Raw genomic sequence first — 56,621 nt, forward strand, 5'->3', positions numbered from 1 at the left:
ATGCGCGGCGACCAGCGGGCGCGCCCCTTGCAGGTGATCGCGCCATCGACGCTGGCGACGCGCTGGCTCATTCCGCGGAGCTGGCACTTTTCCGAGCAGCACAAGACCATCGCCCTGCAGGTGCGGCACACCGATACCGGTGAGAACTGGCAGGAAATTCCATTCGACGTGGCGATCCGCACCGACCGCGACCTGCCCGCGGCCATGCCGTCGCGAAAAATCTTCGAGGAACAGCTGACCATGGCGCTGTCGCCGCGGCTGGCCGCCCAGGCCAATCTCTGGCGCCCGGCCGACATCCTCAAGCTGCGCCTGCTGGCCTCGCAGACCAGGAGCGGGGAACTGGAGCGCTGGCTGGCCGCAGCCAGCCTGTCCGGCGCCGGCACCGCCATTTCCGAATTCCCGCATTTCTACCTGGCGCTGGAGGCGGCCTTGGCGGGCGGCGGGGCCTTGGTCTGCCCCCGCCACACCCTGGCCGACCAATTTGCGCGCGGCGACCTCATCGAACCCTGGCCGCAAATCCGCGTCGCGGGACCCAGCTTCCATGTGCTGTGGCGGGACCGCACCGAGACACCGCCGGACGTGCAGCTCTTCGTGGACTGGCTGGAAAAGCAATCCAGCCCGCATTTCGGCTTGGCAACCGAACCATCTTGAGCTGGCCACGATCGCGGCTATTCTCCCTCGCCACACGCGCCGGAGACGTCATGACCGCCTTGACCATTCGTCCGCTGCAGCCGGGCGAGACCGACCTGTTCCTGTCCTATCCCTTCCCGCGCCAGCCGGAGCTGTGGGAAAGCCAGCGCGACTATGTCGCCCTGCTGGCCGCCAATGCCTATCGGCCCGAGCACAGTTGGGTGGCGATCGAGGACGGCGTGGTGGTGGCCCGCGCCTGCTGGTGGACCGGCCCCGACGACAAAAGGCCCTATTCGCTGGACTGGCTGGAGGCCGAGCCAGGTCCGAGGCAGGTGGAGCTGGGCACGCAATTGCTGCGCGTGGCGCACCAGACCATGCGCAACGAGGAAGGCCGCAAGCCGGACTATCATCTGTTCCTGCCGCCCGGCTGGCGCGACGACGCCACGGTGCGGCCGGCGGCCGAGGCGCGGCTGCAGACGGCGCGGAATGTTGATCTGGCACTGTTCGTCGAGCGCTATTCCTATCGCTGGTCGGCCGAGCGCGACGGCCTGCCTGAGCGGAACGACCGGCTGGACTTCCGTCCGGCCGACGATGCCGAGATACTGGCAGTGCTGCGCCAGGTGCTATCAGGCAGTCTCGACGCGCATGACCAGCGCAGCGTCGCCGAGCATGGCCTCGATCGCGCGGCAGAACTGCAACTGGAAGGGCTCTACTGGTTCCCCTCGCCGCGCGACTGGTGGCAACTGGCCTATGACCGATCGGGCGCGCTCGTCGGCGTCATCATCCCGGCGCGCAATTACGACATGCCGACCATCGGTTATATCGGCGTGGTGCCCGGCCAGCGCGGCCATGGTTATGGCGCGGACCTGCTGGCGGAAATGGTCTGGCGGCTGAACGCATATGCACCCGGTGAGGCCGTCGGCGCCGATACCGATTTCAGCAATGTGCCGATGGTCAGGGCCTTCGCCCGTACCGGCTTCCGGATCACCGAGGAACATCTGGTGCTGACGGATACCGAGGGGTCGCGATAGCTAGCCCGGAAACTTGGTGGCCGGCAGGCCGGCAACGGGCACGGTGATACCGAAGAGGCCGCCGGAAAACGGCGCCTCGGCCAGAACGCGGGATGGCAGGCGCACGCGGGCCGTGGTGATATAGAGCGTCCTCAGGTCATCGCCGCCAAAGGCGACGCTGGTGGGACGGGGCACCGGGACGCGGATTTCGCGGTCTATGCTGCCATCGGGGGCATAGCGGCGGACGCACCACCCATCCCAGATGGCGCACCAGACAAAGCCTTCGCTATCGACGGCCAGGCCATCAGGGCGCCCGCTGGCGGCCGGGACTTCGGCGAAAATCCGGCGATTTGAAATGGCGCCGTCATCGATGTCGAAATCATAGGCGTAGATACGGCCGGGCGCGGAATCGACGAAATAGAAAGTGCGGTCGTCGGGACTCCAGTCGAGCCCGTTGGCTACCGAAAAGCCGGTATCGGCGCGGCGCCAGGTGAGGTCGGGATTGACCACATAGAGCGAGCCGGCGGGCTTGGTGGCGTCGAGCGGCATGGTGCCGGCCCAGAGCCGGCCGCGCCGGTCGCAGCGGCCGTCATTGAAGCGGTTGTCGGCAATATCGGCTTCCGGATTGACCAGCGGCGACATCGCGCCGGTCTCGAAATCGAAGGCGGAAACCCCGTTCTGCGCCAGCGCGACAAAGCCCTTGCCCTGGCGCGGCAGCAGCGCGCTGACCAGGCCCGGCATGACCACTTCGCGATTGTCGCCGGTCGCGGGATCGAAACGGTGGACGGAGGGGGCGAGGATATCGACCCAGTAGAGGCGCTTTTCCTCGGGCACCCAGAGCGGGCCTTCGGCCAGATGGGCGCCCCAGGGCAGCACGCATTGCACGCCGGGATCGGCGACCAGATCGGTGCGCACATAGGAATTGATGTTCATCGGGGCGGCGCCGACATTGCCGGAAACCTGCCGCCCGGCGGCCATGAGGTCGCGCCCCCAGATATGGACGGTGTCGGTCGGCATGCGCTCGCTGGGGCCGTGAACGCTGATGGCGGCGATGGCCTTGCCGGTATGATCGAAGATCGGCGCGGCGGCCGAGGACACGCCGGGCACATGTTCGGAAATCGACACGGCATAGCCGCGGGCGCGGGTCAGCGCCAGTTCGGCAACCAGCGCATCGCGGTCGGTAATGGTGCGATCCGAATAGCGGGTGAGCTGCAGCCGGTCGAGCAGAGCGCGCTGCTCATGCGGAGCGGCGAAGGCGAGCAGGACCTTGCCGCCGGCCGTGCAATGCAATGGCGCGCGACGGCCGACCTCGATGCGGAAGCCGAAGGCGCCGCCGCGGCTGCGATGGTCGATATAGAGGATTTCCTCGCCATCGATGGAGCAGATGGCGACGGTTTCCGACATGTCCTCGGCCAGCCGGTCCAGCACCGGCGCCGCGGCGCCGCGCAGGTCGAAATTCTCCCAGACGCGATGGGCGAGTTCGAACAGGCGATGGCCGAGCCGATAGGTGGCGTCGCTTTCCTCGTGCCGCACCAGGCGGAACAGCACGAGCGTATTGAGCATGCGCGCCAGGGTGCCCTTGGACAGGCCGGTGCGCGTCTGCAGATCCTTGAAGCGGGGCGGCGTCTCGAAATCGCCGATCACTTCGAGCAGGTACAGGCCCTTGGCCAGCGCCGCGGCGCCGGTGGGGACGTCGCGGTCTTCCAGCCCGGATGGACCATCTGCAGGTCTTGGCATGGGTCTACCCTGGTTAGCCGGCGATCGTCACATGTGTCTCTGCGTCGAACAGATAGAGGCGTGACGGATCAAAGGAAAGGGTGATCGCCTCGGACGGGGGAATGGCGCCAACATCCATGATGCGGGCGATGACGGAATCGCCGCGATGATCGTCCTCGCCGCGCGTGGCCGCGATGGCGCCCCGGTTTTCCTCGGGCACTTCGATATAGAGATATTTCTCGCTGCCCAGGCTTTCGATCAGGCGCGGCGTGACGGTGAAGCTGACCGGGCCGGGACCGGCCGCGAAATGCTCGGGGCGCAGGCCGACGATGACGGGCTTGCCGGCCAGATCGGCAATGGGGCGATCGACCGGCACATCCTGGCCGAACAGGCGCAGTTGCGGACCTTTTGGCCCCATGGTCACGATGGAGCGCATGAAATTCATGCCCGGCGAGCCGATGAAGCCGGCGACGAACAGATTGGCCGGATGCTGGAACATGGTGTCGGGATCGGCGATCTGCTGGATGGCGCCGTCGCGCATGATGACGATGCGGTCGGCCATGGTCATGGCCTCGATCTGGTCATGCGTCACATAGATGGTGGTGACGCCCAGCCGTTTGTGCAAAGCGCCGATCTCGGCCCGCATATGCACGCGCAGCTTGGCATCGAGATTGCTCAGCGGTTCGTCCATGAGGAAAGCCTGCGGCTCGCGCACGATGGCGCGGCCCAGGGCGACCCGCTGCCGCTGGCCGCCCGACAATTGCTTGGGGCGACGGTCGAGCAGGTGTTCGACATCGAGGATTCTGGCGGCCTCGCGCACGCGGCGGTCGATCTCGGCGCGACCCATGCCGCGCATCTTGAGCCCGAACCCCATGTTGCGGGCCACGGTGAGGTGGGGATAGAGCGCGTAGTTCTGGAACACCATGGCCACGTCGCGGTCGCCGGGGGCGACATCGGTCACTTCGCGATCGCCGATCAGGATCTGGCCCGATGTGGCATCGTCCAGCCCGGCGAGGATTTTCAGCATGGTGGACTTGCCGCAGCCCGACGGGCCGACCAGCACGACGAATTCGCCATCGGCGACATCGAGCGAGAAGCCCTTGAGGACCTCCAGCACGCCGAAGGATTTACGGACATTTTCGATACGGATTCCGGCCATGTTATTTCTCCGCCCCGGCAGTCAGTCCGCTGACCAGGTAGCGTTCGAGGAAAAGGTAGATGAGGAGGACCGGGATCGCGACCATGATAGCGGCCGCGGAAATCTCGTTCCAGTCCGAGACATATTCGCCCTTCATGGTGGTGAGCCCCAGATTGGCGGTCCAATTGCCCTGGGCGCTGGTCAGGAAGGTGCGCGCATAGGCATATTCCGACCAGGACAGTACGAAGCCATAAAGGCAGGTCGCGGCCAGGCCCGGTGTCGCCACCGGCAGGATGACGCGGAACAAAGCCCCCAATGGCGAACAGCCATCGACCATGGCCGCCTGTTCCAGCTCGCGCGGAATGGTGTCGAAATAGCCCTTCAGCATCCAGGTGGTGAAAGGCACAATCAATGTGGCCTGGGCCAGGATGACCGACCAGAGCGAACCGACCAGCCCGACCGAGCGGAAAATGCCGAACAGCGGGATGACCAGCAAAGTGGCCGGCAGCATCTTGGCGGTGAGGATGAAGAGGCCCAGCGACTGCCCGCCGCGCACGCGGAAACGCGAGAGGCTATAGCCGGCAAAGATCGAGACCGACATGGAGAGCGTCACGGCGCCCGCCGCGGCCAGGGTGGAATTGCCCAGCCAGAGCAGCAGCGGCCTGTCATCCAGCACCTTGGCGAAGACCTGCCATTGCGGCACTTCGGGCCAGAAATTAGGCGGCAGCACGCGCAGGTCGATGGGTTTGGACAGGGCCGTAACCACCAGCCAGTAGATGGGGAACAGCAGGATGGCGCAGGTCAGCACCACACCCACATAAATCAGCACGATATTGAGGCGGCGTCTGGTCATGGTCGTTCCTCAGTAGATGCCGTCGGCCTTGCGGCCGATCATCAGCAGGCTGGCCAGGACGCAGAAGATCAGCGTCACCACGCCGACGGCCGAGGCATAGCCCATCTTGAAGAAGCCGAAGGCATGCTCGTAGGTCATGATGGAAAGGGTCTGCGTCGATTTGAGCGGGCCGCCGCCGGTCATCACGTTGATGATGGAGAAGTCGCGGAACACCCAGAGCAGCACCAAAACCATGGTGACGCCGAGCACCGGCATCAGCGAGGGGATGGTGATATTGGTGAAGCGGTTCCAGGCATTGGCGCCATCGACGCGCGCGGCATTGTAATAGTCTTCGGGGATGGATTGCAGGCCCGCCAGCGCCATGATCGAAACGAAGGGATAGCCCTTCCACACCATGGTGACGACCACGGCGACAAAGGCCGCATTGGGGTCGGAGAACCAGTTGATGGTCTCGTTGATGAGGCCCAGCCGGAAGAACAGCCAGTTCATCAGGCCGAAGGATGAATCGAAAATCCAGGCGAAGATGACGACGGCGATGATCTCGGGCACGGCCCATGGCAAAGCCACCAGCAGGCGCGCCACGGTGCGGCCACGGAAGCGGTTATTGACCAGCAATGCCGTCGCCAGCCCGAGCGCCACGCAGCACGCGGTGACGACCACGACGAGCTTGAGCGTGACCCAGCAGGACATCCAGAATTCGGCCGAGCCGAACAATTGCTGATAGTTGGCGAAGGTGAACGGCGCTCGCCGGTCCAGCCGGACGATGTCGACCTTCTGGAAGGAAATATCGAAGGAGACGATGAGCGGATAGATGATGATCAGCGCGATCAGCACCACGGCCGGCGCCAGCAGCAGATAGCCCAGCCAGTGCCGGCGGCTCGGCCGCGCCAGGTCAAGAAGAGGAAGGCGGCTCATGAGCGCACTCCGGTATTGCGGGATGGCCGGCCGGACAAAAGTCCGGCCGGCCGGGAGTGAAGATTACTGATTCTGCAGTTCTTCGGCGCGGGCCTGCATGGTGGCGGCGACAGCGGCAGGATCGAGATCCTCGATGATCATGCGCTGGCTTTCTTCCATCACCATCTTGGCGAACTCGTTGTACTGGATTTCGAGCCCGGCCGGGATACGGTCGATGCCTTCGGCCGATGCGGCCTGGGCGCCTTCGACCAGGAGGCCGAATTCCGGCGTTACTGCCGTAGCCTCGGTAATGTCGGCGCGCGGGCTCGGGGCCGGCGAGGCGGCAAGCGTGGCATAGCTCGACTGGAATTCGTCGCTCATGGCGAGCTGGATGAAATCCCAGACCAGCGCCTTGTGCTCATCGGAAATATCCTTGGACATGCCCAGCACGTTGGACGAACCACCCACCGGCGGGCTCAGCGGATCGGCGACGATCTTGACGTCGGCGGAAGCTGCGCCCTTGGCGAGGATCGGCACCAGCCACGGACCGTCGAGACCCACGGCGATCTTGCCATCGGCCAGCAGCTGGCGGGTTTCGCCCGAGGACAGGTCGCGCGGCATCAGGCCTTCGGTGACGATGGTCTTCCAGCGGGTCAGGCCCTCGATCACTTCGGGCGTGTTGATGGTCACCTGGCCTTCGGCATTGGTCCAGCGGCCACCGGCATCGAGCACATAGTTCAGCATTTCGGTGACATACTGGCCGCCGCCGACCTTGGTCGGGTGGTGCAGGCCGAACTGGTCGATAATGCCGTCGCCATTGAGGTCCTTGGTGGTCTTGCGGGCCACTTCCAGAAGCTCTTCGTAATTGGTCGGCGCGGCAAGGCCTTCGGCGTCGAGGATGGCCTGGTTATAGGCCATGATATAGCCGAAATAGAGCATCATCACGCAGGCGGTTTCGCCGTTGAACTCGCAGATCTGCTGGCCGGCCCAGCCATCGAGGCCGACGCCGCCCTTGTCGAACCACGGGCCGAGGTCTTCGAGCCAGCCTTCATTGGCGAAGCGCTGGAACTCGAACGAAGCCAGGTGAACGATGTCAGGCGGGGAGCCACCGGCGAAGAGCGTGGTCATGGTGTCGGCGAAAGCGGCGCGCTCCACCTTGGTCCATTCGACCTCGACGCCCGGATGCTGGGCCTTGAACTCTTCGATCAGGCTGGCCCACCAGCCACCGACACCCGGCTCGTCATTCTGCCAGGACACGAATTTCAGCGTGGTTTCCTGCGCTGCCGCCAGCATGGGCGAGAAAGCGCCGGCCACCAGAGCCGTAGACAAAGCCAGGGCCAGGCCGGCCTTGCGGAGCCCTCCCCGCGCAGACAATCCCTTGAACATCAACTTATCCTCCTGATTTCAGTTCTGTTCTTTGAGTAAGGCCAGTGCCTCCGCGGAGGGCTCGACACCGAGTCCCGCCCCCGTTGGCACACTGTAGAAGCCGGCGGCACAATCCATGTCGCCGGTGACCAACCGTCGGTTGGGTTCGAAAATCGAGTGCTGGTATTCGTGGTCGGTGACCGCCGCCAGCGCGGCGCTGGCCTGCAGGCTGGCCGCCATGAAAATGCCGGCGCCGATCGTTGCGTGCGGAATGACGCGCAGATGATTGGCCTGGGCATAGGCGCCCATGCGCATGAATTCGGTAATGCCGATATGGCCCATTTCCGGCTGCACGATGCCGCAGGCCCGCCGCTCGACGCGATGCACCAGGTCATAGACCGTGCGCCATTCCTCGCCTGCCGCAATAGTGGTGGCGACATTGGCGGCGACATGGGCGAGGCCGGCAATATCCTCGGTCTTGACCGGGGCTTCGGCAAACCACAGGCCATGCGGCTCCATGGAGCGGATCAACGCCACCGCCTCTTCGGCGGTATGGGCCCAATGCATGTCGCAGGCGATGCGGATATCGGGCCCAAGAGCTTCGCGCAAAGTGGCGATTTCGGCGACGACGCCATCATCGGCGACCGGCGAGGCGAATTTGAAGGCCGAAAAACCCTTGTCGCGCCATTCGGCGGCGAAATCCGCCCGCTCGATGCGGGTCGGCTGCGGCAAGCCCGAGACGTACGCGGGAATGCGCTCGTGCCGCTTGCCGCCGAGCAGTGTCGAAAGGGGAAGATTCACCAGCTTGCCGGCAATGTCCCAGAGCGCGGTGTCGATGCCGGCCAGCGCGTCGAGATAGAAGCCGCCGGTATAGCCGCGCACGCGCATCAGGCCATAGAGATCGTCATGAATGGCAGTGACCTCCATCGGGTCGCGCCCGACCACGAACAGGGCCAGCAATTCATTGATGATGGCCAGCACGGCGCCGGGCGCCACGATGCCATAGGTTTCGCCCCAGCCGACCACGCCATTTTCGGTCTCGATGCGCACCAGAATGCTGCGATCGACGGTGGGATAGACGGTCTGGTTGCCCTTGCGCACGAAATAGCCCTGCGCATTGACCGTCTCGCCTGGCCGCAACGCGCCGAGATAGGGCGTGTCGCGCGGAATGGTCAGAATATAGGGGGTAACCGATTTGACGCGGTCGTTCATGCAGGCTCTCCAACGCGCTGGGCAATCGGCGCCAGAGTAAAGATATCGGCGACTTCGGCCAGCCAGCTATCGATGTCGCGGATTGCCATGGCATCGGGGCTGGGGCCCTTGGCGCGCACGGCCGTGGTGTCGATCACGCCGCGCTGCGTCAGCACATGCTTGGTGAGATGCATGCGATAGACCGCCTGCAGCAGCAACAGCGGCAGCGAGCGCGAATAGAGCGTGCGGGCGCCGACCTTGTCGCCACTGCGCCAGGCGCGGTCGAGCTGCACATGCAGATCGGCCAGTTCGAGCGCCGGCATGGTGCCGCAGGCGCCGCGCTCATATTCGTCGATGAGATAGCGCGCCCCGCCCCCACCGATAATGCCGGCCAGATGCGGCGGCGGATTGGCCTGCAGCACCGAGATGGCCGGACCGGAAGGCAGCGTCTCGCCCTTCACATAGGTAATGGCGGGGACGCCGCTCACCACGGCGAGCAGGGTCTGCGGATCGAGATCGGAGCCGCGCGGGAGCGGGGCATTCTGCAGCACGATTTCCGCGCCCGGCAACTGGTCGGCAATGGCGCGGAAGAAGGTCGCGACCTCGCCCGCCTGCGTCCCGGCTTCCTTGGGCGCCTGGATCATCAGGTAGCGAATGCCCAGGTCGAGCGCTTCGCGGCCAAAGCGCACCACGGCCTCGACCGTCGATGCGCTGGCGCCGGCAATCAACTGCACCCGCCCGGCATTGGCCTCGACCACCACGCGCATCAGGCTGATGCGCTCGTCGTCGGTAAGCGCCTCCACCTCGCTGGCAAAGCCGGGGAACACCATGCCCTGCACCCCGGCGCCGATGGCGAATTCCACCAATGCCCGCATCGCGGCGGGATCGACAGCGCCATCATCCCCATAGGGCGTGGGCAGGACGGGCAGAATGCCTTGCAACAACGGAACAGCTCCTCATATGGTCCACATTGTGGATCGTGTGTTTGTTATTGTGGACCATAATTTGAAATGCTAGAGCCTGTCAACGAGCTAAACGGAGGACGGACATGCGGGTGGTCATCGACTGGAGTGCGACGAGGCTGGAGGCGGCATTGGTTGATGGCGCCGATGCCGTCGTGGATCGCATCGGCACGGATGATGGCCTCAAGCATGCTGCGGGACGGCATGAGGCCGTGCTCGACGCGGTGCTCGCGCCGTGGCGCCAGGCGCATGGGGCGCTGCATATTCTCGCCGCCGGCATGGTGGGTGGGCGTTCGGGCTGGATGGAGATGGGCTATGTGGCCGCGCCCGCTGGCCTGGCCGATATTGCCCGTGCCGTGCGCCATGTGGCGCTGGCCAATGGCGACCGGCTGACCCTCATTCCCGGCCTGTGCGACCCGGCCGCCACGCCCTTTCCCGACGTGATGCGCGGCGAGGAAGCGCAACTTGTCGGCCATGGACTCGATCGCGACGCCGTCGTGGTCATGCCGGGCAATAATGGCAAATGGGCCCGCATCGGCGGCGGCAGGATCGTGGGCTTTCGCACCTTCATCACCGGCGAACTGGTTTTGCTGCTGCTCAAGCATTCGGGCCTGGCCGGCATTGCCACCCAACCCGAGGGGCGTGACTGGCGGGCCTTTGCACGCGGTCTCGAATGCGCTGCCGGCACCGATCGCCATGGCCTGCTGACGCGGCTTTTCACCGCGCGGACCGGCTGGCTGGCGGGCCAGGTGGCGCCGGCCGAAATCGGCGATTACCTGCGTGGATTGCTGATCGGCTGGGAATTCATCGAGGCGCGCAATGCCGGCTGGTGGCAACCCGGCGGTACGGTCGATATCGTGGGCGACGACGATCGCGTGGAAGACTATCGCCGCGCCGCCGAGAGACTGGGGCTGATCGCGCGCGTGGCGGCTGACGATACGGCTCTGCGCGGCGCACTGGCTATCGGCGCCGAATCGAGCATTCTTGCCTAGCCGCCCGGGGGACCAGATGCATTACGACCTTATCGTCAGAAACGGCCACCTGCTCGATGTCGCGCAGGGCCTCGACCGAACAGGCTCGCTGGCCTTTGCCGGGGGAAAGATCGCCGCGATCGACGTGTCCGAGGCCGATACGGCCACGGCGGAGGTCGATGCCAGCGGGCAATATGTGACTGCAGGGCTGATCGACCTGCACACCCATGTCTATGTCGGCGGCACCTCGCTGGGCGTCGACCCCGATGAGCTGGCGCGCGGCTCGGCCGTGACCACTTTGGTCGATGCGGGCAGTGCCGGCGCGGCCAATATTGCCGGCTTTCGCGCGCATGTGATCGAGCGGGCCGATGTGCGCATCCTCGCCTATCTCAACATTTCCTTTGCCGGCATTTTCGGCTTTGGCGGCGCCCTGTCGGTGGGCGAAGGCTGGGAACGGCGCCTGCTCGGCGTGCGCGAATGCGTGGCCGCCGTGCGCGACCATCGCGACATCATCGTCGGCATCAAGGCCCGCGTCGGCCCCAGCTCCAGCGGCGACAGCGTCATCGATCCGCTGAAGCTCGCCTTGCAGGCCGCCGAGGAACTGGACCTGCCAGTCATGGTGCATGTGGAAATGCCGCCACCCACGATCGATGAAATCGCCGACCTGCTGCGGCCCGGCGACGTGCTGACCCATTGCTGCCGGCCCTACCCCAATGCCGTGGTCTCGCCGCGCAGTGGCGAGGTGAACCGCTCCTGCATGGCGGCGCGCGAGCGTGGCGTGTTCTTCGATACCGGTCATGGCCGCGGCTCGTTCGACTATGCCGCCTTCGGGCGCATGCAGCGCGCCGGCTTCCTGCCCGATGTGATCTCGTCCGACGTCCACCTGTTCAACCGCAAGACCCCCGCCGTGGACCTGCTGACGACCATGAACAAGGCTATCGCCCTGGGCGTCGATTTGCCCGATGTCGTCACCATGGCCACCACCGCCGCCGCAACGGCCTTGCGCCGGCCGGAACTGGGCGCGCTCAAAGTGGGCGCCGCAGGCGATGCCAGCCTCTTCACGCTGGAGGAAACGCCCCGCGAGCTGTTCGACAGTCTCGGCGCCTTGCTGGTGGCGCAGAAATCCCTCCGTCCACGCGGCACGGTGCAGGCAGGGGCGTGGCGCGAGGCCGTTCTTTAGAGAGCGCGCTGCGGCCGGGCGGAAAGGCCTATTCCCATCATGTGGGGCGAGAGGGGAAGGGGCTTGCCTGAAGGCATTTCGCGGGGGGTGCGAAATGCTAGGAATTGGCGTTCGTTTATAAGAGGATACGTCGATGCCTGTTGCTCCCCATGCGGAATCCGTTGCCGCGAACACCATGCCGGGCTCGCGACCGCTGCTGCCGGGCGAGATTGCCGGGGTGCGGGTTGCCCATCACCGGCTCGACAAAGGCACGCTGACGCTGCGTGGCGACCGGCTGCAACTGGTGGTGCTGGTTCTGCTCGGCGGGGCCGCAACGATCCGCTCGGGTGGCGCATCGACCCGCTTTGCCGACAAGACCTGCTACGTGGCGCGGCCGGGGGACGATATCCATATCGAGGCTGACGGGCACGCCGAGGTGCTGGAGGTGGACTGGGCGCTGACCGAAGAGGATTACGGCAGGATCGACCTGGCCGGCATGGCATTTCCGATCGTCCAGGACTATGCGGCGAGCCCGCAATATCGTGACTATTTCAAGAGCGAGAAAACCATCAGCCGCACCTTGGTCGGCCCGCATGTGCTGCCGCGCTTCTGCATGGGTTCGGTGGAATCGATCGGGCCGGATCGCATCGAGCCGCATGCCCACCCCATGCTGGACCAGTTGTTCTTCAGCTTCGCGGAAAATGACATCACGCTGCTTATCGACGGGCAGCGCCATGCGCTGGGCGGGAGCACCCTGCTGCACATCCCGCTTGGCTCCAATCACGGTGTCGACGTGTCGCCGGGCAAGCGCATGCATTATCTGTGGCTGGATTTCTTCCAGCGCCATGAGGACATGGATTACATCGCCGAGGTCCACAAGGACGTGCCCTCACGGACGCTGTGAAATCTCGCCAACCGAAAGCCGAACCGTACCGGCCAGAACCGCGCCGGGCGCCAGGATATGCGTGCCGGTAAAGTCATGACCGGCAGCGGCGAGGTTGAAACCGTTGGCCACATGGGTAGCGGGTTCAAGGCACACATATTGGCCGGCGCTGTGCACCACGAGGTGGCGGAATTCCGGGCTGGCGGTGAGGATGATGTCCAGTCCATCGGTGGCGACATCCGCCCTGGTCCAGGCTTCGAGATAGCGCGTGGCTTCCGCCTGCGGCCCCGGTCCCGATAGGCGCTCGCCCGTCGGCAGATAGTCGGGCCGGAGCGGCCAATGGATGGCGGCATCATGGCTCACGCGGCCGGCGGGGAGATAGGGATGCCAGCCGAGGCCAGCGGGCATTGACGTGGTGTCCGTGTTGCGCAGGGTGAGGCCGATGGTGAGGCCATTATCGCCCAGCGCGAAGCTCTGGCGCGCTTCGGAGGCCCATGGCCAATCGGCATCCGCTGCATAGTCGAGCGCCAATATGGCGCTGGCCGCGTCCTGTTCGACCAGACGCCAGGGCCGGCGCTGTGCCGGGCCATGCAGGCTATGCGGCATGGTATCGGGATGCGGCACCAGGTCGAACACGGCCCCGACAAAGTGCAGTTGCGCGCTCTCGATCCGGTTGTGATAGGGCAGCAGCGGATAGCCGCCGCCCTTGCCCCAGAACAGTGGATCGGCGTGGTCGGTGGGCAACGGCACGACGATGTCGCGCCCGGCATGACGCAGCAGGGTCAGCCGGCCGCCAAGGGCTGGCGCGAGTTCGGCTTCGAAGTCGCCATGGGCAAGGCGCAGGCGGCCTGTTGCACTCACCGGGACCACGAGAGGTCGAGATATCGCTCCACCACCACTTCATCAGGCGCGAAACCCAGCCCCGGTCCTGATGGCAGCGCGATGCGGCCGTCATGCGGCTGCGGGGTATCGACGCCGATAAAGGCTTCGGGGGTGACATAGAGATATTCGAACAGAGCCGTTTCCGGCAGGGCCGCGAAGAGATTGAGCGTCGCGAAATAGCCCGGCCCGAAATAGGGCGAATGCGGCATCAGCACACGGCCGGCCGCCCGGGCACGTTCCGCGATATCGAGGAAAACCGAGATGCCGCCCACCTTGGTCACGCTGGGCTGGGGGAAGGTGATGCCTGATATCAGGGCCTCGAAGGCAAAGGCCGTGCAGGCATTCTCACCGGCGCCGATGGCAATGCCCTCGGCTTCGATGGCGGAGAGCGTTGCAACATCCTCGGGCGGGAAGATCGGCTCTTCCAGCCACATGACATCGGCTTCGCGCAGCACCGGCACCATGGCGCTGGCCTGCTCGCGGCTCCAGTTACAGTTGACGTCGACGGCCAGGCCCGGGCCCTGCCCCATCGCCGCGCGTGCCGCGATGATGGGTTCGGCGGCAATTTCGTGCAGCTTGATATATTGGTAGCCGCGGGCCACCGCCTCGCCGGCATAGCGGGCGGCCAGATCAGGATCGCGATAGGCGACGAGGCTGGCATAGGCCGTCACGCTTTCGGGCGGGTTTGCGGCAATGAGCTCGGCCAGCCGTTTGCCTTCCCGCTTGGCCTTGAGGTCCCAGAGCGCGATATCGACGCCGGACAGGGCGAAGATGGTAATGCCATAGCGCCCGAACAGATGCAGCGCCTGCTGGGTGGCGCGGTTCCAGGCGGCGATATCGTCGATGTCGCGACCGATCACCTGCGGGGCAATCATGTCCTCGACAGCGGCGGCCACGGCCCGGGCGCAGAAATAGCCGAAGGCTTCGCCCCAGCCGACGCGCCCGTCCTCATCCTCGATGCGCACCAGCACATTGTCGAGAATGTGCCAGCGCGTCGGGGTGATGCCCTCCCCGCGCCCGCCATCCTCGAAGGGAATGCGGACGATACGGGTGGAGATGCTCTTGATGCGCGACATGGGCGAAATCAGACCTTCTGGCTTTTAACGCGCCCCACCAATTGGGACGGATCGACGAAGCGGAGGGCGATCAGCAGGCCGGTCATGGTCGTCAGCATGTAGATGACGGCCATGGCGTCCACCGATTGCTGGGCGCGAACCCCGGCGGCGAACATCGAATAATAGAGCGCGACGATCAGTGTCTGGCTGTCCGGCCCCGCAGTGAGGAAGGTCAACTCGAACATGGAGATCGTGCGGATCAGCACCAGAATGCCGGCCGCCAGAATGCCCGGCATCAGCAGGGGCACGAGGATGCGCCAGAAGGTCGTCAGCGAGGAAGCGCCGAAGACGCGCGCCGCCGAGTCCAGCCGGGGGTCGATCTGCTCGATGAACGGGGTCATGACCAGCACGGCAAAGGGCACGCTGGGCACCAGATTGGCCAGGATGACACCCCACATCGTGCCGCCTGCGCCCACCTGATAGAGCACGGTGGCCAGCGGAATGCCGTAGGTGATGGGCGGCACCAGCAGCGGCACGAGGAACATCAGCATGACGAGGCTCTTGCCCTTGAACTGCAGCCGGGCCAGCGCATAGGCCGCCGGCACGCCGACGCCGAGCGAGATGGCGACGACCGCCAGGGTGATTTCCACCGTGACCAGCAGCACATGCTGGAGCTGGAATTCCTTCCAGGCCTCGCCATACCATTTCGGCGTGAACTGCTCGGGCAGCCAGCCGGTAAACCAGCCCGTGCCGAAGGAACTGACCAGCACCGAGGTGATGATCAACAGCACGTTGATGACGAAAAAGACCATGCAGGCGATGACGAACCAGCGCCATGCGCGCGGCAGCATTGTATCGCGGATGAAGTCCATCACCCTTTTCCTCCAACAACGGGGCCACGATAGGAAAATTGGCGCAGGCCAAGCGCGATGCCGACAATGACCAACTGGGTTGCGCCCATCACCATGGCCACGGTCGAAGCCATGGACCAGTTGTATTCCTCATAGGCCATTTCATAGGCGGCAATGGAAATGACGCGGGTCGCCCCGGCCGGTGCGCCCAGCAGCACCGCCGATGGAAACACCGCGAAAGCCTGCACGAAGGTGAGGCAGAACGTGATGGTGAGACCCGGAACCAGCAGCGGCAGATAGATGCGCCGGAACTGTTCCATCGGTGAAGCGCCCAGGGTCGCGGCGGCGCGCGCCAGGGTCGGATCGATGCCGGTCGTATAGGACAGCATCATCATGAAGGCGAAGGGAAAGCCGGTGATGAGCAGCGAAAGCGCCACACCCCAGTAATTGTTGAGCAGGCGCAGCGGCGAGCCGAGCAGGCCCAGCTCGAGCAGACTGCGGTTCAGCCAGCCATTGGGCGCCAGGTAGAGCATCAGGCCTTCGGCGACGAGAACCGTGCCCAGCGTCATCGGAATGACCAGCAGGGTCGACAGCAGGCGCTGCCCCCGTGACGGGGTGCGCAGCATGAAGGCAAAGGGTACCGCCAGCCCCACATTGAGGATGGTGACCGGCAAAGCCAGCCACAGCGTCTTGCCGACGGTTTCGTAGAGGCGCGGTTCGCTGAAGAAGCGCTGGTAGTTGGCGAGCCATTCCGCATTCTCGCCCTGCGGGCTGAACGAGGAAATGAAGCCGTAGATGAACGGATAGACGAACAGCCCCACGATCACCAGCAGGCCCGGCACCACCATCAACAGGCGCAGGTCGCGGCCGGCAACCGTCGAGGGGTCGGCATTGGCGCTGCGCGACGCTGCTGCAGCCGAAATGGTTTCGCTGGCCATGGTCACAGCCCCGCAATGGGCTGGGCCGGCCGCGGATAGACCAGCAGATGCTCGGGCGATACCGAAACATGCACGCGGTCGCCGGGGCGAACCGGGTCGCTTACGCGGGCATGAATCTGGCCGCCATTTTCGAGGTCGAGCTTCACCGTGCTGTCGCGGCCACCATAGATGACGCTGTCGACCGTCGCGGGCAGGCCGCTATCGGAAAACACCACGTCGTCCGGCTTGAATGCCGCGATCAGCGGACCATCGGCGATGTCGGTGAGGGCGGTGGCGTCCAGATCGACGCCCTTGTGGCTGACGGTGAGGCGCCCGGCGCGCGGCGCGGCGGCCGCGGTCACGTCGAGCAGGTTGCGATAGCCCATGAACAGCGCCACATCGAGATTGATCGGGCGGTTGTAGAGCTCCTGCGGCGCGCCCTGCTGCTGCATGACGCCTTCCTTCATCACCACGATACGGTCGGACATGGCCAGCGCCTCGTCCTGGTCATGGGTGACATAGATGGTGGTCAGCCCCAGCGTCTGGTGAATGCGCAGGATTTCCTCGCGCATTTCGATCCTGAGCGCTGCATCGAGATTGGACAGCGGCTCATCCATCAGCACCAGCGGCGGCTCGATGACGATGGCGCGGGCAATGGCCACGCGCTGCTGCTGGCCGCCCGAAAGCTGGCCGGGCAATTTGTCGGCATGCTGCTGCAGGCGCACCAGTGACAGGGCATTATCGACGCGGCGCCCCTGGTCGGCCGCGGACACCTTACGCATTTCGAGGCCGAACCGGATGTTCTTCTTCGCGCTCATATGCGGGAACAGGGCGTAGTTCTGGAAGACCATGCCGAAGCCGCGCCGCTCGGGCGGCAGCGTATCGATGCGGCGGTCATCGAGCCAGATTTCACCCGCCGTCAGCGGCAGCAGGCCGGAAAGACAGTTGAGGGCCGTGGACTTGCCACAGCCGGACGGCCCGAGCAGGGAGACGAACTCGCCGGCCTTGATCGACAGATTCATGCTCGACAGGGCCTGGTAGTCACCGAACGAGCGGGTGATGGATTTCATCTCAAGTTGCTGGAACACACTGGCTCTCCCGCGGGAAAAGACACCGCGCGACCGGCAGGGTCGCGCGGCGGTTGAGTTAGGTCAGAACGGATTAGTCGCCCTTGCCGGCACCGATCTCCTCGTCCCACTTGCGGAACGCTTCGATCATGAGGTCGGGCTCGAGAATGACGTCGATCGGCGTGGTTTCGATGAGCTCGTCATACATGGGACGACCGAACTCGGCCATCACCTGCTGGCTCTCTTCAGGCGCCATGTCGATGGTGACGCCCTTCACGGACGGACCCGGATAGAGATAGCCGGCATCATAGGTGATGGCCTGCTGTTCGGGCTGCAGCATGAACTTGAGCACGTCGATGGCAACGGCACGGCGCTCGTCGCTCAACCCCTTGGGGATGGAGAAGAGGTGGCCGTCGCCGATAAAGGTCGTGTTGTCGAGGATCGCCACTTCGGCGCTGGCCGGAACAGTGCCCAGATAGCGCGGATTGATATCCCAGCCCATGCTGGTAATGGCGATATCGCGGGTGCCGTTACCGAGTTCCTTGAACGTGGTCGAGGTGCCCGACGGGTAGTATTCGATGCAGGTATTGAGCTCTGCCAGGTATTCCCAGGTCTTGTCCCAGCCGTTGATCGGGTCCTTGGGGTCGGAATCGCCCAGGATGAAGGGCAGGCCCATCAGGAAGGTACGGCCGGCACCGGAATTGGCGGGACGCGCGTAGATCAGCTTGTTGGGATTGGCCTTGCACCAGGCCAGCAGCTCTTCGGCCGTGCCGGGCACATCGGCCACCCGGTCGGGCATATATTCGATGAAGGGACCCTGCTGGGAATAGGCGATCACCACGCCCTGCATGTCGGCCAGGGCCTGCAGCGTCACCGCGCCAGGATTGAGGACCTCGTTGGGGTCGCCGATCTGGTCGATATAGGGGGTCAGGTCTTCCCAGAGACCCAGCTGCATGCCGGCGGCGAGGCCGTCGGCCCCGGTCAGCACGATGTCGATATCCATGCGATTGGCATTCTGCATCGCCTGGATCTTGCCGGCCAGTTCGGGCGCCGGCGCCTTGGTGAAGGTGAAGCGCGACACCTTTTCCGGATTGGCAGCGAGGTAATTGTCGAACACCTGCTGGGTGAGCGCCAGATTTCCCGAAACGTCGATCACGTTGATCTGGACGGGGTCCGCCATGGCGGACGAGGGCATTGCGACAGCCGCCATGGCCACGCCTGCCATCAGCAAACCGATTGCATTGGCTCGCGCTTTGCGGTGGCGCGAGATAGTTCCGTGTGACTGCTTGGCCATTCCAACCTCCCTGGCATTCAGTGACGGGAAATGTATGGGCAAATCCCGGAAGCGGCCACAGAAAGTCACGCAGGCATCGCCGATCACTCTTACAATGTGAGATCAACCGAAACGTCCCACTATCGGCGGGGCTGTTGCACTGCCGAGCCGAGTGTATGCTTTACGGGTAGGAAGTGCTGTTGTTGCGGTGAATGTTCTCAATATGTGAGAGTATGCGCTGTGGCAGCAGGCGCCGGGTTTTCGGAGGTACAAGAGTGACACAGGTGGACCAGCCCATATTGTCGAGCATGCTCGACATGCTGAAGGCTTGCAGCACGGCAACGATCACGACGCAGTTGTTCAAGCGCAATTATCGCCAGCAGTTCCTGGTCGGCCTGTCGCCGCTCAATCCCAATGCGGCCTCGTTCGCCGGCGAAGCCTTCACGCTGCGCTTCATTCCCTCGCGCGAGGATCGCGACTGGGATCTCGGCGACCTGAACAAGCGCGGCGAGGACAATATCCAGTGGGAAGCCGTCGAAGCGATCGGGGCCGGCCAGGTGCTGGTCATCGACAGCCGCAATGACCCGCGCGCCGCCTCGGCGGGCAATATGCTGATGACGCGGATGCTGCGCAAGGGCGTGGCCGGCGCCGTTACCGATGGCGCCTTCCGGGACGGCAACGAAATTTCCCAGATGGCGCTGCCCGCCTTCTGCGTCGGACGCACGGCCTCGACCCGTCCGGCCTTCCATCGCGCCGCGGACATGCAATTGCCCATCGGCTGCGCCGGTGTCGCCGTCTATCCCGGCGACATCATCGTCGGCGATTCCGACGGCGTGGTGGTGATTCCGCGCCAGATCGCCGAAGAGGTCGCCCAGGACAGCCACGAGCAGGAATTGCGCGAGCAATTTCTCTTCACCAAGATCGACGCGGGCGCCCCGCTCTGGGGCACCTATCCGCCCAATGAGGAAACGCTGCGCGAATATGCCGAATGGCGCGCGCGTCCGGTGGCGAAATGAGCGTTCCCCCGACCACGCCGGCTGCACGCGCGGAAGCCCTGATCCGGCGCTATTTCGACGCCTGCAACGCCGCCGATCGGGCCGGGCTGATGGCCTGCTTCACCCCTGATGCGGTACATTATTTCCCGCCGGGCCTGCCCGGCGCGCCCTGGCGCGGTGCCGAGGCCATTGCCGATGGCTGGGTCTGGTGCGTCAGGACATTGGGCTCGCGCTGGACCATCGAAAAGGTGCTGGCCGGGGCCGACGGCCACGAAGCGGTGATCGAGTGGACGCATTGGAAGACCGGCGTCGGCCAGGTGCTGCGCGGCGACGAATGGTACATCTTCAACCACGACATTACCCGCATCAGCGAGATCCGCGCCTATTACGCCTCCCCCGTCGACCGGAGCAGTCCGGTGAACGCGTTGCACGATTTCGACTATGCCGCGCGCGGCTATCACCTGGCGCCGCCCTCCGCCCCACCCAAACTCGATTGAGGCCGACATGCAGTTCACCATCATCGCACGCGACGACACCGCTGAGGGCACGCTGGACCGGCGGCTCGCCAACCGGGCCGCACATATGGAACGCATTCACGAATTGAAGGCCGAAGGCGTGATCATCGATGGCGGAGCCATGCTCGACGAGGCCGGCCGGATGATCGGCTCCATCGTGCTCTGCGACGTGCCCGATCGCGCCGCCCTCGACGCGCTGATCGCCAGCGAGATTTACTACCGGCAGGGCGTATGGAAGGATATCGATATCCTTCCCTTCCGGCGCGTGGCGTGGCACTCCGCCTAGGCCGTGCCGGCATGCAGCGCGAGGCAAGAGCATGGCGGTGATGAGCCCGCCGGGGGTCGACACCCTCGACGACAACTGGAGCCCGGACTCCCAGAAAAAGTCTGCCTTGGCTGGCACGGCGGTGCTGCAAAAGGCATTCGACCTGCTCGACCATATCGGGGAAGAGCCGGGGCTGCTCGATTCGGCCGACCTGGCACGCCGCACCGGCATGCCGCGGGCCACGCTCTATCGCATCCTGGCGGCATTGCAGGCGCGGGGCCTGGTGCGCACCGATCCGGGCCGGCAGACCTATTCCCTGGGCTTTCACCTGATCGAACTGGCGCAGAATGTGTGGTCGTCGAGCGACCTCGTCTCGGTGGCGGCGGGCGAATTGCGCCGCCTGCGCGACATGACGGGGGAAACCTCCTATCTGGCGGTCATGCATGAGGGCAAGATGCGCTCACTGGGGCGGTTCGACGGCGCCCATTCGCACCGCTCGGCGGCCGCGCTCGGCGTGACCAAGCCGGTGCATTGCACCTCGCAGGGCAAGGCCATGCTATCCCATCTCAGCACGGCCCAGGTCACGGCGCTGCTCAGCCAGCCACTGCAGCGCTTCACCGACAAGACCATTACCGACGTGCCGCAATTGCTGGCACAGCTCGACATTATCAGGGCGCGCGGCTTTGCCATCGACGACGAGGAAATCCTCGAAGGCACGCGCTGTGCCGGCGCGGCCATTCTCAATGCCGCAGGCCAGCCGATCGGCGCGATCAGCGTCGCCGGGCCGACATTCCGGATCACGCCGCACCGCGCCGAACAGCTCGGCTACGAGCTGGCGGCGGCCACGCAACGCATTTCCCAGGAGCTAAACCGCACCAGCGCGGTCACGACCAGCGACATTTCCCCGGCAACGGCCATTACCTCGGCCCAGGCCTTTCTCGGCGCTTCGGCGCTCTGGCATGCGCAGACCGGCGCCGTGGTGTGGATCGACCAGCTCGGCCCGACAGTGCATTGGTATGACGCCACGCCAACCGCCATAACGCTGGAGACGCTCGACCGCCGCATCGACTGCGCCTTCCTGACCCATGAGGGTGTCGTTCTGTTCACCCGGGGCGGCGCGATCCTGCTGCGGCGCGACGGCACCCAGCGGCACCTGCATTTCGACGCCCAGTTCCAGGCCCGGGCGGTGCGGACGGATTCGCGTGGCCGCGTCTGGGTTGCGGTCTTCAATGCCGAGCAGAATATCTCCGCCATCGGCCAGTTCACGCAAGCCGGGCCGGGCGAGCCGGTCTGGGAAATCAGCGGGGAAGTCACCAGCCTCGCCATCAGCAGCGACGGCATGGCCTTCTATGCCTCGGTGCCGGGGCGCAACACGATCTATGTGATGAGCGAGGCCGATGGCCGCAAGCGCGTGTTCAGCCGCCTGCCGGAAGCCACGGGCGCGCCGATGGGGCTGACGCTCGACGCCAATGACCGGCTCTGGGTCGGCGCCTATGACGGCTGGAGCGTGGTGCGGCTCGATGAAGACGGCGAATTCGAGCATGTCGTGCCGCTGCCCGTGCCGACCCCCACCAGCCTCGCCTTCGGCGGCCCGGACCTGTCGACGCTCTATATCACCAGCGCGCGCTCCGGCCTTTCCACCGAGACGCTGCGCAATGCCTCCCAATCCGGCCGCCTGCTGGCCCTTCAATCATCGGTGGCGGGCGTCGCCGAACCCGTGGCCAGCTTCAGCTTTCCCGACTGAAGTGGCCGGGCGCATTTCAACACTGGACAGAAAATGACCACCACACAGCATGAGAGAATCCTGCTTACCGGCGCCAGCGGCCTGGTGGGCAGCGGCATCCGGCCCTATCTCGCCGAACGCTTTGCCGAAATCGTGCTGCTCGACCGCGCCGCGCCGGCCGACTTGGCCGGCAATGAACGCGTGGTGGTCGGCGACCTGACCGACCGCGCCGTGCTGGCCGAGGCTATGGCCGGCGTTACCGGGGTGATCCACCTGGCCTGCGCGCATGGTTTCACCATCAGCTTCGAGGACACGATCGACAGCAATTATCGCGGGCTGGTGCGGCTGCTGGAAGCCTTCGTCACCGCCGGCGGCAGTCACTTCGTTTATGCCAGCAGCCATCACGGCTGGGGTTTCTACCCTCGTGGCGAGTTGGTGCAGGAAACCGATCCGCCGCGGCCCGATGGCTGGTATGCGGTCAGCAAGATTTTCGGCGAGGCGGCGGTGGCGCACCTGGCCAATGCGCATGGCTTCAGCGCGCTGTCGCTGCGTATCGGCAATTCCGGACCGGCGGTCACCGACGAGCGCTGCACCCATATGTGGACCAGCTTCCGGGACGTGGCCGACCTTGCCATCCGCGGCTTGCAGCGGCCTGAACTGGGGCACCGCGCCGTCTTTGCGACGGCCGATTGCGCCGAGCCATTCTTTGACAATAGCGGGCTCGCCGAGTTGGGTTTCACCACCAGCGATCGGCCGGAGAACAATCTGGCCCAGCCCTCGATAGCAACCGAGCCCAAGGCCGATGGCCTTATGGGCCTTGCGGTGGGCGGCGGTTATGCCGTCACCAACCTCAAAACCGATATCGCAACGTGGCAGCAGATCAATCAGGCCACGAGGCGTCGGTAATCGGTACCCGACCGACGTTATAACGGAGTCCTGCCAAGAAACGGCCGATCTTTGGTGTTGCAGATAACGTGCCCGTGAGGGTTCGCGCAACGAACAGAGAGACATGCCGATGACCCGGATCCGTTACACGCTGAGCGAAAGCGTGGGAGACCCCAAGGACTGGTCTTACACCTGGCAACTCCGCGACGACGTAACGCTCCAGGGCAATTGCGATTTCTGCGGCCAGGCCGAGCAGAGGCTGACCTATGAAGTGGCGCGGCAGGCGGACCGGATGTGGATCTGCCAGCGCTGCGTGGGCCGCTATCCGGTCGGGGGGCATGCTCGACGATTTCCGGCTGGGACCGCGTTCGGCAAGGGCGCAGATTCACGGGCTTACCGCGCGGCTCAAGCAGCAGACCTGCCACGATATTATCAGGGAAGTGCAGGCGGCGGTTGCCGACCCCGCCCTTGAAGAGGTGCTGGTCTATTATGGCCGAAACCTGCAACTGTCGCCGCAACGGGCGGCCGTGCTGTTCGGCGCGCTGCCGCAATTGCCGCGCCCCATCGATCCCCGTATTTTCGAGATTCAGAGCCGCAGCACCGCGCATCAGGAAGAATTCGGCGCGCTGGCCGAGGCGCAGCGTAGCAGCGTCTGGCCGGCTTTGTCGCCGGTGCAGAAGCGGCGGTTGACGGCCCTCGGCTTCGCTCCTTCCGGCGCCGGCACTCGCAAATCCGCGCGCAGCCAGTCCGCAACCCCATCGCGCAGTTGGCCGCCTCGCGCATATCTGCCGTGACCGGACCGGCAGGCTCCGAACTGGGCAGAAAAACATCGTAAAATCAAAGTCTTGTAGAGCTATCTCCCGGCCTGGGCGGCGAGCGTCTGCTGCGGCCTCCGCCCCATTGAGAGCATGATCCTTGCCGACGATTGGCGCATCGCTGCCAGACCTAAGGATGGGGATATATGCGGACTGCCCCGGACCATTTTCGCTCCATTGCCCGGCTCGTCGCCCTGGGTGCCCTGATGACCTTCGCGGCCGGAGCCGCCGGGGCCAATGAGCCCTACATGCTGGGCGTTTCCGACAGGATCGCCATCAAGGTCGTGCAATGGAAGGCGGTCGATTCCACCTTCGAGGAATGGACGGCGCTGGGCGGCGAATATGTGGTCGGCGCCGATGGCAATGTGAACTTCCCCATGGTCGGCGCCACTGCCGGCGCGGGCAGGACATCCGCGGAACTGGCGGCCGAACTCGGCTCCGGGCTGCAGCAGGCCCTTGGCCTCACCACCGCACCGACCGTTACGGTGGAAGTGGCCGAGTATGGACCGGTCTATATTTCCGGCGATGTGGCCGCGCCCGGCGAATACCCCTTTGCGCCCAACCTGACCGTGGTCAAGGCGCTGGCTCTGGCCGGTGGCGAGCGGCGCAGCGCCGAAGCCACGGCCCGTCCCGAACGCGAAATGCTGAACACGACCGGCGCCTTGCAGGTGCTGGAAGACGAATATGATCGCCTGCTGGTCCGCCGCGCACGGCTCGATGCCGAACTGGCCGGGCAAAGCGAGATCACCGTGCCGCCGGAACTGGAAGGCAAGCCCGATATCGACAGCGTGGTGGCTGCCGAAAAGGCCATACTCGACGCCCAGACGCGGCAGGCCGAAGCCCAGTCCACTTCGCTGACCGACCAGGTCGGCTTGCTCACCAGCCAGATCGAGGCTTTCCAGCAGAAGCAGGGCGGCACCGAAACCCAGCTGGTGGTCGCACGCGAGCAGCTCGACAAGATCACGGCGCTCTCCGATGACGGCCTGGCTCTGGTCTCGCGCGTGGCCTCGCTCCAGACCAATGTCGCCGATCTCGAAGCGCGCCTGCTCGACACGCAGACCGCCGCTCTCCAGGCGCAACAGGATATTGCGGCGGCCAATCGCGAGCAGGCCAGGCTTGCCGACCAGCGCATTTCCGACCTGTCGCTGGAGCGGCAGACCGTGGATGGCCAGATCAGCGCCCTGGCGCTCAAGATCGCCACGCAACGCGGCCTGGTACAGGAGGCCGCGCTCTATACCGGCGCCGCTATGCCCGGCGATGCCGCGCCGAGCTACACTTACGCGATCATTCGCAATGGCGAGGAAATTGCCGCCGATCTCGGCACTCTGTTGGCTGCCGGCGATGTCGTCGTCGCGCGCCTCACGCTTGCACCTTGAGGAAACCACTATGACAAAGAGGATTTGGCTCGCCGCGCTGGCAGTGGCAGCGGGGCTCGGCACCACGCCCGTGCTGGCGCAGGATGGCGCTTTTTTCGACGATTTCGACCAGCTCGACCAGTCGCGCTGGTATGTTTCGGATGGCTGGAACAATGGCGCGCACCAGAACTGCACCTGGTCGAGTGACCAGGTCACCGCCACCGGCGGCATGCTGCATGTCGGCTTTGCGCCCGTTCCGAAAGGCGAGCGGCAATATCGCTGCGGCGAGTTGCAGACGCGCGCCGCCTATGGCTTCGGCACCTATGAGGCGCGGCTGAAGACGCCCGGCGGCTCGGGGCTCAATGCGGCTTTCTTCACCTATATCGGGGCCCAGCAAGGCAAGCCGCATGACGAGATCGATTTCGAAATCCTGCTGCGCGACACGGGCAAGGTCGATACGACCACTTTCGTCAACGGCATCAGCGGCGATGGCGAGACCGGCAGCGGGCAGAGCCACGCCCTGCCCCATAAGTCGGACAGCGACTTCGTCACCTTCGCCTTCACCTGGGAGCCGGACGAATTGCGCTTCTATATCGACGGCGAGCTGGTCCGCACCATGACCGACAAGGCAACCATTCCCAGCAATCCGCAGCGCATCTTTTTCAGCCTGTGGGGCACGGACACACTGACCGACTGGATGGGGCCATTCGCTGCGGTCGACGCGCCCATCGCCATGGATGTCGACTGGGTCGGTTTCACACCTTTGGGCGCGGACTGCGCGTTCGACGCCTCCATTCTGTGCCAAGCCAACGGGGACGAGTGATGAAGCTGGTATTCTTTCGCGGCAAGGTGCCCAATTTCGGTGACGAGCTGAACCTGCATGTCTGGCCCGCTCTGCTGCCCAAGGGCTTTCTCGATGACGACGCGAGCGAGCTTTTCGTCGGCATCGGCTCCATTATCGGCGATCATCTCGATCCGGCGGCGCGCAAATTCGTCATGGGCTCGGGCTATGCCGGCTATATGGGCCTGCCTGACGTGCATGACGGCAGTTGGGATATCCGTTTCGTGCGCGGCCCCAATACGGCCAGGACGCTCGGCATCGATCCGGGCCTGTCCATCTGCGACAGCGCCGTGCTGCTGCGGGCCATGGACCTGCCCGAGCGGGACGAGAGCGTGGGCATCGCCTTCATGCCGCATTACGAGACGCTGGAGCGCGGCGACTGGGCCCAAGCCTGCCGCCTGGCCGGCATGACGCTGATCGATGCCACCGATCCGGTGGAAAAGGTGTTGAGCCAGATCCAGGGCGCGCGGCTGCTCATCACCGAGGCCATGCATGGCGCCATTGTCGCCGATGCGCTGCGCACGCCATGGATCGGCGCGCGGCCGATCTATGGCGGGCACCACAAGAAGTGGTTCGACTGGTCGGGCGCGCTCGACCTCGATGTGCGCCTCAACCCGCTCAAGCCGTCCAGCGTGCTGGAATATTACATTTCCCGCACCGGGCGCGGCGGCGCGCTGGGCAAGGTGGGGCGCTTCAGTGCCTCGCCACTCGCCGCATTGCCCAATCGTATCCTGACCCAGATCGCGGCCCAGCATTTGCAGGCCATGGCGCGTCTCGAACCCCAGCTCAGCGATGATCCAAAGATCGTCGAGGTTACCGAGCGCGCTCGCGACGCCGTGGACGCCTTCGTGGCGAGCCGCCGGGCGGTGGCCTAGCGGCGGCGCAGGAAGCCGACCAGCCGCCCGAGCCGCTCGCGGCCGAACAGCAGGATGACGGCGCCGTAGCTCAAAGCTGCGGCGCCGATTGTCATGCTGAGGCGCAGGACGACATCGGCATTGGCCAATTGCTGCTGCACCAGCCAGCCGGCGCCCGCCATGACAGCGGTGGCCAGGATCGGCAGGGCGAAGGAGCCGAGATAGGCGAAGGCCGAAACCCGCAACAGGCGCACCACCATATGCACCGAGGGCAGCCACATCAGCCCGTTGAGGATGACCAGCGAGACGGTGAGCGGCACGAGGCCCCAGCCTGAAAACAGGAAGATGTAGAGCACCGTCACGACCTGCTTGCCGAGGATGTAGTAGAACCACAGATCGGCCTGGCCCTGGCTGCGGATCAGCGAGGACTGGAGTACGCCGACGGCGGTCAGGATGCCCAGGGCGCAGAAAGCCTGCACCACCGGCACCGCTTCCAGCCAATGATCCCCAAAGGCCAGGGGGATGAAATCGCCCGCCACCAGCGCCAGCCCGGCAAAGACTGGGAAGGCCACGACCGAGGAGGCAAAGGTCCCCAACAGATAGGCCTCGCGCAGCTTGGCCGGCTCGCGCTGCATGGAGGAAAGCAGCGAATAGGACACCAGGTTGAGCGCGCCGGAAATCAGGTCGGTGAGAATCTGGAAGATGCGGCGGGCAAAGCCATAAAGGCCCAGCCAGACCGGGCCGAGCAGCACGCCGATCAGCAATTGATCGAGGCTCAGCGTAGAAATGAAATGATTGCCGGTCGAGAACAGGCCGAACGCCCTGAGATCGCCAAGAGCGCGCCAATCGAAGCGCAGGCGGGGCAGCCATCGGGCGGCGGCCAGCGCGCCGATGCAGGTGGTGACCGAGGAGGCCAGTTGCGAGGCCGCCAGCGCCCAGAGCCCGAAGCCGAACCAGAGCAAAGCCAGGCAGACGACTGCAGCCACCAGCGAGGCAAGCGTGGTGCGCAAGGCGAGCATCTTGAACGACATGGTGCGCACCAGCAGCGCATTGGGCACGGCGGCCGCCATGTCGAAAATCACGCGCAGGGAAATGAACGGAATGAGCAGCAGCAGCGGCGCTTCGCCCGTGGCGCCGACGATGAAGGGACCAGCGAGGCAGAGCGCGGCATAGATCAGCAGTGCCGCCCCGAGGCAGAGCCAGAACACCGTATCGAGGTGGATAGCCGCAATGGCCCGCCGCTGGATCAGGGCTTCGCGGAAGCCGGCCGGGGCGACGGCGAGGCCAACCGTGGCGATGCTGGTGGCAAAGGCGACGATACCGAATTCGGCCGGGCTCAACACCCGCGAGGTGGCGAGAAAGACCAGCAGGCCCAATACCGCCGGCACGAGGCTGCTGACCAGCGACCAGATCGCGCCCTTGATGGCGGCCGAAGCGCGACCGGTCGCAAGGTGATCGAGCCGGGAGCCGCCGCGCGAATCTGCCGCCAGGGTCATGCGGGCCCGGCGCCGTGCCGCAAGCCGTCGCGCGAGGCGACGAAGCGGGTGAAATCGGGCGTGACGCGGCCGAGCAGGCGGATCATCAGGCCCCGCAGGCGGAGCTTGACGGCTTCGAGGGCCGGCACGTGGCCGATCAGGCGCGCACCGATCAGTGCCTTGCCCACATTGACGGCACGGAGGCCGGTGGGCGTGGCGAAACGCGGATCCTGCATGAAGCGGGTGCGCTGCTCGTGGCTGGCTTCGCGCCAGACCTTGCGGCGCAGGGCCTGCACGGCGCGCTTGAGATCGAGCTCGCGCCGCAGATAGCCGGCGGCCAGCCCGGCATTGCGCGTGGTCTGTTCGGCATTTTCCGCCCAGACTGCGAGGGGCTGCATGGCGACATAGACGGGTTCGACGATCGAATAGGTCCGCAGATATTCCTGCAGCGTTGCGGTGCAGGCATACTGGATTTCGAGCGGCGAGATGGCGCGCACCGACCAGAACAGCCCGCCATTGGACACGCCAATGCCCGCCAGCAGGGACATGCGGAAATCGCCTTGCTGGTAGCGGCCCTCGGTGAACAGCTCGTCGAGCACGCCGCTGGTGCCGACCCGTGCCTCTGGCGTGCCACTGGCATATTCGAAGAACTGGTTGCGCAGCACGATCTCGACGCCCTGCTGCCGCGCCAGCGCGATATTGGCGGCGCAGAATTCGGGCAGGATGAAATTGTCGTCCTCGACGACGCAGAAATATTCCGCGCCATGCGGATTTTCCGCAGTGAAGCAGTGGTCGATATTGCGCGAGGCGAAGAGCTGCGGCGTGTTGGGCGTGTAGCGGATGCGCGGATCACCCAGGGCGGCGACCACGGCGCGGCCGGCCTGGTCCGGATCGTCGTCATAGACGTCGCAGACCCAATTCGGCCAGCTTTGGTCGAGCATGGATTGCAGCGCCCGGCGCAGGGCTTCGGGGCGTTTATAGGTCGGGGTGCGGATATGGACGAGGCCGGATCGGTTATCGGGCATGGCTCAGCAAGCCTCCGGGATGGATTTGCAGGCGCTCGGCCCGGTTGCGCCGCAAGGCGATGAGGCCCTGGCAGGCATAGATCAGCGTCGCGACGCCCATGATCGAGCGAATGGAGAATTCGAAGAACACTTCCACCTCGATGAAGCTGCGCAGGATCATCAGCGCCTGCAGCGACAGCAGCAGCGCATTGGCGGCATTGGGCCGGGCGAAGGTGTAGATGGCCATCAGGATGGCGCCGCCATACATGATGGCGATCTGGAGCCCGAGACCGATCAGGCCGATCTCTACGGCATTGGAAATATAGGTGTTGTGGAAGTTGAAGCCGGCGCCCGAGGGCACGTCGAACATGGCCCAGAGCTGTTCGGCCGGCCCAAAGCCCACCACCCAGAACGAGCGATAGCCCAGCCCCTGCAAGGGTCGCTCTGCGATATAGCTCAGACCCAGCGCCCAGAGATCGGTGCGGCCGGTCAAGGTCGGATCCTTACCCGACCCTTCCAGCACTTCGGCCAGCAGCGCATCGCCCGCCACCAGCACGAAGAGGCCGAGCGCGGCGACACCCAGGGCGATCATGACCGCGAGAAACAGCCTTTGCATGCCGGTCAGGCGATCGATCAGCAAAGTCAGCGGCAGGATGGCAAGGCATGGCGCCACCATCAGGATGGCGCCGGCCGACTGCGCCAGCACCAATAGCGGCCCGGAGGCCAGCGCGCCGGCGAGGCCGGTGAGACGCAGCCAGAGCGGGGTTTCCCGATCGGCCGCGACGGCGGCGGCCACCAGCACGAACACCGCCATATGGGCGGCAAAGGCATTCTTGCTGCCGAAGACGCCGAGCCAGGCGCCGCCCGTTCCGGTGCGGCCAAAGCCGATGCTGGCGAGCACGCCGATGCCATAGACCACGAACATCAGCCGCATCAGCGTGCGGGTCGAAAGCCGCCCGGTCATGACGATGGCGAAAACCAGAGTGAAGGCCAGTTGCACGCCATAGCGCAGCGAATTGACCGGATAGAGCGACCATAGGGCAGTCAGCATGCAATAGGCGGGCAGCAGCAGCACGAACCACCAGCGCATGACCGAGTCCATGCTCTGCTGGATATTGCTGATCATCAGCAGGCCGGCACAGCCCATGAAGGTCAGCGCGGCGAGCGGCCCGAACATGGCGTTCAGCACCAAGGCCGCGAAGGCGCCGAAGACCAGGATGGTGGCCAGGCTGATGGTGATCTGCTGCCGGGGGATCATGACGGCTCCCGCACGACTTCGGCCTCGGGGATGAAGCCAGCGGCATAGCGGCCGGCCGCATCGAGCGGAATGCAGCGAATGGCGCCGAGGCCACGGCGGGCCGCCAGTGCGCGCCAGACCTGGCGCGGGCGTGGGGCCGACCAGTCGGTCGCGGCGGCGGGAAGATAGGCCGGCACGGGATCGGTGGTTCCGGCCGTTTCGGATGCGCCCAGCATGAGGAGCGGCGAGAGCTGATGCGGTGGCAACACTTGCCGACGCCCCCTGCCCTCGTTGAACGAGCGCCAGAGCCGTCGCACATGGTTGGGATTGCCAGCCAGCGCGGCCAGTGCCGCCGGCCAGCGCCGCGTTTTGATGCTGGCCACCAGCCGCTCATAGCTCAGGCCCTGCCGCAAATTGCGCAGCCGTTGCGCGAAGGCGGCCGACAGGGCCGGGTCCAAGGGAGCATGGGCATCGACCAGCGCCTGTTGGCGGGCGACCATCGCTTCCATGTCCGCGATAGGAAGCCGGTGCGAGATGGAGCCGGAATGGCGGCGATAGAGATAGAAGGGCTCGGGCACGACCAGCAGGCTTGCGCCATCCAGCAGGAGGCGCAGGACAAGGTCGTAATCCTCCCCGATGCGCAGCTTTTCGTCATAGCGCAGTGCGCCAAGACGGCTCGAGCGGATCATGGGTTTGAGGTAGCCCAGAGCCGGGGAGCCATCGACGCCAGCACGCACCCATTGCTCGGGCGAAACCACGAAGCAGCGGTCAGTACCCTCGCCCAGCATCAGCCGTGGCGCCGTCCCGTCCTCGAAAAACAGCAGCAGGTCATCGGCGACGATATCGGCATCATGCTGCCCGGCGGCGGCCAGCAGGCGCTCGAAACGCTCGGGATGGATGATGTCGTCGGAATCGACAATGGCAATCCAGTGCCCGCGCGCCATGTCGAGCGCCCGATTGCGGCAGCGCGCCGGCCCGCCATTGGCCTCCGCCGTCAGCAGGTGAACGCGACTATCTTCCGCCATCAGGCGGCTGATATGGGCGAGGCTGGTGTCATTCGAGCCATCGTCACTGACGATCAGTTCGAGATCGGCCATGGTCTGTGCCAGCACCGAGCGCATGGCGGGGATGATGCGGTCGCCAGCCTGATAATTGGCCATGACCACGGAAACGAGCGGAGCGGCCGGCCGGCCATGGGCAGCAGAATTCATCGCATTTCCCTGCTCGGGCTGACCCGTTCAGGCGGCGCCATTTCCCGTGACGGCAGAGGTCGCCACCTCGCCATCGAGCTCGGTCATCAGCTCGGCGAATTTGCCGATCTGCACGTCGAGCACCTGCAGCCGCCGCCGGGCATTGGCCGCATTCTGCTCGGCCGACCGGATGACGGTTTCATCGGCAGCGGCACGGGTGCCGTAATCGCCCGACGTGTCGATCATGGTCGCGGCCTGGGCATGGTAGAGGTCGAGGCGTTGCTGCAGGCCATCGCGTTCGCGCCGGGCATCGCCCAGCGCCATGGCGATGGCATTGCGGACGGTTTCGAGCCGCACCTGATCGGTTTCGGCGTCGCGTCCGGGATTGCGAATGCGGAAGGCACGGGGGCGTAGGGAAAAAACCGCCATTGCAGGTCTCCTATCGGCTGCCGGTCCTGAAGGCGACCACCTTCACCGTCTTGACGAGGATGAACATGTCGCCCAGGAAGGACCATTCGCGGACATAGCGGCAGTCGAGCTGCACGCGCTGGTCGTAATCGACATCGCTGCGGCCGCTCACCTGCCAGAGGCCGGTAATGCCGGGGCGAACGGCAGCATAATGGTCAATCTTGTCGGCATAGCGGATCACCTCGTCCTCGACGATCGGACGCGGCCCGACAAGGCTCATGTCGCCACGGATGACGTTGATGAGCTGGGGCAATTCGTCGAGGCTGGTGACGCGCAGGAAACGGCCGAGCCGCGTGATGCGCGGATCGTCGCGCAGCTTCTGGGAAGCCTCCCATTCGGCCCGCGCCTGCGGGAAAGCCTCCAGGTGTCGTCGCAGCGCTTCCTGGGAATTGACCACCATGGAGCGGAATTTGAGGCACCGGAACCGCTTGCCGTTCTGCCCGACCCGCTCATGAGCGAACAGGATCGGCCCGCGATCGGTCGAAAACATGATGACGGCGATGAAAAACATGGCGGGCAGCGCAAAGACCAACATGGTCGACGCTGCCACGACATCGAAAGCCCGCTTGGCAGTGCCTTGGCGAGGCATACCGGCACTTGACGAAGAGTTCGAAGACCCGAGGTCGGCGTTGCTAATCGACATGACATTCTCTCTCAGATTGGCCTTGAGAGAAGAGGGGTTGCCAAGCGCACGGCGCTCGATCGAGACCACATCCTCAGACTCCAGAACGGACTTCGGACTCCCGTCCGAAGACGCCGCTTCTGCTGGCCGCCGGCCCGGGGCCATTGGTGACATGAGGGGAGGCAAACATGCGGTTGAAAGCGTGGCAACGCTTGGCATGCATGGCTGTCATTCAGCCCTGCGCCATAAAATCCCCTAAAATGGAGGATGCTTAGATATTACAAATCAGTGACTTAAGTAGACGCAGGCGGGTGCCCGCCCATTCTACTGTCTAGATATCGCCTCGGGACGCGCCATGCGTCAGGCACAAGTATCCATCTGGTTCATTGTCGTCCCAGCCGCGAAACTACAGGCTGAACAAGAACACCAGGCCATTCCACAGCAGGTAGATGCCGACCCAGGCCAGTGCCATCACGCCGATGGCCACGAGCCCCCACGGCCAGGCAAGGGACGGGCGGGCATTCGTTGCCGGCGCAGCTAGCGCTGGCGGCTTTTGCGCCGGGCCTTCCTCTGGCCGCTTGCCTTCCACGGATTCCTCCCCGTCGCCTTCAACTGGCGAAACGTCATTCAAGGGCACGGCGCCCCAAGCGCCATGGCAGCCCCTAAGCCACTACCAGCGCCGGGTAAATACAATCCTTGCGGGCACATTAAAATGGCCCCGGCTTCACGTCTGCGTCACACCCGTTCGCCCGGCCGGGCGCTTTACTTGCCACCGTGGGCTATAAGCCTGCCAATACATCGCACGATTTCAGAACAATTGTGAGCCGCGCACGAACAGAACTCGCCCAAATTCGGCAATTCGATGAAAATGCGCCCAAGTTTGGACAAAGAGACCCAACAGCAAAACTGCAATCGAGCCATGCCGAAATATCAGTCGAATTGCCTGGATCGACTTGCATCAGCATGGTCCATTTGACACGTAAGTTACACATCACCAGGAGAAGGTCATGGTAAAACGCGTCAAGACTGCCGTCTTTCCGGTCGCTGGGCTTGGAACACGTTTTCTGCCGGCAACCAAGGCAATGCCGAAGGAGATGCTGACAGTCGTGGACCGGCCACTCATTCAATATGCCGTCGATGAAGCGCGCGAGGCGGGAATCACCCACTTCGTCTTCGTCACCGGCCGCAACAAGGGCGTCATCGAGGATCACTTCGATCGCCAGTTCGAGCTGGAAACGACGCTGGAACAGCGCGGCAAGCAGGCCGCCCTTGCCGAGCTGCAGCAGGACCTGCCCTCGGCCGGCCGCACCAGCTTTACCCGGCAACAGGAACCGCTCGGCCTGGGCCATGCCGTCTGGTGCGCGCGCGAGATTGTCGGCGACGAACCCTTCGCGTTGCTGCTGCCCGACATGCTGTTCAAGGCGCGCCGCGGCGTGCTGAAGCAGATGATGGAAACCTATGAAGAGACCGGCGGCAATGTGCTCGCCGTCGAGCAAGTGCCGCAGCAGGACGTTTCATCCTATGGCGTGGTGGGGCGTGGTGCCGGTGACGATTCCGGTTTCCGCATTTCCGGCATGGTGGAGAAGCCGAAGCCCGAAGAGGCGCCGTCCAACCTCATCATCTCGGGCCGCTATATCCTGCAGCCGGAAATCTTCAACCTGCTGGCTGACCAGCCGCGTGGCGCCGGCGGCGAAATCCAGCTCACCGATGCCATGCAGACACTGATGCAGAGCCAGCCTTTCGTCGGCGTCCAGTATGAGGGCCAGAGCTTCGATTGCGGCTCCAAGATCGGCTTTCTCACCGCCAATGTCGCCTATGCGCTTGATCGCGAAGACATCGGCGACGACTTCCTCGCCGCTCTGTCGAGGATCGGGCTGCACAATGCGCTGATCGACGGCTTCCGGATCGCAGCCGAATAGACCCGAGCCCAGACGGCGCCTTTAGTTGGGCGCCGTCTGCTCGATCTGCTTGATGCTGGCCTCGCCGCGATAGGCGAACCTTTCGAGGCCGCCCATTTCGGTGAATTTGGGCAGGGTGCCGAGATCGACCTTGTTGAGCACCACGCCGATAATGTGATCGGCCAGTTCCGGCTCGCGATCGAGCATGGTGCGGATGAGTCGGCGCGGGGTCTTGCCCCATTCGGCCACCAGCACGCTGGCATCGGTGAACGGCAGGACCGAGAGCGCATCGATGACCGGCCCCAATGGCGGCAGGTCGATGATGACATAATCGAACTGCCCCCGTGCCTCGGCCAGAACCTTCTGCATGGCAATGCTGGACAGATCGCCGCCGCCGGCTTCGGGCGCCGCGGCTGATAGCGTGACCATGCCCGTATCGTGATCGGTCACGGCAACCTTGCGCCAATCGCCCTGCTGCGACGGCATGATGCGCGCGGGCAGCCCGGGGCGGCCGCCGATATCGGCATCGACCAGCAGGACGCGTGCGCCGATGGCGGTCAGCATTTCGGCCAGCGAGAGCGCAAAGGTCGACTTGCCCTCCTCGGGCAGCACCGACAGGACGCCCAGCACGGCCGTGCCGCGATCCGCCATCGGCTGGAGCACCAGGCGGGTCGATTTCAGCGCCTCGATATAGGGCGCGCCCCAGCGCCGGCCCATGCGTGACATCAACGCGCCACGCACCAGGGTGCGGATACGCTTCTGTTGGTCGGCCGGCGAAGCGCCATCGATCTGGAGGCGTGGGACATAGCCCAGGAAGCGCATGCCGAGCTGCTGGCGCACCTGTGCGCCGGTGCGGAAGCCGCGCTCGCGCAACTCGTTGAGCATGGCCAGAACCGCGCCCATGAAGCAGCCGGCAATCAGCGCCGCCGCCAGCGTGACCAGGGTCCGCGGGCTGGACGGCGCGTCCGGCAGCAGGGCGTCGGTGACGATACGCACCGAGGGAATGGGGAAGCTCTGGCGCTGTACCGCCTCCTCATAGCGGGCGAGATAGCTGTTATAGAGCGTGCGCAATGCGTCGGAGCGCTGCTGCAATTCGTTGAGGCGCACCTGTTCCTGGCTCACCGCGCCGGCGCTCTGGCCCTCGGCGTCGATATCGCTGCGCAAGCCCGCTTCCTGCTGCTGGGCGATGGCGAGCTGGGTGCGGTATTGCGCGTCGATATTCTGCAGCAGCGCGAAGATGCGGCCATCGAGTGCCGATCGTTCGGCACTGAGCGTGGCGATCTGCGGATGCTCGGCGCCATAGCTGGTTTCGATTTCGGCAATGCGGCTGTTGAGCACGGCCGCCTGGTTGCGCAATGTCGCGATTTCGGCCGGATCGGTCTGCGAGCCGCTGAGCAGCGAAATATAATCCGAAGCCCGTTCCGGTCCCGCGGCGACCACACTTTCCAGCTGGCTGGACAGGGCGCGCAAACGCGCGGTCTCCGCCTGCGCCTCGGCAAGCTGGTTCGAAAGGGATTCGATGCGCCTGGTGGTGAGGTCGCGATCCTGGCCCACTGTCAGGCCGGTCTGCTGGCGGTATTGCTCGATGGCCAGGCTCGCCTGGCGCTGGCTCTCGCCGATTTCCGCCAGCCGCTGCTGCAACCAGTCGGCTGCCGCGCTGGTGGCTTCGAGTTCGGCATTGAGCTGGTCCTGCAGCAGCGCGCGCGCATAGGCGCTGGAAATACGCTGCGCCAGTTCCGGCGTGGCGGCCTCGTAGCCGACGCGAATGATCGCGCTGCGCCCCATGCGGTCCACCTGCACATTGGCGCGCAGCAAGCCCACGACCTCGTCGAGGCTGGCCTCGAGCACCGCCGGGCGCTGCGACGGCCCCATGCCGACGAGGCTTTTCACCCGCTGCGAGAAGGACGGCGGCGGATTGAGGAATTCCTGGTCCGTCATGAGGTTTTCCGCCTCGGCCACCGTCTTGGCGACCCGGCTCGAGCGCAGCACCTCGATCTGGTTGAGCACCTGCGCTTCGAGATCGGTGGCGCTGGTGGGCGTGGCCGCGCCTTCGCTGGTCACCTGTTGCAGGTTGCGATCGATCAGGATCTGTCCGGCCGAAACATAGCCGCGCGGCGCCAAAGCCAGATAGATCCCCGCCAGAAGCACGGCGGCACCGATGCACAGGCCCAGCACCAGCGCCTGCCGGCGCAGCAGCGCGAAGATGCGATCCAGATCGATGGTCTTGAGGTCCGTGGGCTGCGGCGGCAGCATTTCCGGATAGCTGGTTCGGTCAAGCATGGGAGCTCCGATCAGGGCGCGGCGGGCAGGCCGTAATGTTCGGCCTGGCGCAGGCCCAGAATGCCGCGCGCCACGCCCATATGGAGCACGGCGCGCAGCCAGTTTCGGCGCCGCAGCACCGGCGAAAAGGCCGTGAAACCCGTCATGACACAGCAATAGGAAATCTTGGCGGCAACCAGCGGCAGGCTGCGCAGCGGCGAAGTGTCCATCAGCATGCCATGCGTCTGGCCAAAGCGCAGGCGGCGGCGGACCAGCCAGGCCATGGTGGCGCGTTCAGCCGGCACCGGCTCTTCCACCACGGCGTCGGGTGCATAATCGATGGCACCACCCAGCGCGGCGAGACGATAGAAGAAATCGGTGTCCTCGCCGCCCGAGCGGCCCAAAGCGAGGTCGAAGCGCAGCGAGTGGAACGGCGCGGACCAGCGTATGAGCATGTTGCAGGTATAGCCGGTGCGAATGCGGCCCGAGACGAAGACCGGCAGGGTCGAATGGAAATCCCCCCGCACCATCCAGGCCGGCGCATCATCGCCATAAATGGCACGAACCGGCCCCAGTACGGCGGAAGCGCCACTGCGTTCGGACTGGGAAACAAGCGCGACCAGCCAGCCTGGTGTCACCACCTCGTCGTCATCGATGAAGGCGACATAATCGGCGTCAGCCGCATCGAGACAGGCATTGCGGGCGATGCAGATATTGGCCGCGGGGGCATGCACATAGCGCACCGGAAACGGCAGCTCCGCCGCCAGCTCATCCACCAGGGGCTGCGCCGAGGGCGCGGCATCATTATCGGCAATGACGATCCTGACCGCATGTCCGGCAGTCTCCAGCACGGCGATGGAGCGCAATGTGTCGGCCAAAGACGGGCGGCGAAAGGTACAGATGCAGATATCGATGCTTACCATGCCGCCTCACACCGCTTCGCGCCGGAACGGGCGCTGGAGAACATGCAGCCAGAAGCCGGACGACCAGGCGAAATGCATGATCATCGCGGCCCAGCCGACCAGGGGAGACAGCCACATAGGCATGCCATATTGCGGGTAATATTTCCGCGCCGCATGGACGCCCAGCGCAATGCAGCCAATGCCCCACAAAGCCAGCGGTACGAGGAAAGCCCAGTGCCAGATGGACAGACCCGCCAGCAGCACGACCGGCAGGATGGCGAGCGGCGCCATCTGCCGCAGGCGTGGCCGCATGCGATGCTTGATGATGTTGGCCGCCCTGCCGCCACCGTAGCCGAAATATTGCCGGAACAGGCCCGCCATCGTGTCCCGCGGGCAATAGATCATGCCGGTGCGGTCCGTGAGCCAGATCACGTTGCCGGCCTGGCGCAGGCGATAGTCGAGCTCGGCATCCTCGTTGAAGCGAAAGCTCTCGTCATAGCCGCCCACGGCGCGAAACGCGGCGACGCGCATCAGCGCATGGTGGCCATGATCGACCGGCCCCGCCGCCTTGCCGGTGCGATGCGCCGATCCGCCGGTGCCGATGGGTGAATTCTGCGCCGTCGCCACCGCCCGCTGGAACGCCGCATGGCCCTCCGTGGTCATCGGCACGACCACGCTGCCCACCCCACGCTCCTCGGCCTCGGCAACCAGCGTCCGGCAATAGTCACCCGGATAGCTGCCATGGGCGTCGATGCGGATGAGGTAGTCCATGCCGGCGCCGAAACTGGCCACCGCCAGGTTGATCGCGGCGGACTGAATGCGGCGCGGATTGTGAATGAGCGCGATGCGCGGCGCTGTCGCGGCTTTGCCGGCGACAATACCGGGCGTGCCATCGCTGCTGCTGCCATCGGCCACGACGATGCGTGCATCCAGCGCCTCGGCCTCGACCAGCAGTGCGTCGAGCAGCGGTCCGATATGCCGGGCCTCGTTGAGCGTGGGGACGATGATCAGCGTTTTGGCGCTCATTCCGCCGCCTCCAGCGCTGGGCTATCAACAGGGGCGTCTATCAACCGGCCCACCAATTGCCTGCATTCCGCTTCGGTGCAGCGGAACAGGCGCTGATCGAGCTGCGCCACGGCTTCGGCCAGGGCGCGCAGCCGCTCCGGCGTCATGCCGGAAAAGAGCGCGACCAGCGTTTGATGCTCGATGTCAGGCACGATCACGCCGATGCCGAGCCGCTCGATATAGGCCGCCATCTCGGTGCCCTGCAGCGCAATGGGAATGGCGCCGTTGAGACACCCCTCGTAGAGGCGGTTCGGCAGCAGCCAGCTAGAATTCTGCCCTTCCTCGAACAGATCCACGGCCCAGACAAAGTGGATGGCCGAATAGAGGCTAGCCAGATCGTCGGGATAGGCGTAGGCGCCGCCATAGGTGAGATGCCGCGCGGCAGTGACCGTGCCGTGGAAATCGGCAAACTCCGTGAGCGCCGGCCGGCCGCGCAGCGTAACTTCGATGCCGCCAGCAAAGGCCTCCGCCAACCCCTGCAACGCGGCGAGCGACTTGTTGCAGCGCAGCGCCCCGAACCAGCCGATCTGAATCCGCTGCGTCTCTCCGGCCAGACCGGGATTGCGTCCCGTTTCAACCAGGTCGGGCGCGAAGACCTTGTTTTCGACCAGCATGACCGGCGGCGGCGATTGGCTGGCAAAATGGTTGGCGACAAAGGCCGGTGAACTGGTGACGAGCCAGTCGGCCTGGCGCATCAACCGCCGCTCCGTCGCCCGCATCGCGCCGCCGATTCCGTCCTGCCGCAGCATCAACCGGTGGATATCGAGGCATTCATAGACCAGCGCAGGCGCATCGGGCCAGATCGGCAACAATCGATTGGCCACAACAAGCATTTCGAGATTGCGTGCCACGATGACATCGGGCCGCGCGAAGCCTTTCGCCCAGCCTTTCGCCCTGCTGCCCGCGCGCAAGGTGGCGAACAGGCGCTGCAACATGCGCGCATCATGGGTGATGTCGAGCTCGACCACATTGGCCAGCGGCAAATCCGCCGGCGGTGCATCCGCCCGACGAAACCCCGCAATATCCACCTCGGCCCCGCCCAGGCGAAACATCGCCACCCGCCGCGACACGGCCGGATCGGACAGATTGGGCACCAGATAGAGGATTCTCGGCAACGACGCGCCTCCTGCCAGGGGGAAACCACCTGCTTCGGTTAAGCGGCGTGCAGCACAGCTACGCCTGTCCCGGGACGGACTGCCACGGAAGGCGACAAGTTGAGAATGGGAGCCTCATGCGGTCAACGGCCTGGCACGTGACACAACCATGCGCCCCGCACATACCCAAAATACGCCTTAATCGCGCGAGGCCACGTCCCGTGGCTGAAGCCAGGGCTCCAGCACAATTCCAGGGTTCAGGACGAAACCGCGGCTTTGAGGGCCGAGACGAGGCGCAGGGGCTGGTCGACCATGACATGATGTCCGGCATCAATGATTTCGCAGGACCGCGCGGATGGTTGCGCTTCGAGAATCGCGGCAAACTCGTCCGTGGAAACCACCGCTGACCGTGCGCCACGGATAAAACTAAGGGGGTCGTAACGGTCTCCAGCAGAGCCCCGACGTCGCCCATGCTACGATTGGCGCTCAAGAAAGGGTCGAACCGCCAGGTCCAGCCGTGCTCCACCTGCTTGAGCGACTGGCGGGCGATATAGTCTGCAATGAAAAGATTGTCCGTCGGTTGCTCCGGCAGAAAGCGGAAGCGTCGAAGCGCCGTGTCCAGGTCAGGATAGATGCGATGAGCGCGGGCTTTTTGTGCCGTCATCTCGCTGACCCGACGCTTGAGCGACAGCAGGCCGGAATCGACGATGACCGCACTGGAAAACTGACTACGCGTCGTCGCCATCGTTGTGACCGCGACGGCGCCACCGTAGGAATGTCCAACCAGAACAGGGGGCGTTCCGGACAGCTGAAGTCCCGCTGCATCGGCAACCGCCACAACCTCCTCGACATAGCCGGTCGCCGTATAATGCGTTCGCCAACCCGACCGCCCCATGCCGGACAGGGACAGGCTGGCCACGCGGAACTGTTCGGCAAAGAAGGGAGCGATGAAGGCCCACCAATGCGCATTGGCGCCGTGACCGGGCACCAGCAACAGCCCCGGAGCGCCGCGCCGCCCCCAGGTGAGCATTTCAATGGCAACGCCGTTCACATCAACGAAGCTGGTTTCAGCTTCGGCAGCAAGAGCCTGCTCGAACCACGAGGGTCGAGCATAGCGAACGTCTCCTGCCAGCAAGGTCATGTTTCTGGTCCTACTGCTCGAGGGCCTTATGGGCGGTGGTGATTGCGTTGCGCAACAGCGCAATCAGCGGCTGCGCGGCCAGGCTGACGTCCTTGTTCGGAAGTGTCGCCACCACCAGCATGCGCGAAATAGCCGGCTCCACCAACCGATAGGACCGCAATTCCTGGCGCCGGGCGTCGGTCGGAAAAGCGCAAAGCGGCATGAGCGTGGCCCAGCCCGGCCGGCCAATAACCTGAAACACCGTCGCCATGGAATCGATCTCGATAGTGGGGCGATAGGTCAGCCCGACCCGCGCGAATTCAGTATCGATCAGACTGCGCAGCTGATTGCCGCGCGCTGGCGTGACGATGTGAAATCGGTCGATCTCGGCGCCTGCGACACTGTCGGCCTGATGGTCGGTATTCTTGCTCATGACCACGATCAGCGGCTCAACGGCGATGGGCTCACATTTGAGGCGCTTATCGACCTCGTTGAGCGACAGAATTGCGAAGTCGATGACGCCCTCATTCAGCCATTCGATGAGGTTGGCGCTATAACCTTCGCGCAGCTTGATATTGACCTCGGGATACTTGCTGACGAAATCGAGCAGCACATTGCCCATGACCGCCTGGGTCACCGAGGATTGGACGCCTACCGTTAGGTTTTCCGAGGGCACCCCGCTATATTCGCGCAACGCCTTGTTGACGGCCTCGGTATTATCCAGAGCCTTGATGCAAAGCGGATAGAGGCGCCGGGCTATGGCATTGGGAATGACGCCGTTGGCGGTGCGGTCAAACAGCTTGACCTTGTAGTCCGCCTCGATCTTGCGAATCTGCTGACTGACGGCGGGCTGCACCACGTGGACGCGTCGCGCCGCCTTGGTGATGCTCTGTTCCTCATATAGGGCAACGAAATACTTCATTTGCCGCTGATCCATCGTCGCAACTCCCGGGCACTGCCGCCTGTATCATGTCGGCTTATACAGGCCGCCGGCCGAACCGGCCAACGCGTCTAAAGCGCGCTCAACCCAAAGTGCAGCACGGCATGCTCGGCCAACCGCCTCTTGATGATCTTCGAACTGGCCGTCATGCCGATATCTTCGAAACCGGAAACAAAGGCCAGATAGCGCGGGACCTTGAAGCCGGCCAGTCGCTCGGCACACCAGGCGATCAGTTCGACTTCGCTGACCGCTACGCCGGGCAGCAGAACGACGAAGGCTGCCACCACCTCGGTCAGGCGAGCATCGGGCACGCCGACCACCTGGGCCAGCTTGACCGCGGGATGGCCATGCAGGATGTTCTCGACATCCGCCATGGCGACATTTTCACCCCCGACCTTGATGATGTCCTTGGTCCGTCCGACGAAAGCCAGCCGGCCGTCCTCGGTCATCACGCCCAGATCGCCCGTATGCAGCCAGCCGTCCTTGTCGACAACCTTGGCGGTTTCGTCCGGCTGGCCGAAATAGCCAGTCATGACGTTCCAGCCGCGCACGAGGATTTCGCCCGGCGCGCGGGCCGGCAGCGGGTCGCCGCTTTCCGGGTCGACAATGGCCACATCGAGCCCGACATGAGGGCGCATCAGGCCGGCCATCTTGTCATCCGCACTATCCCACCAGGCCGACATGGCGATGTTGGAGGCTTCCGACATGCCATAGGCCATGGCGAGCTCTGTAGCGCCGAAGCGTGTGGCGATCCGTTCATAGACCGAAGGCGACACCGCGCCCCACCCCCGCGCAGGCGCAGCTGGCGCTGATCCACGTCCTCGTGGTTGAGCAGCATCATCCACAGCGTGTCATTGCCCGAAAATAACGTGCAGCACTCGACTTCCGCCAGCGCCAGTGCCTCTCCGGCATCGAAGCGCTCCATCGTCACCAGCTTGGCCGCGTGCTGCAGCGCCGCGAGAATGGACAGCGTGCTGCCCGAAATATGGAAGAACGGCCTGGCGCTCAGATAGGACGCTCCCGCACGCAGGCCGAACATCAGCCCGGCCGTATAGGCATTCCACAGCATGGCCCGCTGGGTCAGTACCGCTCCCTTGGGGAAGGCAGTAGTGCCGGACGTATACTGGATCAGCAAGGGGTCGTCGGGATTGCCGATTTCAACGATCGCCGCGTCATTCGCGCTGTCACGCAGCAGGGCGTCGGCCCCCAAGGCGGCAGCGGGAATATCATTCCCAAGCACGATCATCGTCCGCAGGTCAGGCAGTTCAGGCCCAGGCAGCACCGTGTCGATGGCCGGCAGCAGTCCGCGTAGCATGGCAATGAAGTCGATCTTGAGGAAGCGATCCGCCACCAGCAATGTCGAGATGCGCGACTGGCGCAGGATGAACTCGATCTCGGTCGGCTTGAGCCTGGTATTGACCGGTACAGCCACAGCGCCAAGCAGGCCGATGGCGAAGAACGCCGCCACCCAGTCGAGCCCGTTGCCCAGGCATAGTCCGACATGATCGCCGGGCCGTACCCCGGCCCGATGCAGCGCCCTGCCCCAGTGTCGGGCCAGTTGCTGCATCTCGCCAAAACGCGCGCGGGCACTGCCGCAGACCAGATATTCTTCGGCGCCGGCCAGCGCGGTTGCCCGCGCCAGGGCCTCGGCAATGGTGCTGGGGGTACCCGCCAGCGCCGCAAGGGGCGAGGACATGTTCACCTAGACTTTGACCTGCTTGGCTTCCTGCGGGATCCAGAACAGCAGGCGCTGGCGCATGAACTTGACAGAGAGGCTGAACAGCAGGCCCAGTGCCACCAGAATGAGCAGGATGGCAAACACGGCCGGGATATTCATCTGGAACTGCGCCTGCACCAGCAGCACGCCCAGCCCCTTTTCGGCACCGACAAATTCGCCGACGATGGCACCCAGCAGCGACACTACGATGGCCAGTTCAAGCCCGGTCAGGATATTCGGCAGCGCAGCGGGAATATAGAGATGGCGCAGGGTGGCGCTTCGCGGCGCCCCGATGGCCCGGAATAGTTCCAGGTTATCCCGGCTGACCGAACGCAGGCCGGTAATGGTATTGACCAGCATGGGGAAGAAGCACAGCAGCGCCACGACGATGATCTTGGAGGTCAGTCCGAAGCCGAACCAGATCACCAACAGCGGCGCCAGCGCCACCTTGGGCATGCATTGCAGCGCCACGATGTAGGGATAGAACATCTTCATCAGCAGGCGCGATTGCGACAGCACGACGCCAAAGGCCAGGCCGAGGCCGCCACCGATCAACAGGCCGACCAGGGCTTCGAGCAGGGTCACCAGCCCATTGTCGAAAAATACCGCCAGGGTGCGCGGATCGGCAAAGACCGAGACGACGCGCGACAGGCGCGGCAGGACAAATTCGGGGATGCCGAACAGCGTCGGCGCATATTCCCAGATCAGGGCTACGAATACAAACAGTATCAGCGGCGCGAGCTTGTATCCCAGATTGTCTTTCATGAACCTGCTTTCCATTAGTCGATTGCCAGCTTGGTGAAATAGGGACGGATTCGGTTGGCGAGAGCACCGAATTCAGGAGAGCCTATCAGTTCGGGCAATCGTTCCTCGGGCAGGTCGATCTGGATATCATCGACGATTTCGCCCGGCCGCTTGCTCATGACCAGCACGCGCGTGGACAGAAACACCGCCTCCTGGATCGAGTGAGTCACCAGCAGCACGGTTTTACGGGTGCCGCGCCATATCTGGTTGAACAGCACGTTGATGTTTTCCCGCGTCAATGCGTCCAGCGCGCCGAACGGCTCGTCCAGCAGCAGGCAGCTCGGGTCGCCAATCAGCGCCCGGCAGATTGAGACGCGCTGCTGCATCCCGCCCGACAACTCAGCCGGATAGCGCTTGTCGAAATTGGTCAGGCCAAGCGAATCCAGCAGCTCGAAGGCGCGCGCGCGATCCTGCGCCGTTACCCTGCGCTTCACCTGGATGGGCAGCAATACATTTTCCAGCACCGTCTTCCAGGGCAGCAGCACCGCGCCCTGGAAGACGAAGCCGACATCTTCACGCGGTCCGGTGACGGGCGACCCACGCAATTCAATAGAACCGGCTGATGGCTCGATCAGCCCGCCGATCATCTTGAGCAGCGTGGTCTTGCCACAACCGCTCGGCCCCACAATGGAGACGAAATCGCCGTTCCTGATATTGGTGCTGACCGCAGAAAGGGCGGGCACTTGGCCACCGGCCGTCGCATAGGTCTTTACGACCGCATCGACCTTGATGATCGCGTCGTCACTCATGTGTGGGATACCTGTCACTGTTTCCTAGCGCCGGCCCGGCGGAGCCGAGCCGGCCATTTCGTTGGATCAGGGCGCCCAGGCGCGCGCTTCAGCCAGAGCCGCGCTGGCATCGAAATCGTTGAAGGCATCAACGAAGTCGTTGGTATAGCGCGTATCGATATCCGAGATGGCCTTGGGAATGATCGCCGTTTCGGTAGCGAATTCATTCCAGATCTGCACGTTTGCCGGATTGGTGGAGCCCCAGCCGTGCTCGGCCTGGTAGTCGTCGGTCATCAGGGCAAGCCGCTTCTCCAGCACTTTGATGCTGCCGGCCATCTGCTCATCTTCCGACCGGCCGATCTCGCGGGTATCGGGATAACGCTTCCACATCATCTGGATGCACGCTTCCGGATTGTCGATGGCGACCGCCGTGCCCTTGGCCAGCGCCCGGCCGAAGCCGGCGATGAAATCGGGGTCCGACTGCACGGTCTCGCCATTGACCACGACCTGCGTGGAGAACAGCGCTTCCTGCCCTGGGCCGAGGAAGTACTTGAACGCCATGCCCATGTTTTCCAGCGGGGCAAAATTGGTGTCGGACGTCGCCAGGCCATCGACATGGCCGGCCTGCAACGCCTGGAAGGCCTGCGCACCAACGCCGACGGCGAGATACTGGACGCTTCCGGGGTCAACCCCGACCCGCGGCAGCAGGGCATTGGTCAGTGTGATATTGCTCGAGCCGAGCGACTGCACGCCCAGCCGCTTGCCCGCCAGGTCTTCCATGCCATTGATGTCGCTGTCGGCGGGAACACCGATGGCACCCGTCGGCAGGCGTACCAGATTGTAGACGATGCGGAAATCGTAACCCTGGTCGATCGACGTCCAGATAGGCTCGGGCGTGATACCGCCGATCTCAATGCTACCGGCGGCGAGCATCTGGGCTACCTGGCCGGCGCCCGACATGGTCTGCACGCGCACATCCAGGCCCTCTTCGGCAAAGAAGCCCAGTTCGGAGCTGACGGCAAACATGCAGAAGGCAGGGGTCATGGCCACGTTGGGCAGGCCGAAAACCACCTCGCGCAGGTTATCCTGGGCCAGCGCGGGGGTCATCGCGGTGCTGCTCAGAATGGCGGCCAGCGCCAAGCCTGCTGCCAATGGCCCGGTGTTCTTGGGGCTCTTCATCATGAAACTCTCCTCAATCTGCTAGCCGCAACCTCCACGACCAAGCTTGCCGAGACAAACTTATGCCCGGACCGGGCGCAAGAAATATGCGGTGAACCTTGGTATCATGAAGGCTTATGCCCTCGTCGCCAGCGCCTTTTGGGCAGCGAAACCAGCTATTTCCGGCGGCATATCACCAGCGGTGATGGGGCATATCAGCGACAATTCCTTGACGCCCCGGGCGGCGCTTCTACCTTTCCGGCAACAGCTTTCATAGCGTGCGTTTTGTGGAGTCACGATGTCAATACGGCCAGGCGCTTCTCTCTCGGTGACCATCCCGGATGGCATTCGCGCGGCTGCGCAGCGCACCCCGACGAAAACTGCCCTGGTCGAAGGCGATCGTGCCCTGACTTATGCCCAGTTGATCGAACGTATTGACCGCGTGAGCAACCTGGCGGTTTATCTGGGCCTTGAGCACGGCGATCGCGCCATGGTCCTGCTACCCAACCGGCTGGAATATGTCGAACTGGTGCTGGGCCTGGCCTCGGCGGGGGTGAGCGCGGTTACGGTCGGCCCGGCCTCCAGCGCCGCCGACATTGCCTTCATCCTCGATGATTGCGGCGCCCGAGTCCTGTTCGTCGCGCCCGAACTGGTCGGTCGGGTCGAGGAAAGCGGTGGGGGCGGGATCGAGAAAATGATCATTGTCGGCCCCGACTATGAGGCATTGCTGGCGGAGTCTTCCGCGCAGATGTGCTCGGTACCAACCGATGCCGAAGACATCTTCATGATCACTTATACATCCGGCTCGACCGGCGCCCCCAAGGGGGTGATGCTGTCGCACCGCGCCCGGGTCAACAGCTTCCATGCAATGAGCTCGGCCCATGGCTGCTACTCGCCGGACGACCGCTCGCTGGCCACCACGCCGCTGTTTCATGGCGCCGGCTTCATGATGGCCGTAGCGCCGCTATTCTTCGGTGGTTTCTGCGAAATCCTGCCGCGCTTCGATATCCAGCACCTGATGGGCTCGATCGAGCGAGTACGCGCCAATTGCATCTACATGGTACCAAGCCATTTCAGCGCCCTGTTCTCCACCGACAGCGGGCGCCGTTACGACACATCCAGCCTCAAGGCGCTGATCTCCGGCACTGCGCCACTGGCGCAGGCCATGAAGGAGCGGATCGTCGACTATTTCGGCCCCTCGCGGCTGTTCGAGCGCTATGGCTCGACCGAAGCCTCGATCGTTTCGACGCTGCGCCCCGAAGATCAGCTGCGCAAACTCAAATGCGTCGGCCAGGCATTTCCCATGACCCAGATTCGGGTATTGGACAGCGAGGGCAACGACGTTCCGACCGGCACCCCGGGCGAACTGTATAGTTCCTCCCCCCTCATGTTCTCAGGCTATTGGAACCGCCCCGGCCTGGCAGAGCAATCGCGCCGCGGCGACTGGATCACAGCTGGTGACATCGCCATGCTAGATGAGGAGGGCTATCTCTACCTCGTCGACCGCAAGAGCGACATGATCATTTCCGGCGGCGAAAATATCTATCCCCGCGAGGTGGAAGAGACGCTGCTGGCACATCCAGCCGTTGCCGAGTGCGGCGTGGTGGGCCTGCCACACGACTATTGGGGCGAGGCCGTCACCGCCTATGTTGTGCTGCGCGAAAACGCCAATGCCAGCCCCGACGACCTGCTGCGCCATGCCGCCCTGACCCTGGCCCGCTTCAAGCTGCCCAAGGCCATTCACATCGTGGGAGATTTGCCGCGAAACAGCATGGGCAAGGTGCTGCGCCGCACCCTGCGGCAAGGCAACTGGCCGGCGGTTCGCTAGATGCGCCCGATTACCCGGCATTTTGCCCACACCCAGGACGGGCGTCGCATCCACTACCGCCAGGCCGGCAGCGGTCCGCCGCTGGTGCTGCTGCATGCGTCGCCCGCCTCCTCGCGCGTCCAGATTCCCCTGCTTGGCGCATGGGGCGGCCATTTCAACGTTATCGCCCTCGATACGCCCGGCTTCGGCCTGTCCGACCCGCTGCCCATGGCCAATGTCGAAATCGGCGCCCTCGCCGATGCCCTCGCCGATACGCTCGACGCGCTCGGTCTCGACCGGGTGATGCTCTATGGCCGCCATACCGGCGGCTCGATCGCCGTAGAATTTGCCAAACGCTTCCCGGCACGGGCCGAATTCGTTTTGACCGACGGCTATACGATCGTGCCGAACCTGCCCAGCGCCGACTATCTGCGTGCCTACCTGCCTCCCATAGAACCCCAATGGGATGGCGGCCATCTTACCTGGCTGTGGCACCGCTTCCGCGAACAATTCGTGTTCTGGCCCTGGAACGACCCGGTCAACGGCCTGCGGGCCGATACCGATCTGCCCGGCCCGGACGAGTTGCAGCGCGGCGTCGTCGAACTACTCGAGGCCGGCAGCGCCTATGCCAACGTATATGCCGCAGCGCTGCGCTACCGCTGGCATGCGCCGCTGGCAGGCCTGTCGACACCGGTCTGTTTCGGTGTCCGGCCCGGCGACAGCCAATACCGCCACGCCGATTACCTGCGTTCGGCGGGCCAGGCGGTCGAGATCATTCCGCGAGAGTCCGAACAAGCCGCGGCGCGCGAGCTGGAAATTCTGCTCACCCACGGAACGACACTCCCCCCGGCCACGACTGCACCCCAGCCTCCGACCGCCCCGATACGCTATGTCGAGGTGCTGGGGCAGCAGATCCTCCTGCGCCAGGCCGGCAATGGCGATGGCCTGCCGCTCCTGCTGCTGCCGGCCATCCCAGGGGCCTCGTCGCAGTTGCAGCACCTGATCGACAGTCTTTCACTGGATCGCCAGGTGCTGGCGATGGACCTGCCGGGCAATGGCTATTCCGACGGGGCCAGCCCGCTATCGGTGGAGATGTGGGCCAGGACGGTGCTGGCGCTGCTCGATCAGCTCAACATTCCGCGCATCGCGCTTTATGGTCACAATGGCGGCGCCGCTGTCGCAGCGCACCTGGCCACAACAGCGCCAGACCGGGTCGCCTGCGTGATGCTTGACGGGCCGCCCTGCCTCACGGCAACCGAGCGCAACAACCAGTTGGCGGCTTTCGATTTCACTTTGGCGCCGCGATGGGAGGGCGGGCATCTGCTGGAGCTGTGGCACTTGCTGCGCGACCAACGGCTCTGGTGGCCATGGCACAGCAAGACCCACCAGGCGATCAGGGCCAAGCCCCGCGCCATCGATCCGATCCTGCTGCATGCGGAGGTCCGCGCACTGGTCAACAACCTGCAACATCTGGTGCCAAGTTGGCGCGCTGTGCTTGACTACGACTTCGTCGGCGCGGTGAATTCGGTCGCCCAGCCCATGATGATCGGCTGTGCCCCGGACGATGTTTTCTTTCCCGCCGCCACCACGGCCACGCAACTTTGGCCGGACGCCCTATGGGGCGATTTTTCCGGGAAAGAAAAGCACGCTTCGATCAATGCATTCCTGCGGGGCTACTGACCCTTTCGAGGCAAGGCTCAAGCCGATCACCCTGCCGCCGCTGGCACTATCATCTACACTTATAGGTAGCGTCAGCCACAATTTCTTGTCTCCCGCGGACGGGGAACACACACTGGGACAGCACGCGAATTCTGCCTGTGTTTGACCGGTTTCAAGGAGATCACCGTGGGCCAGCCCTGGAGTCACATCGTTCCCGAGAGCGATATCGCGGTTTATGATGCTGCTGGATGGGGCCACAGCACCGGCATTGGCAGCAGGCCCGCATTGCTGGTCATCGACGTGCAGTTCCGCACCACCGGAACGCGGCCCATGCCCATCCTTGAAGCGCTTGAGGAATACCCCACCTCCTGCGGCGACGGTGCCTGGAACGCCGTCGGCCATATCCGCTCGATCATGGACCTGTTCCGGGCTCGCAGCTGGCCTGTGCTCTATCCGCATGTTGCGCCCAAGACGGCAATCGACGGCGGTCGCTTCGAGGCCAAACTGCCCGGAATCACGACAATTCCGGCCAAGGGCTATGAATTCCCCGACATCGTGGCTCCGCTGCCCGGCGACATCCTCCTGCCCAAGCGGCACCCCAGCGCCTTTTTCGGCACGGCGCTGGCCAGCTACCTGATCGACCTGGGTGTGGATACGCTCGTCGTCACCGGCTGCACTACGTCGGGTTGCATCCGCGCCAGCGTGGTGGACGCATTCTCGTATAATTTCCGGGTGCAGGTGCCGCATGACGCCGTGTATGACCGCGGCGCGGCGACCCATGCGGTGAACCTGTTCGACATGGCCCAGAAATATGCCGACGTGCGCTCCAGCGCCGAGATCATCTCCCTGCTCAATACGGTTCCGGCCTGACCGGACTTCTCCCTGAGGCTGACAGCATGACCAAGTTCGACCCCAAATTCGATCGCTACCCCTATTCGCCCATTCCCCAGCGCCCGGTCTATGACTGGCCCGATGGTAAACGCCTGGCGGTCTATTTCGCGCTGAATATCGAGGCCTTCGAATTCGGCCGCAATCCGGGCAACGACTTCACCTCGATGCCCTCGGCACCCTTCCATCGCGGCTACGCCTATCGTGACTACGGCAACCGGGTGGGCTTATGGCGTATTCAGCGCCTGTTCGCCGAATTCGACATTCCGTTATCCATCATCGTCAATGCCTCGGTCTATGACGCCTGCCCGGAAGTGCTGGAGCCCTTCCGGGCCCGCGGTGACGAGATCATCGGCCACGGGCGCACCAATTCGGAACGCCAGATCGACATGACGGGCGACGAGGAAGCCGAGATGCTGCGCCAGGTCGTAGCCCGCATCACCGCCGAGGAAGGTAAGGCCCCGCGCGGCTGGCTTGGCCCCTTCATCTCGCAGAGCGCACAGACGCCCGAACTACTCAAGCGCAATGGCTTCGACTACATGCTGGACTGGTTCTATGACGACCAGCCCACATGGTTCCGTACCGATGAAGGCCCGATCCTGGCGGTGCCCTACCCCTCGATGGAACTGAATGACCTGCCGGCCTATGTGAACCGCAAGGCCAGCGACGGCGATTTCACCACCATGCTGATGGACTGCTTCGACGAGCAGCTCGATGAATCGGCGCTCTATCCGCAGGTCTATGCCGCATCGCTGCATACATTCCTGACGGGCCAGCCGCATCGCATCCGCCAGTTGCGCCGGGTGCTCGCCCATATTGCGGCGCAGCGCGACAGGATCTGGCTCACGACGCCGGGCCAGATCGCCAGCCATGTCGCCGCCCTGCCCGACGGCATCGTCGCACTTCCCTGACCGCCTGATTGAGGACCGCCCTTCATGACCACCAAAGCTATCGACATCGTCGTCAACGTCTTCACGCCTGAGGAATTCGAGGCCGGCCAGATCGCCACCGATGACGGCTTCCGCGCCAAAACCCGGCAGGACCCCGACTATATCCGCGGCATGCCGATGGAAGCCTATATCGAGAAAATGGACCGGGCCGGGATCGAACGCTCCCTGCTGGTAGCCGTGCGCAGCGGCGACATGCGCATCAAGGGTTCGGTGGAGATCCCCTACAAGCGCGTATTCGACCTCTGCCAGCAATATCCCGACCGCTTCTCGGGCCTCGCCGGCATCGACCCCACGAGGGGCATGCAGGGGCTCCGCGACCTCGAAGTCGCGGTCAAGGAATATGGCTTTGTTGGCGCCCATTTCTATCCGCACTGGTTTTCCATGCGGGTGGATGCAGCCCAGATCTATCCCTATTACGCCAAGTGCTGCGAACTCGACATTCCGATCATGATGCAAGTGGGCAACTGCCTGATCTACCAGCGTGACCGGCGCCTGCCGACCATTGCCCGCCCGATCCATCTCGACCAAGTGGCCATCGACTTCCCCGAGCTGAAGCTCATTGGCATCCATATTGGCTACCCCTGGACCGACGAGATGATCGCCATGGCCTGGAAGCACCCCAATGTCTACCTCGCAGGCGATGCCTATGCGCCCAAGCACTGGCCGCAGCAGCTGGTGCATTTTGCTAATACCTACGGGCAGGACAAATTCCTGTTCGGTACTGACTGGCCGGTCATTGATCCAGAGCGCGCCATGCGCGAAGTGGGCGACCTGAATTTCCGCGAGGAACCCCTGCGCAAGATTCTGCGCGACAACGCCCTCAACGTGTTCAAGCTGCCCTGATCCCATGCCGCACGCCGCCGCCATCGCCGCCATTGTCGGGCGCGACCACGTCCTGTCCGAGGATACAGCGCGTGCCTACTATGCCAGCGACCTGGTGTTGTGGGAGTATGCCTGCCCGCCGGCCCTGGTGGCCCTACCGGGCACAACTGGCGAAGTGGCCGCGATTGCGCGTTACGCCCAGGAGCAAGGATTGGTCCTGGTGCCGCGCGGGGCCGGTCTGTCCTATACCGGGGGCGTCGTGTCCGGCGATGGTGACGCCATTGTGCTGGATCTGTCACGTCTAGACGGCGTCACGATCGACGCCATCAACATGACGGTGAAGGTCGGCGCCGGCCTGTCCTGGGCCTCCCTTTCCAAGGCCTTGGCCGGCACGGGATTGCGCCCGCAGCAACTGGGGCCGATTTCAGGGGAATATTCAACGATTGGCGGGGCCGTGTCGCAAAACGTGCCCGGCCATCTCGAAGGCGTGCTGGGGCTCGAATTGGTTCTGGCCGATGGTACGATAGCCACCACCGGCGCCGGCAGCGTCGCCGGGCAGACACCGTTCTATCGGTATTTCGGCCCCGACCTGACGGGGATGTTTTGTGGCGATGGCGGCGTGCTTGGTATCAAGACTGCGGTCACCCTGAGGTTGGTCCCCGAGCGTCCGGCCCACTTCGCCTCCTTTTCTTTTGCCAGCCCGCTCGATCTGGTCGACGCCATGGCCCGCATTGGCGCCACCAATCTGGGCGTGCGCATGTTCGGCATGGATCCGCAGAAAAATAGGGACGCCGCCAAGGTCGATGCCCGCACCGGCGCCGAAACCGTCTGGAACGTCGTTCGGCAAAGCCGCAATCCCCTGGCCCTGATGCGTGACCTGCTGCAACTGGCCCGGGCGCCACAAAGTCTTGCCGACAGCGGCTGGACGCTGCACCTGACCATGGAAGCGCCCACCGATGCCGCTGCCCGTTCGATCCTGCTCGCCGCCCGGGCGCTGATTCCGGCCGCCGGGCGCGAGATCGACAACGTTCTTCCCAAGGCCCTGCATGCCAAGCCCTATTCGGTGCGCGGCTTTGTAGGCCGCGAGGGCGAGCGCTGGGTGCCAATCCACGGCATGGTGCCATTGAGTGTGGCGCATGCCACCATGGCGGCGTTGGACCAGTATTTCGCGGCGCATGCCAAGCCGCTCGCCGCTAACGACATTACCATCGGATACTTTTTTTCCAGCGTAGGCGCCTATGTCAGCATGGAGCCGATGTTCTACTGGCGCGACGCGCTATCACCGCTGCATCATCGCTACCTCTCCGAGCGCAACCGAGTACGTTTCGCCGATCGGTCGAACAATGTCGCCGCACGGGCCAAGGTGGCAGCGATGCGTGAGGACGTACGTGCCATCTTCCGCGCTCATGGCGCGCTACATGCTCAATTGGCCCGATTCTACCCCTATCTCGACCTGCTTGAGCCGGGCACGGCAATACTCGCCAGGCGCCTCAAGCAGGCACTCGATCCAAACAGAATCCTCAATCGGGGCGCATTGGACCTCTAGGGCTACAACGCCCTAGCGGATAGGAGAAATCGAGGTCGGACGGAGCAGGCGCGTCGTCTGGATATCGACGAGGTCAACGGTCGCCGAAAGATACGCCTGCCAGCGTGGATCCTTGGCCATGGCGTCACGTCGCGCCAGGCGATCGTCCAACGACGCGTAGCCCCACAGTGTAACAATGTGGTTCAACTCGCCAATCTCGGAAACGAAGTGTCCAAGTATTTTGCCGAGATGCTCCTCCTGAACCGGCAGGCCGTCACGTTCGTAGTGGCTCAGGAATTCGGTGAGCTTGCCGACCTTGATCCTGTAGTCGCGCTCTTCAACAATCATGGTTGTCACCACCGTGCCCCTTACGTCACAAACCCATGAACCTATTCCGTCAAATCACTCTGGTTGCAAGCATGTTGAGGCAAGCTGACGGGACCGTGGCTACAACTGGACGGCGACTCCACCGATAGCAGCAGCGTCATGGAACGCGTTCACAAGGTCTGATACGGCACATAATTACGTGCACTGCCACCACGCAGGCGACAGCGTCAGGCCTTGTAGCGCAGTGCGTTGACCAGGGCGGCAAAGGCTGGGGAGGGGTGGCGGCGGTTTGGGTAGTAGAGGTGATAGCCCTGCCAGGTGATGGACCAGTCGGATAGCACTTCGATGAGATCGCCGCGCTCGATATGAGGGCGGGCCATGTATTCGGGGACATAGGCAAGCCCGTGGCCGTCCAGGGCGGCGCCCAGCACCGGCAGGATGCTGTTGAAGATCAGCTGGCCATCGACGCGGACATTGAGATCGCGCCCGTCCTTGCGGAATTCCCAGGCATAGAGCCCGCCGGCCGTGGTCAGCCGCAGGTTGACGCATTGATGGTTGGTGAGATCCTGCGGCGTCAGCGGCGGGTCGCGCCGCTCGAAATATTGGGGCGCTGCCACCACGGTGAAGCGCCAGTCCGGCCCGATCCGCACCGCGATCATGTCCTTGGACAGCGCCTCGCCCAGGCGGACTCCGGCGTCCAGCCCCTGCGCGACGATGTCGACGAAGCCGTTGCTGATGGCCAGCTCGACCGTGATGTCGGGATAGTCCCGCAGGAAGGTCCGCAGCATCGGCCGGAACACTGCCTCGACCAGTGAATCACCGCATGAAATGCGAATGGTACCCGCCGGCCGGTCGCGTAGGTCGCTCAGGGCAGCAATTTCCGCCTCGATCTGCTCAAAATGCGGGCCGATGGACCTTGCCAGCCGCTCCCCGGCCTCCGTCGTCGAAACGCTGCGCGTCGTGCGGGACAGCAGGCGCAGCCCGAGCCGCTCTTCCAGACCTTTCATCGCATGGCTGAGGGCTGATGGTGTCACGCCCAGCCTGGCCGCCGCACGGGTGAAGCTGCGTTCGCGGGCCACCGCCAGGAAAGCCTGCATATCGTCGAAGGGGCTTCGCGCCATTATTGAGCTCTGCTCACAACCGCATCCAGATTATTCACCCTAATCGCCGGGACGGCACTTGGCTACAGTGCCGGGCAGTGTCCGAGAGGACTTCGAGCAGAGGAACGATCCATGGAAATCTTTCGCGCAGGCAGCCGCCCCTCCGGCAAGGGGCCGACCGACTGGTTCACCGGCACGGTCCGCATCGATCCGCTGTTCAATCCCAGTGCGCCCGACCGCGTGCAGGGTGCCTCGGTCACATTCGAAGCCGGCGCTCGCACGGCCTGGCACACCCATCCCCTCGGCCAGACCCTGATCGTCACTGCCGGCTTCGGTCGTGCGCAACGCTGGGGTGGCCCGGTCGAGGATATTCGTCCCGGCGATGTCATCTGGTTCGCGCCGGGCGAAAAGCACTGGCATGGCGCATCGCCGCAAACCGCGATGACCCACATCGCCCTGCAGGAAGTCCAGGACGGCAAGGTCGTCGACTGGATGGAACAGGTCAGCGACGCGCAGTTCGGCGCCTGATCAACACAACGAGGAAGCCAGCATGCTTGCGACAGTTCTCCACGGCCCCGGCGACATCCGTTTCGAGGATGTCGCGGAACCCAAAATCCTCAAGCCCACCGACGCCATCATCAAGCTGGCGGCCACCTGCATCTGCGGGTCCGACCTCTGGCCCTATCGGGGCCTGCAGGCGCAAGGGGCCCCCCAGCATATGGGGCACGAATATTGCGGCACTGTCGTCGAGGTCGGCAGCGACGTAAAGACCATCAAGCCCGGACAATTCGTCGTCG

54 protein-coding genes and 2 pseudogenes (2 of these 56 cut by a window edge) are annotated in these 56,621 nt (G+C 64.4%); 23 read left to right on the forward strand and 33 right to left on the reverse strand.

Features of this window, described 5'->3' with window-relative positions:
• Both FPZ08_RS14940 and FPZ08_RS14945 read left to right on the forward strand, forming a co-directional pair.
• Positions 1–651: the 3' portion of a LysR substrate-binding domain-containing protein gene (locus FPZ08_RS14940; RefSeq protein WP_146290743.1), read on the forward strand. It extends 258 nt beyond the left edge of the window; 651 of the gene's 909 nt are visible here — the last part of the coding sequence; its start codon lies off the left edge, out of view; the stop codon is at positions 649–651.
• Positions 652–701: 50 nt separating this feature from the next.
• Positions 702–1,661, forward strand: coding sequence for a GNAT family N-acetyltransferase (locus FPZ08_RS14945; RefSeq protein WP_146290744.1), 960 nt, complete (start codon positions 702–704; stop codon positions 1,659–1,661).
• Here the strand turns inward: FPZ08_RS14945 and FPZ08_RS14950 are convergent, their stop codons facing one another.
• The 7 genes from FPZ08_RS14950 to FPZ08_RS14980 form a co-directional block, all read right to left on the reverse strand.
• Positions 1,662–3,377 (reverse strand): SMP-30/gluconolactonase/LRE family protein, encoded by a 1,716-nt coding sequence (locus tag FPZ08_RS14950; RefSeq protein ID WP_146290745.1) that lies wholly within the window; start codon positions 3,375–3,377, stop codon positions 1,662–1,664.
• A 13-nt stretch (positions 3,378–3,390) separates the two neighbouring features.
• Positions 3,391–4,515: an ABC transporter ATP-binding protein gene (locus tag FPZ08_RS14955; RefSeq protein ID WP_146290746.1), complete on the reverse strand. Its 1,125-nt coding sequence runs from the start codon at positions 4,513–4,515 to the stop codon at positions 3,391–3,393.
• A 1-nt stretch (position 4,516) separates the two neighbouring features.
• Complete coding sequence (locus tag FPZ08_RS14960) at positions 4,517–5,347, reverse strand: carbohydrate ABC transporter permease (RefSeq protein WP_146290747.1); 831 nt, start codon at positions 5,345–5,347, stop codon at positions 4,517–4,519.
• Between the two features lie 9 nt (positions 5,348–5,356).
• The gene (locus FPZ08_RS14965; protein ID WP_146290748.1) at positions 5,357–6,262 is read right to left on the reverse strand and encodes a carbohydrate ABC transporter permease; all 906 of its coding nucleotides are present in this window, start codon (positions 6,260–6,262) and stop codon (positions 5,357–5,359) included.
• Between the two features lie 63 nt (positions 6,263–6,325).
• Complete coding sequence (locus tag FPZ08_RS14970; protein ID WP_146290749.1) at positions 6,326–7,627, reverse strand: ABC transporter substrate-binding protein; 1,302 nt, start codon at positions 7,625–7,627, stop codon at positions 6,326–6,328.
• 18 nt (positions 7,628–7,645) lie between these two features.
• Positions 7,646–8,818: a mandelate racemase/muconate lactonizing enzyme family protein gene (locus FPZ08_RS14975; RefSeq protein WP_146290750.1), complete on the reverse strand. Its 1,173-nt coding sequence runs from the start codon at positions 8,816–8,818 to the stop codon at positions 7,646–7,648.
• A complete protein-coding gene (locus FPZ08_RS14980; protein ID WP_146290751.1) occupies positions 8,815–9,741 on the reverse strand; it encodes a dihydrodipicolinate synthase family protein in 927 nt (308 codons plus the stop codon). The genes FPZ08_RS14975 and FPZ08_RS14980 overlap by 4 nt, the downstream gene beginning before the upstream one ends.
• 104 nt (positions 9,742–9,845) lie before the next feature.
• Between FPZ08_RS14980 and FPZ08_RS14985 the strand changes: the two genes are divergently transcribed.
• The 3 genes from FPZ08_RS14985 (at position 9,846) to FPZ08_RS14995 (ending at position 12,793) form a co-directional block, all read left to right on the forward strand.
• Complete coding sequence (locus FPZ08_RS14985; RefSeq protein ID WP_146290752.1) at positions 9,846–10,751, forward strand: 2-dehydro-3-deoxygalactonokinase; 906 nt, start codon at positions 9,846–9,848, stop codon at positions 10,749–10,751.
• A 16-nt stretch (positions 10,752–10,767) separates the two neighbouring features.
• The gene (locus tag FPZ08_RS14990; RefSeq protein ID WP_146290753.1) at positions 10,768–11,910 is read left to right on the forward strand and encodes an amidohydrolase/deacetylase family metallohydrolase; all 1,143 of its coding nucleotides are present in this window, start codon (positions 10,768–10,770) and stop codon (positions 11,908–11,910) included.
• 133 nt (positions 11,911–12,043) lie between these two features.
• Positions 12,044–12,793 (forward strand): cupin domain-containing protein, encoded by a 750-nt coding sequence (locus FPZ08_RS14995; RefSeq protein ID WP_146290754.1) that lies wholly within the window; start codon positions 12,044–12,046, stop codon positions 12,791–12,793.
• Here the strand turns inward: FPZ08_RS14995 and FPZ08_RS15000 are convergent.
• From FPZ08_RS15000 to FPZ08_RS15025, 6 genes are all read right to left on the reverse strand, one after another.
• Positions 12,779–13,633 carry an aldose epimerase family protein gene (locus tag FPZ08_RS15000; RefSeq protein ID WP_186767024.1) on the reverse strand — a complete coding sequence of 285 codons (855 nt, stop codon included), beginning with the start codon at positions 13,631–13,633 and terminating at the stop codon, positions 12,779–12,781. The two genes, FPZ08_RS14995 and FPZ08_RS15000, sit on opposite strands and share 15 nt — an antisense overlap.
• Positions 13,630–14,730, reverse strand: a complete 1,101-nt coding sequence (locus tag FPZ08_RS15005; RefSeq protein ID WP_146290756.1) for a mandelate racemase/muconate lactonizing enzyme family protein — start codon at positions 14,728–14,730, stop codon at positions 13,630–13,632. Before FPZ08_RS15005 ends, FPZ08_RS15000 begins: the two co-directional genes overlap by 4 nt.
• Before the next feature lie 8 nt (positions 14,731–14,738).
• Complete coding sequence (locus FPZ08_RS15010; RefSeq protein ID WP_146290757.1) at positions 14,739–15,581, reverse strand: ABC transporter permease; 843 nt, start codon at positions 15,579–15,581, stop codon at positions 14,739–14,741.
• A complete protein-coding gene (locus tag FPZ08_RS15015) occupies positions 15,581–16,498 on the reverse strand; it encodes an ABC transporter permease (RefSeq protein ID WP_146290758.1) in 918 nt (305 codons plus the stop codon). The genes FPZ08_RS15010 and FPZ08_RS15015 overlap by 1 nt, the downstream gene beginning before the upstream one ends.
• Before the next feature lie 2 nt (positions 16,499–16,500).
• The gene (locus FPZ08_RS15020; protein WP_146293208.1) at positions 16,501–17,547 is read right to left on the reverse strand and encodes an ABC transporter ATP-binding protein; all 1,047 of its coding nucleotides are present in this window, start codon (positions 17,545–17,547) and stop codon (positions 16,501–16,503) included.
• Between the two features lie 91 nt (positions 17,548–17,638).
• Entirely contained in the window at positions 17,639–18,754 is a 1,116-nt protein-coding gene (locus FPZ08_RS15025; RefSeq protein WP_246132675.1) for an extracellular solute-binding protein, read from the reverse strand.
• Positions 18,755–19,092: 338 nt separating this feature from the next.
• Between FPZ08_RS15025 and FPZ08_RS15030 the strand changes: the two genes are divergently transcribed.
• The 9 genes from FPZ08_RS15030 (at position 19,093) to FPZ08_RS15070 (ending at position 27,086) form a co-directional block, all read left to right on the forward strand.
• Complete coding sequence (locus tag FPZ08_RS15030; RefSeq protein ID WP_246132676.1) at positions 19,093–19,833, forward strand: ribonuclease activity regulator RraA; 741 nt, start codon at positions 19,093–19,095, stop codon at positions 19,831–19,833.
• Entirely contained in the window at positions 19,830–20,309 is a 480-nt protein-coding gene (locus tag FPZ08_RS15035; RefSeq protein ID WP_210246814.1) for a nuclear transport factor 2 family protein, read from the forward strand. The genes FPZ08_RS15030 and FPZ08_RS15035 overlap by 4 nt, the downstream gene beginning before the upstream one ends.
• A 7-nt stretch (positions 20,310–20,316) precedes the next feature.
• Complete coding sequence (locus FPZ08_RS15040; RefSeq protein WP_146290761.1) at positions 20,317–20,613, forward strand: YciI family protein; 297 nt, start codon at positions 20,317–20,319, stop codon at positions 20,611–20,613.
• 31 nt (positions 20,614–20,644) lie between these two features.
• Positions 20,645–22,336, forward strand: coding sequence for an IclR family transcriptional regulator domain-containing protein (locus FPZ08_RS15045; RefSeq protein WP_146290762.1), 1,692 nt, complete (start codon positions 20,645–20,647; stop codon positions 22,334–22,336).
• Positions 22,337–22,369: 33 nt separating this feature from the next.
• Entirely contained in the window at positions 22,370–23,221 is an 852-nt protein-coding gene (locus FPZ08_RS15050; RefSeq protein ID WP_146290763.1) for an NAD-dependent epimerase/dehydratase family protein, read from the forward strand.
• Positions 23,222–23,538: 317 nt separating this feature from the next.
• Positions 23,539–23,994: a hypothetical protein gene (locus FPZ08_RS15055; protein WP_146290764.1), complete on the forward strand. Its 456-nt coding sequence runs from the start codon at positions 23,539–23,541 to the stop codon at positions 23,992–23,994.
• Positions 23,995–24,161: 167 nt separating this feature from the next.
• Entirely contained in the window at positions 24,162–25,391 is a 1,230-nt protein-coding gene (locus FPZ08_RS15060; protein ID WP_146290765.1) for a polysaccharide biosynthesis/export family protein, read from the forward strand.
• Positions 25,392–25,401: 10 nt separating this feature from the next.
• Positions 25,402–26,193: a family 16 glycosylhydrolase gene (locus tag FPZ08_RS15065; RefSeq protein WP_186767025.1), complete on the forward strand. Its 792-nt coding sequence runs from the start codon at positions 25,402–25,404 to the stop codon at positions 26,191–26,193.
• Complete coding sequence (locus FPZ08_RS15070; RefSeq protein ID WP_146290767.1) at positions 26,193–27,086, forward strand: polysaccharide pyruvyl transferase family protein; 894 nt, start codon at positions 26,193–26,195, stop codon at positions 27,084–27,086. Before FPZ08_RS15065 ends, FPZ08_RS15070 begins: the two co-directional genes overlap by 1 nt.
• Here FPZ08_RS15070 and FPZ08_RS15075 read toward each other — a convergent pair.
• The 7 genes from FPZ08_RS15075 to FPZ08_RS15105 all read right to left on the reverse strand — a co-directional run bounded on the left by FPZ08_RS15075 (position 27,083) and on the right by FPZ08_RS15105 (position 33,692).
• Positions 27,083–28,561 (reverse strand): lipopolysaccharide biosynthesis protein, encoded by a 1,479-nt coding sequence (locus FPZ08_RS15075; protein WP_146290768.1) that lies wholly within the window; start codon positions 28,559–28,561, stop codon positions 27,083–27,085. The genes FPZ08_RS15070 and FPZ08_RS15075 overlap by 4 nt on opposite strands.
• Positions 28,558–29,565: a glycosyltransferase family 2 protein gene (locus tag FPZ08_RS15080; RefSeq protein ID WP_146290769.1), complete on the reverse strand. Its 1,008-nt coding sequence runs from the start codon at positions 29,563–29,565 to the stop codon at positions 28,558–28,560. Before FPZ08_RS15080 ends, FPZ08_RS15075 begins: the two co-directional genes overlap by 4 nt.
• On the reverse strand, positions 29,555–30,802 hold the full coding sequence (locus FPZ08_RS15085; protein ID WP_146290770.1) for an O-antigen ligase family protein: 1,248 nt from the start codon (positions 30,800–30,802) through the stop codon (positions 29,555–29,557). The genes FPZ08_RS15080 and FPZ08_RS15085 overlap by 11 nt, the downstream gene beginning before the upstream one ends.
• Positions 30,799–31,992, reverse strand: a complete 1,194-nt coding sequence (locus FPZ08_RS15090) for a glycosyltransferase family 2 protein (protein WP_146290771.1) — start codon at positions 31,990–31,992, stop codon at positions 30,799–30,801. The genes FPZ08_RS15085 and FPZ08_RS15090 overlap by 4 nt, the downstream gene beginning before the upstream one ends.
• Before the next feature lie 27 nt (positions 31,993–32,019).
• Positions 32,020–32,400 (reverse strand): hypothetical protein, encoded by a 381-nt coding sequence (locus tag FPZ08_RS15095; RefSeq protein WP_146290772.1) that lies wholly within the window; start codon positions 32,398–32,400, stop codon positions 32,020–32,022.
• 10 nt (positions 32,401–32,410) lie between these two features.
• Complete coding sequence (locus tag FPZ08_RS15100; protein WP_210246815.1) at positions 32,411–33,028, reverse strand: sugar transferase; 618 nt, start codon at positions 33,026–33,028, stop codon at positions 32,411–32,413.
• Positions 33,029–33,467: 439 nt separating this feature from the next.
• Positions 33,468–33,692, reverse strand: coding sequence for a hypothetical protein (locus FPZ08_RS15105; RefSeq protein ID WP_146290774.1), 225 nt, complete (start codon positions 33,690–33,692; stop codon positions 33,468–33,470).
• Between the two features lie 376 nt (positions 33,693–34,068).
• Here FPZ08_RS15105 and galU point away from each other — a divergent pair, with 376 nt between their 5' ends.
• Positions 34,069–34,980, forward strand: coding sequence for a UTP--glucose-1-phosphate uridylyltransferase GalU (gene galU / locus FPZ08_RS15110; RefSeq protein ID WP_146290775.1), 912 nt, complete (start codon positions 34,069–34,071; stop codon positions 34,978–34,980).
• A gap of 21 nt (positions 34,981–35,001) precedes the next feature.
• Here the strand turns inward: galU and FPZ08_RS15115 are convergent, their stop codons facing one another.
• The 11 genes and pseudogenes from FPZ08_RS15115 to FPZ08_RS15155 all read right to left on the reverse strand — a co-directional run bounded on the left by FPZ08_RS15115 (position 35,002) and on the right by FPZ08_RS15155 (position 46,770).
• The gene (locus FPZ08_RS15115; RefSeq protein WP_146290776.1) at positions 35,002–37,239 is read right to left on the reverse strand and encodes a Wzz/FepE/Etk N-terminal domain-containing protein; all 2,238 of its coding nucleotides are present in this window, start codon (positions 37,237–37,239) and stop codon (positions 35,002–35,004) included.
• An 11-nt stretch (positions 37,240–37,250) separates the two neighbouring features.
• On the reverse strand, positions 37,251–38,141 hold the full coding sequence (locus FPZ08_RS15120; protein WP_146290777.1) for a glycosyltransferase family 2 protein: 891 nt from the start codon (positions 38,139–38,141) through the stop codon (positions 37,251–37,253).
• A gap of 6 nt (positions 38,142–38,147) precedes the next feature.
• Positions 38,148–39,146, reverse strand: coding sequence for a glycosyltransferase family 2 protein (locus FPZ08_RS22010; protein ID WP_186767026.1), 999 nt, complete (start codon positions 39,144–39,146; stop codon positions 38,148–38,150).
• Complete coding sequence (locus tag FPZ08_RS22015) at positions 39,143–40,300, reverse strand: glycosyltransferase family protein (RefSeq protein WP_186767027.1); 1,158 nt, start codon at positions 40,298–40,300, stop codon at positions 39,143–39,145. Before FPZ08_RS22015 ends, FPZ08_RS22010 begins: the two co-directional genes overlap by 4 nt.
• A 58-nt stretch (positions 40,301–40,358) precedes the next feature.
• Positions 40,359–41,420, reverse strand: coding sequence for an alpha/beta fold hydrolase (locus FPZ08_RS15130; RefSeq protein WP_146290778.1), 1,062 nt, complete (start codon positions 41,418–41,420; stop codon positions 40,359–40,361).
• A 10-nt stretch (positions 41,421–41,430) separates the two neighbouring features.
• Positions 41,431–42,336, reverse strand: coding sequence for a LysR family transcriptional regulator (locus tag FPZ08_RS15135; protein ID WP_146290779.1), 906 nt, complete (start codon positions 42,334–42,336; stop codon positions 41,431–41,433).
• A 74-nt stretch (positions 42,337–42,410) separates the two neighbouring features.
• Positions 42,411–42,872: a class I adenylate-forming enzyme family protein gene (locus tag FPZ08_RS22165; protein WP_342780188.1), complete on the reverse strand. Its 462-nt coding sequence runs from the start codon at positions 42,870–42,872 to the stop codon at positions 42,411–42,413.
• Positions 42,873–42,917: 45 nt separating this feature from the next.
• Positions 42,918–44,035 (reverse strand): annotated as a pseudogene (locus FPZ08_RS15140) (class I adenylate-forming enzyme family protein); the annotation flags it as partial.
• A 6-nt stretch (positions 44,036–44,041) separates the two neighbouring features.
• On the reverse strand, positions 44,042–44,821 hold the full coding sequence (locus tag FPZ08_RS15145) for an ABC transporter permease (protein WP_186767028.1): 780 nt from the start codon (positions 44,819–44,821) through the stop codon (positions 44,042–44,044).
• 14 nt (positions 44,822–44,835) lie between these two features.
• Entirely contained in the window at positions 44,836–45,609 is a 774-nt protein-coding gene (locus FPZ08_RS15150; protein ID WP_146290781.1) for an ABC transporter ATP-binding protein, read from the reverse strand.
• Positions 45,610–45,675: 66 nt separating this feature from the next.
• Positions 45,676–46,770, reverse strand: coding sequence for an ABC transporter substrate-binding protein (locus FPZ08_RS15155; RefSeq protein ID WP_146290782.1), 1,095 nt, complete (start codon positions 46,768–46,770; stop codon positions 45,676–45,678).
• A 274-nt stretch (positions 46,771–47,044) separates the two neighbouring features.
• On the opposite strand from FPZ08_RS15155, the gene FPZ08_RS15160 reads away from it, so the two are divergent.
• From FPZ08_RS15160 to FPZ08_RS15185, 6 genes are all read left to right on the forward strand, one after another.
• A complete protein-coding gene (locus FPZ08_RS15160) occupies positions 47,045–48,574 on the forward strand; it encodes a class I adenylate-forming enzyme family protein (protein ID WP_146290783.1) in 1,530 nt (509 codons plus the stop codon).
• Positions 48,575–50,233, forward strand: a complete 1,659-nt coding sequence (locus tag FPZ08_RS15165) for an alpha/beta fold hydrolase (RefSeq protein WP_146290784.1) — start codon at positions 48,575–48,577, stop codon at positions 50,231–50,233. It begins immediately after the preceding gene.
• 165 nt (positions 50,234–50,398) lie between these two features.
• Complete coding sequence (locus FPZ08_RS15170; protein ID WP_246132677.1) at positions 50,399–51,082, forward strand: isochorismatase family protein; 684 nt, start codon at positions 50,399–50,401, stop codon at positions 51,080–51,082.
• A gap of 26 nt (positions 51,083–51,108) precedes the next feature.
• Entirely contained in the window at positions 51,109–52,011 is a 903-nt protein-coding gene (locus tag FPZ08_RS15175) for a polysaccharide deacetylase family protein (RefSeq protein WP_146290785.1), read from the forward strand.
• A gap of 24 nt (positions 52,012–52,035) precedes the next feature.
• Positions 52,036–52,893: an amidohydrolase family protein gene (locus FPZ08_RS15180; protein WP_146290786.1), complete on the forward strand. Its 858-nt coding sequence runs from the start codon at positions 52,036–52,038 to the stop codon at positions 52,891–52,893.
• 4 nt (positions 52,894–52,897) lie between these two features.
• Positions 52,898–54,418, forward strand: a complete 1,521-nt coding sequence (locus FPZ08_RS15185; RefSeq protein ID WP_146290787.1) for an FAD-binding oxidoreductase — start codon at positions 52,898–52,900, stop codon at positions 54,416–54,418.
• Positions 54,419–54,430: 12 nt separating this feature from the next.
• Here the strand turns inward: FPZ08_RS15185 and FPZ08_RS15190 are convergent, their stop codons facing one another.
• Both FPZ08_RS15190 and FPZ08_RS15195 read right to left on the reverse strand, forming a co-directional pair.
• Positions 54,431–54,745 carry an NIPSNAP family protein gene (locus FPZ08_RS15190; protein ID WP_146293214.1) on the reverse strand — a complete coding sequence of 105 codons (315 nt, stop codon included), beginning with the start codon at positions 54,743–54,745 and terminating at the stop codon, positions 54,431–54,433.
• A 206-nt stretch (positions 54,746–54,951) separates the two neighbouring features.
• Complete coding sequence (locus tag FPZ08_RS15195; RefSeq protein WP_146290788.1) at positions 54,952–55,845, reverse strand: LysR family transcriptional regulator; 894 nt, start codon at positions 55,843–55,845, stop codon at positions 54,952–54,954.
• A gap of 111 nt (positions 55,846–55,956) precedes the next feature.
• Between FPZ08_RS15195 and FPZ08_RS15200 the strand changes: the two genes are divergently transcribed.
• Positions 55,957–56,352 carry a (R)-mandelonitrile lyase gene (locus FPZ08_RS15200; protein ID WP_146290789.1) on the forward strand — a complete coding sequence of 132 codons (396 nt, stop codon included), beginning with the start codon at positions 55,957–55,959 and terminating at the stop codon, positions 56,350–56,352.
• 22 nt (positions 56,353–56,374) lie between these two features.
• Positions 56,375–56,621: pseudogene (locus FPZ08_RS15205) on the forward strand (zinc-dependent alcohol dehydrogenase family protein); it runs 769 nt beyond the window's last position.

It is taken from the genome of Devosia ginsengisoli (assembly GCF_007859655.1).
GTDB classification, from domain to species: Bacteria; Pseudomonadota; Alphaproteobacteria; order Rhizobiales; family Devosiaceae; genus Devosia; species Devosia ginsengisoli.

Bases quoted from the DNA above. Each gene is read 5' to 3' on its own strand.
- FPZ08_RS14945 (WP_146290744.1), top strand. From the start codon at position 702: ATGACCGCCTTGACCATTCGTCCGCTGCAGCCGGGCGAGACCGACCTG.
- FPZ08_RS14950 (WP_146290745.1), bottom strand. From the start codon at position 3,377: ATGCCAAGACCTGCAGATGGTCCATCCGGGCTGGAAGACCGCGACGTC.
- FPZ08_RS14955 (WP_146290746.1), bottom strand. From the start codon at position 4,515: ATGGCCGGAATCCGTATCGAAAATGTCCGTAAATCCTTCGGCGTGCTG.
- FPZ08_RS14960 (WP_146290747.1), bottom strand. From the start codon at position 5,347: ATGACCAGACGCCGCCTCAATATCGTGCTGATTTATGTGGGTGTGGTG.
- FPZ08_RS14965 (WP_146290748.1), bottom strand. From the start codon at position 6,262: ATGAGCCGCCTTCCTCTTCTTGACCTGGCGCGGCCGAGCCGCCGGCAC.
- FPZ08_RS14970 (WP_146290749.1), bottom strand. From the start codon at position 7,627: ATGTTCAAGGGATTGTCTGCGCGGGGAGGGCTCCGCAAGGCCGGCCTG.
- FPZ08_RS14975 (WP_146290750.1), bottom strand. From the start codon at position 8,818: ATGAACGACCGCGTCAAATCGGTTACCCCCTATATTCTGACCATTCCG.
- FPZ08_RS14985 (WP_146290752.1), top strand. From the start codon at position 9,846: ATGCGGGTGGTCATCGACTGGAGTGCGACGAGGCTGGAGGCGGCATTG.
- FPZ08_RS14990 (WP_146290753.1), top strand. From the start codon at position 10,768: ATGCATTACGACCTTATCGTCAGAAACGGCCACCTGCTCGATGTCGCG.
- FPZ08_RS14995 (WP_146290754.1), top strand. From the start codon at position 12,044: ATGCCTGTTGCTCCCCATGCGGAATCCGTTGCCGCGAACACCATGCCG.
- FPZ08_RS15005 (WP_146290756.1), bottom strand. From the start codon at position 14,730: ATGTCGCGCATCAAGAGCATCTCCACCCGTATCGTCCGCATTCCCTTC.
- FPZ08_RS15010 (WP_146290757.1), bottom strand. From the start codon at position 15,581: ATGGACTTCATCCGCGATACAATGCTGCCGCGCGCATGGCGCTGGTTC.
- FPZ08_RS15015 (WP_146290758.1), bottom strand. From the start codon at position 16,498: ATGGCCAGCGAAACCATTTCGGCTGCAGCAGCGTCGCGCAGCGCCAAT.
- FPZ08_RS15020 (WP_146293208.1), bottom strand. From the start codon at position 17,547: ATGAAATCCATCACCCGCTCGTTCGGTGACTACCAGGCCCTGTCGAGC.
- FPZ08_RS15025 (WP_246132675.1), bottom strand. From the start codon at position 18,754: ATGGCGGCTGTCGCAATGCCCTCGTCCGCCATGGCGGACCCCGTCCAG.
- FPZ08_RS15035 (WP_210246814.1), top strand. From the start codon at position 19,830: ATGAGCGTTCCCCCGACCACGCCGGCTGCACGCGCGGAAGCCCTGATC.
- FPZ08_RS15040 (WP_146290761.1), top strand. From the start codon at position 20,317: ATGCAGTTCACCATCATCGCACGCGACGACACCGCTGAGGGCACGCTG.
- FPZ08_RS15045 (WP_146290762.1), top strand. From the start codon at position 20,645: ATGGCGGTGATGAGCCCGCCGGGGGTCGACACCCTCGACGACAACTGG.
- FPZ08_RS15050 (WP_146290763.1), top strand. From the start codon at position 22,370: ATGACCACCACACAGCATGAGAGAATCCTGCTTACCGGCGCCAGCGGC.
- FPZ08_RS15055 (WP_146290764.1), top strand. From the start codon at position 23,539: ATGCTCGACGATTTCCGGCTGGGACCGCGTTCGGCAAGGGCGCAGATT.
- FPZ08_RS15060 (WP_146290765.1), top strand. From the start codon at position 24,162: ATGCGGACTGCCCCGGACCATTTTCGCTCCATTGCCCGGCTCGTCGCC.
- FPZ08_RS15065 (WP_186767025.1), top strand. From the start codon at position 25,402: ATGACAAAGAGGATTTGGCTCGCCGCGCTGGCAGTGGCAGCGGGGCTC.
- FPZ08_RS15070 (WP_146290767.1), top strand. From the start codon at position 26,193: ATGAAGCTGGTATTCTTTCGCGGCAAGGTGCCCAATTTCGGTGACGAG.
- FPZ08_RS15075 (WP_146290768.1), bottom strand. From the start codon at position 28,561: ATGACCCTGGCGGCAGATTCGCGCGGCGGCTCCCGGCTCGATCACCTT.
- FPZ08_RS15080 (WP_146290769.1), bottom strand. From the start codon at position 29,565: ATGCCCGATAACCGATCCGGCCTCGTCCATATCCGCACCCCGACCTAT.
- FPZ08_RS15085 (WP_146290770.1), bottom strand. From the start codon at position 30,802: ATGATCCCCCGGCAGCAGATCACCATCAGCCTGGCCACCATCCTGGTC.
- FPZ08_RS15090 (WP_146290771.1), bottom strand. From the start codon at position 31,992: ATGAATTCTGCTGCCCATGGCCGGCCGGCCGCTCCGCTCGTTTCCGTG.
- FPZ08_RS15095 (WP_146290772.1), bottom strand. From the start codon at position 32,400: ATGGCGGTTTTTTCCCTACGCCCCCGTGCCTTCCGCATTCGCAATCCC.
- FPZ08_RS15100 (WP_210246815.1), bottom strand. From the start codon at position 33,028: ATGCCTCGCCAAGGCACTGCCAAGCGGGCTTTCGATGTCGTGGCAGCG.
- galU (WP_146290775.1), top strand. From the start codon at position 34,069: ATGGTAAAACGCGTCAAGACTGCCGTCTTTCCGGTCGCTGGGCTTGGA.
- FPZ08_RS15115 (WP_146290776.1), bottom strand. From the start codon at position 37,239: ATGCTTGACCGAACCAGCTATCCGGAAATGCTGCCGCCGCAGCCCACG.
- FPZ08_RS15120 (WP_146290777.1), bottom strand. From the start codon at position 38,141: ATGGTAAGCATCGATATCTGCATCTGTACCTTTCGCCGCCCGTCTTTG.
- FPZ08_RS22010 (WP_186767026.1), bottom strand. From the start codon at position 39,146: ATGAGCGCCAAAACGCTGATCATCGTCCCCACGCTCAACGAGGCCCGG.
- FPZ08_RS15130 (WP_146290778.1), bottom strand. From the start codon at position 41,420: ATGACCTTGCTGGCAGGAGACGTTCGCTATGCTCGACCCTCGTGGTTC.
- FPZ08_RS15135 (WP_146290779.1), bottom strand. From the start codon at position 42,336: ATGGATCAGCGGCAAATGAAGTATTTCGTTGCCCTATATGAGGAACAG.
- FPZ08_RS22165 (WP_342780188.1), bottom strand. From the start codon at position 42,872: ATGACTGGCTATTTCGGCCAGCCGGACGAAACCGCCAAGGTTGTCGAC.
- FPZ08_RS15145 (WP_186767028.1), bottom strand. From the start codon at position 44,821: ATGAAAGACAATCTGGGATACAAGCTCGCGCCGCTGATACTGTTTGTA.
- FPZ08_RS15150 (WP_146290781.1), bottom strand. From the start codon at position 45,609: ATGAGTGACGACGCGATCATCAAGGTCGATGCGGTCGTAAAGACCTAT.
- FPZ08_RS15155 (WP_146290782.1), bottom strand. From the start codon at position 46,770: ATGATGAAGAGCCCCAAGAACACCGGGCCATTGGCAGCAGGCTTGGCG.
- FPZ08_RS15160 (WP_146290783.1), top strand. From the start codon at position 47,045: ATGTCAATACGGCCAGGCGCTTCTCTCTCGGTGACCATCCCGGATGGC.
- FPZ08_RS15165 (WP_146290784.1), top strand. From the start codon at position 48,575: ATGCGCCCGATTACCCGGCATTTTGCCCACACCCAGGACGGGCGTCGC.
- FPZ08_RS15175 (WP_146290785.1), top strand. From the start codon at position 51,109: ATGACCAAGTTCGACCCCAAATTCGATCGCTACCCCTATTCGCCCATT.
- FPZ08_RS15180 (WP_146290786.1), top strand. From the start codon at position 52,036: ATGACCACCAAAGCTATCGACATCGTCGTCAACGTCTTCACGCCTGAG.
- FPZ08_RS15185 (WP_146290787.1), top strand. From the start codon at position 52,898: ATGCCGCACGCCGCCGCCATCGCCGCCATTGTCGGGCGCGACCACGTC.
- FPZ08_RS15190 (WP_146293214.1), bottom strand. From the start codon at position 54,745: ATGATTGTTGAAGAGCGCGACTACAGGATCAAGGTCGGCAAGCTCACC.
- FPZ08_RS15195 (WP_146290788.1), bottom strand. From the start codon at position 55,845: ATGGCGCGAAGCCCCTTCGACGATATGCAGGCTTTCCTGGCGGTGGCC.
- FPZ08_RS15200 (WP_146290789.1), top strand. From the start codon at position 55,957: ATGGAAATCTTTCGCGCAGGCAGCCGCCCCTCCGGCAAGGGGCCGACC.